Annotated in this window: 52 protein-coding genes, 1 pseudogene and 1 other annotated feature (3 of these 54 only partly in view); of the genes and pseudogenes, 14 read left to right on the forward strand and 39 right to left on the reverse strand. The window is 54.9% G+C overall.

The window, feature by feature from the left end; genetic code table 11:
- From kefC to VF709_RS10705, 3 genes are all read right to left on the reverse strand, one after another.
- Positions 1-613, reverse strand: partial view of a glutathione-regulated potassium-efflux system protein KefC gene (gene kefC, locus VF709_RS10695; RefSeq protein WP_013095537.1) — the 5' end (the start) only. The gene continues 1,253 nt to the left of window position 1, outside the view; only the first 613 of its 1,866 coding nucleotides appear in the window; the start codon lies at positions 611-613; its stop codon lies off the left edge, out of view.
- Positions 606-1,136, reverse strand: a complete 531-nt coding sequence (kefF, locus tag VF709_RS10700; RefSeq protein WP_023620041.1) for a glutathione-regulated potassium-efflux system oxidoreductase KefF — start codon at positions 1,134-1,136, stop codon at positions 606-608. The genes kefC and kefF overlap by 8 nt, the downstream gene beginning before the upstream one ends.
- A 364-nt stretch (positions 1,137-1,500) precedes the next feature.
- Entirely contained in the window at positions 1,501-1,941 is a 441-nt protein-coding gene (locus VF709_RS10705) for a hypothetical protein (protein WP_440231536.1), read from the reverse strand.
- Positions 1,942-2,008: 67 nt separating this feature from the next.
- On the opposite strand from VF709_RS10705, the gene VF709_RS10710 reads away from it, so the two are divergent.
- Positions 2,009-4,408: an autotransporter family protein gene (locus VF709_RS10710; protein WP_223232812.1), complete on the forward strand. Its 2,400-nt coding sequence runs from the start codon at positions 2,009-2,011 to the stop codon at positions 4,406-4,408.
- A gap of 47 nt (positions 4,409-4,455) precedes the next feature.
- Here the strand turns inward: VF709_RS10710 and VF709_RS10715 are convergent, their stop codons facing one another.
- The 10 genes and pseudogenes from VF709_RS10715 to VF709_RS10760 all read right to left on the reverse strand — a co-directional run bounded on the left by VF709_RS10715 (position 4,456) and on the right by VF709_RS10760 (position 16,735).
- Positions 4,456-4,689, reverse strand: a complete 234-nt coding sequence (locus VF709_RS10715; protein ID WP_013095533.1) for a YgdI/YgdR family lipoprotein — start codon at positions 4,687-4,689, stop codon at positions 4,456-4,458.
- 139 nt (positions 4,690-4,828) lie between these two features.
- On the reverse strand, positions 4,829-8,053 hold the full coding sequence (gene carB / locus VF709_RS10720) for a carbamoyl-phosphate synthase large subunit (RefSeq protein WP_013095532.1): 3,225 nt from the start codon (positions 8,051-8,053) through the stop codon (positions 4,829-4,831).
- Between the two features lie 18 nt (positions 8,054-8,071).
- Complete coding sequence (gene carA / locus VF709_RS10725) at positions 8,072-9,220, reverse strand: glutamine-hydrolyzing carbamoyl-phosphate synthase small subunit (protein ID WP_023620045.1); 1,149 nt, start codon at positions 9,218-9,220, stop codon at positions 8,072-8,074.
- Between the two features lie 454 nt (positions 9,221-9,674).
- A complete protein-coding gene (gene dapB / locus VF709_RS10730) occupies positions 9,675-10,496 on the reverse strand; it encodes a 4-hydroxy-tetrahydrodipicolinate reductase (protein WP_149896538.1) in 822 nt (273 codons plus the stop codon).
- A gap of 205 nt (positions 10,497-10,701) precedes the next feature.
- The gene (gene ispH, locus VF709_RS10735; RefSeq protein ID WP_028015471.1) at positions 10,702-11,652 is read right to left on the reverse strand and encodes a 4-hydroxy-3-methylbut-2-enyl diphosphate reductase; all 951 of its coding nucleotides are present in this window, start codon (positions 11,650-11,652) and stop codon (positions 10,702-10,704) included.
- Position 11,653: 1 nt separating this feature from the next.
- Positions 11,654-12,103 carry an FKBP-type peptidyl-prolyl cis-trans isomerase gene (gene fkpB / locus VF709_RS10740; protein ID WP_013095528.1) on the reverse strand — a complete coding sequence of 150 codons (450 nt, stop codon included), beginning with the start codon at positions 12,101-12,103 and terminating at the stop codon, positions 11,654-11,656.
- 117 nt (positions 12,104-12,220) lie between these two features.
- On the reverse strand, positions 12,221-12,721 hold the full coding sequence (gene lspA / locus VF709_RS10745; protein WP_013095527.1) for a signal peptidase II: 501 nt from the start codon (positions 12,719-12,721) through the stop codon (positions 12,221-12,223).
- Positions 12,721-15,537 carry an isoleucine--tRNA ligase gene (gene ileS, locus VF709_RS10750; RefSeq protein ID WP_029882680.1) on the reverse strand — a complete coding sequence of 939 codons (2,817 nt, stop codon included), beginning with the start codon at positions 15,535-15,537 and terminating at the stop codon, positions 12,721-12,723. The genes lspA and ileS overlap by 1 nt, the downstream gene beginning before the upstream one ends.
- A 45-nt stretch (positions 15,538-15,582) precedes the next feature.
- Complete coding sequence (ribF, locus tag VF709_RS10755; protein WP_020688470.1) at positions 15,583-16,509, reverse strand: bifunctional riboflavin kinase/FAD synthetase; 927 nt, start codon at positions 16,507-16,509, stop codon at positions 15,583-15,585.
- Between the two features lie 7 nt (positions 16,510-16,516).
- Positions 16,517-16,735 (reverse strand): annotated as a pseudogene (locus VF709_RS10760) (DUF2575 domain-containing protein).
- 101 nt (positions 16,736-16,836) lie between these two features.
- On the opposite strand from VF709_RS10760, the gene rpsT reads away from it, so the two are divergent.
- On the forward strand, positions 16,837-17,100 hold the full coding sequence (gene rpsT / locus VF709_RS10765) for a 30S ribosomal protein S20 (protein ID WP_003856458.1): 264 nt from the start codon (positions 16,837-16,839) through the stop codon (positions 17,098-17,100).
- A 57-nt stretch (positions 17,101-17,157) separates the two neighbouring features.
- Here rpsT and nhaR read toward each other — a convergent pair whose 3' ends face one another.
- From nhaR to dnaK, 4 genes are all read right to left on the reverse strand, one after another.
- Positions 17,158-18,057 carry a transcriptional activator NhaR gene (nhaR, locus tag VF709_RS10770; protein WP_020688469.1) on the reverse strand — a complete coding sequence of 300 codons (900 nt, stop codon included), beginning with the start codon at positions 18,055-18,057 and terminating at the stop codon, positions 17,158-17,160.
- A gap of 56 nt (positions 18,058-18,113) precedes the next feature.
- Positions 18,114-19,289 carry a Na+/H+ antiporter NhaA gene (gene nhaA / locus VF709_RS10775; RefSeq protein WP_029882679.1) on the reverse strand — a complete coding sequence of 392 codons (1,176 nt, stop codon included), beginning with the start codon at positions 19,287-19,289 and terminating at the stop codon, positions 18,114-18,116.
- A 173-nt stretch (positions 19,290-19,462) separates the two neighbouring features.
- Entirely contained in the window at positions 19,463-20,608 is a 1,146-nt protein-coding gene (dnaJ, locus tag VF709_RS10780; RefSeq protein WP_014830600.1) for a molecular chaperone DnaJ, read from the reverse strand.
- Between the two features lie 87 nt (positions 20,609-20,695).
- Positions 20,696-22,609 (reverse strand): molecular chaperone DnaK, encoded by a 1,914-nt coding sequence (gene dnaK / locus VF709_RS10785; RefSeq protein WP_013095521.1) that lies wholly within the window; start codon positions 22,607-22,609, stop codon positions 20,696-20,698.
- Between the two features lie 297 nt (positions 22,610-22,906).
- Between dnaK and satP the strand changes: the two genes are divergently transcribed.
- Positions 22,907-23,473, forward strand: a complete 567-nt coding sequence (gene satP, locus VF709_RS10790; protein ID WP_013095518.1) for an acetate uptake transporter — start codon at positions 22,907-22,909, stop codon at positions 23,471-23,473.
- Here satP and VF709_RS10795 read toward each other — a convergent pair.
- From VF709_RS10795 to tal, 3 genes are all read right to left on the reverse strand, one after another.
- Positions 23,450-24,772 carry an MFS transporter gene (locus VF709_RS10795; RefSeq protein ID WP_440231546.1) on the reverse strand — a complete coding sequence of 441 codons (1,323 nt, stop codon included), beginning with the start codon at positions 24,770-24,772 and terminating at the stop codon, positions 23,450-23,452. The two genes, satP and VF709_RS10795, sit on opposite strands and share 24 nt — an antisense overlap.
- Positions 24,773-24,894: 122 nt before the next feature.
- Positions 24,895-25,482: a molybdopterin adenylyltransferase gene (gene mog / locus VF709_RS10800; protein WP_013095516.1), complete on the reverse strand. Its 588-nt coding sequence runs from the start codon at positions 25,480-25,482 to the stop codon at positions 24,895-24,897.
- 110 nt (positions 25,483-25,592) lie between these two features.
- Positions 25,593-26,546: a transaldolase gene (gene tal, locus VF709_RS10805; RefSeq protein WP_013095515.1), complete on the reverse strand. Its 954-nt coding sequence runs from the start codon at positions 26,544-26,546 to the stop codon at positions 25,593-25,595.
- A gap of 262 nt (positions 26,547-26,808) precedes the next feature.
- Between tal and VF709_RS10810 the strand changes: the two genes are divergently transcribed.
- Positions 26,809-28,239 (forward strand): alanine/glycine:cation symporter family protein, encoded by a 1,431-nt coding sequence (locus VF709_RS10810; protein WP_029882677.1) that lies wholly within the window; start codon positions 26,809-26,811, stop codon positions 28,237-28,239.
- A gap of 66 nt (positions 28,240-28,305) precedes the next feature.
- On the forward strand, positions 28,306-29,079 hold the full coding sequence (gene yaaA / locus VF709_RS10815) for a peroxide stress protein YaaA (protein WP_013095513.1): 774 nt from the start codon (positions 28,306-28,308) through the stop codon (positions 29,077-29,079).
- A 32-nt stretch (positions 29,080-29,111) separates the two neighbouring features.
- On the opposite strand, the gene VF709_RS10820 is transcribed toward yaaA, so the two are convergent.
- The 7 genes from VF709_RS10820 to yjjY all read right to left on the reverse strand — a co-directional run bounded on the left by VF709_RS10820 (position 29,112) and on the right by yjjY (position 35,919).
- Positions 29,112-29,405 (reverse strand): DUF2502 domain-containing protein, encoded by a 294-nt coding sequence (locus tag VF709_RS10820; RefSeq protein ID WP_129252053.1) that lies wholly within the window; start codon positions 29,403-29,405, stop codon positions 29,112-29,114.
- Between the two features lie 243 nt (positions 29,406-29,648).
- On the reverse strand, positions 29,649-30,935 hold the full coding sequence (gene thrC / locus VF709_RS10825) for a threonine synthase (protein ID WP_038418659.1): 1,287 nt from the start codon (positions 30,933-30,935) through the stop codon (positions 29,649-29,651).
- Between the two features lie 3 nt (positions 30,936-30,938).
- Positions 30,939-31,868, reverse strand: coding sequence for a homoserine kinase (thrB, locus tag VF709_RS10830; RefSeq protein WP_038418657.1), 930 nt, complete (start codon positions 31,866-31,868; stop codon positions 30,939-30,941).
- A gap of 1 nt (position 31,869) precedes the next feature.
- On the reverse strand, positions 31,870-34,332 hold the full coding sequence (gene thrA, locus VF709_RS10835; RefSeq protein ID WP_038418656.1) for a bifunctional aspartate kinase/homoserine dehydrogenase I: 2,463 nt from the start codon (positions 34,330-34,332) through the stop codon (positions 31,870-31,872).
- A 24-nt stretch (positions 34,333-34,356) separates the two neighbouring features.
- Positions 34,357-34,474 (reverse strand) — a sequence feature (Thr leader region).
- Positions 34,413-34,481: a thr operon leader peptide gene (gene thrL / locus VF709_RS10840; protein WP_015572623.1), complete on the reverse strand. Its 69-nt coding sequence runs from the start codon at positions 34,479-34,481 to the stop codon at positions 34,413-34,415. (Overlaps the previous feature by 62 nt.)
- A gap of 211 nt (positions 34,482-34,692) precedes the next feature.
- Positions 34,693-35,379 (reverse strand): tRNA/rRNA methyltransferase, encoded by a 687-nt coding sequence (locus tag VF709_RS10845; RefSeq protein ID WP_038418655.1) that lies wholly within the window; start codon positions 35,377-35,379, stop codon positions 34,693-34,695.
- A gap of 399 nt (positions 35,380-35,778) precedes the next feature.
- Positions 35,779-35,919, reverse strand: coding sequence for a protein YjjY (gene yjjY, locus VF709_RS10850; RefSeq protein WP_001541509.1), 141 nt, complete (start codon positions 35,917-35,919; stop codon positions 35,779-35,781).
- Positions 35,920-36,014: 95 nt separating this feature from the next.
- Between yjjY and arcA the strand changes: the two genes are divergently transcribed.
- Positions 36,015-36,731, forward strand: a complete 717-nt coding sequence (gene arcA / locus VF709_RS10855) for a two-component system response regulator ArcA (protein WP_003856501.1) — start codon at positions 36,015-36,017, stop codon at positions 36,729-36,731.
- 46 nt (positions 36,732-36,777) lie between these two features.
- Here the strand turns inward: arcA and creA are convergent, their stop codons facing one another.
- Positions 36,778-37,251, reverse strand: coding sequence for a protein CreA (gene creA / locus VF709_RS10860; RefSeq protein ID WP_040020122.1), 474 nt, complete (start codon positions 37,249-37,251; stop codon positions 36,778-36,780).
- A 211-nt stretch (positions 37,252-37,462) separates the two neighbouring features.
- Between creA and robA the strand changes: the two genes are divergently transcribed.
- The gene (gene robA / locus VF709_RS10865; protein ID WP_013095505.1) at positions 37,463-38,332 is read left to right on the forward strand and encodes an MDR efflux pump AcrAB transcriptional activator RobA; all 870 of its coding nucleotides are present in this window, start codon (positions 37,463-37,465) and stop codon (positions 38,330-38,332) included.
- Here the strand turns inward: robA and gpmB are convergent.
- Complete coding sequence (gpmB, locus tag VF709_RS10870; RefSeq protein ID WP_440231571.1) at positions 38,329-38,976, reverse strand: 2,3-diphosphoglycerate-dependent phosphoglycerate mutase GpmB; 648 nt, start codon at positions 38,974-38,976, stop codon at positions 38,329-38,331. The two genes, robA and gpmB, sit on opposite strands and share 4 nt — an antisense overlap.
- A 49-nt stretch (positions 38,977-39,025) precedes the next feature.
- Between gpmB and yjjX the strand changes: the two genes are divergently transcribed.
- The gene (yjjX, locus tag VF709_RS10875; RefSeq protein WP_029882672.1) at positions 39,026-39,541 is read left to right on the forward strand and encodes an inosine/xanthosine triphosphatase; all 516 of its coding nucleotides are present in this window, start codon (positions 39,026-39,028) and stop codon (positions 39,539-39,541) included.
- A gap of 27 nt (positions 39,542-39,568) precedes the next feature.
- Here the strand turns inward: yjjX and trpR are convergent, their stop codons facing one another.
- Entirely contained in the window at positions 39,569-39,898 is a 330-nt protein-coding gene (trpR, locus tag VF709_RS10880; RefSeq protein WP_013095502.1) for a trp operon repressor, read from the reverse strand.
- 55 nt (positions 39,899-39,953) lie between these two features.
- Positions 39,954-41,891: a murein transglycosylase gene (gene sltY, locus VF709_RS10885; protein WP_013095501.1), complete on the reverse strand. Its 1,938-nt coding sequence runs from the start codon at positions 41,889-41,891 to the stop codon at positions 39,954-39,956.
- 227 nt (positions 41,892-42,118) lie between these two features.
- On the opposite strand from sltY, the gene ettA reads away from it, so the two are divergent.
- Entirely contained in the window at positions 42,119-43,786 is a 1,668-nt protein-coding gene (gene ettA, locus VF709_RS10890) for an energy-dependent translational throttle protein EttA (RefSeq protein ID WP_013095500.1), read from the forward strand.
- 92 nt (positions 43,787-43,878) lie between these two features.
- On the opposite strand, the gene VF709_RS10895 is transcribed toward ettA, so the two are convergent.
- Positions 43,879-44,778 (reverse strand): LysR family transcriptional regulator, encoded by a 900-nt coding sequence (locus tag VF709_RS10895; RefSeq protein WP_038418651.1) that lies wholly within the window; start codon positions 44,776-44,778, stop codon positions 43,879-43,881.
- 108 nt (positions 44,779-44,886) lie between these two features.
- On the opposite strand from VF709_RS10895, the gene VF709_RS10900 reads away from it, so the two are divergent.
- Positions 44,887-45,888 carry a zinc-binding alcohol dehydrogenase family protein gene (locus VF709_RS10900; protein ID WP_149896537.1) on the forward strand — a complete coding sequence of 334 codons (1,002 nt, stop codon included), beginning with the start codon at positions 44,887-44,889 and terminating at the stop codon, positions 45,886-45,888.
- 116 nt (positions 45,889-46,004) lie between these two features.
- Here VF709_RS10900 and nadR read toward each other — a convergent pair whose 3' ends face one another.
- The 3 genes from nadR to serB all read right to left on the reverse strand — a co-directional run bounded on the left by nadR (position 46,005) and on the right by serB (position 49,702).
- Positions 46,005-47,237, reverse strand: coding sequence for a multifunctional transcriptional regulator/nicotinamide-nucleotide adenylyltransferase/ribosylnicotinamide kinase NadR (nadR, locus tag VF709_RS10905; protein WP_014830583.1), 1,233 nt, complete (start codon positions 47,235-47,237; stop codon positions 46,005-46,007).
- A gap of 35 nt (positions 47,238-47,272) precedes the next feature.
- Entirely contained in the window at positions 47,273-48,658 is a 1,386-nt protein-coding gene (gene radA / locus VF709_RS10910; RefSeq protein ID WP_013095496.1) for a DNA repair protein RadA, read from the reverse strand.
- Positions 48,659-48,733: 75 nt separating this feature from the next.
- Complete coding sequence (gene serB / locus VF709_RS10915) at positions 48,734-49,702, reverse strand: phosphoserine phosphatase (RefSeq protein WP_440231574.1); 969 nt, start codon at positions 49,700-49,702, stop codon at positions 48,734-48,736.
- Positions 49,703-49,819: 117 nt separating this feature from the next.
- Here serB and VF709_RS10920 point away from each other — a divergent pair, with 117 nt between their 5' ends.
- On the forward strand, positions 49,820-50,464 hold the full coding sequence (locus VF709_RS10920; RefSeq protein ID WP_013095494.1) for a YtjB family periplasmic protein: 645 nt from the start codon (positions 49,820-49,822) through the stop codon (positions 50,462-50,464).
- A gap of 39 nt (positions 50,465-50,503) precedes the next feature.
- Positions 50,504-51,520 carry a lipoate--protein ligase LplA gene (gene lplA, locus VF709_RS10925; protein WP_038418649.1) on the forward strand — a complete coding sequence of 339 codons (1,017 nt, stop codon included), beginning with the start codon at positions 50,504-50,506 and terminating at the stop codon, positions 51,518-51,520.
- Between the two features lie 61 nt (positions 51,521-51,581).
- On the opposite strand, the gene deoD is transcribed toward lplA, so the two are convergent.
- The 4 genes from deoD to deoC form a co-directional block, all read right to left on the reverse strand.
- Positions 51,582-52,304, reverse strand: coding sequence for a purine-nucleoside phosphorylase (deoD, locus tag VF709_RS10930; protein ID WP_013095492.1), 723 nt, complete (start codon positions 52,302-52,304; stop codon positions 51,582-51,584).
- Positions 52,305-52,387: 83 nt separating this feature from the next.
- On the reverse strand, positions 52,388-53,611 hold the full coding sequence (gene deoB / locus VF709_RS10935) for a phosphopentomutase (RefSeq protein ID WP_013095491.1): 1,224 nt from the start codon (positions 53,609-53,611) through the stop codon (positions 52,388-52,390).
- A gap of 51 nt (positions 53,612-53,662) precedes the next feature.
- Positions 53,663-54,985: a thymidine phosphorylase gene (gene deoA, locus VF709_RS10940; RefSeq protein WP_095908429.1), complete on the reverse strand. Its 1,323-nt coding sequence runs from the start codon at positions 54,983-54,985 to the stop codon at positions 53,663-53,665.
- A gap of 100 nt (positions 54,986-55,085) precedes the next feature.
- On the reverse strand, positions 55,086-55,865 hold the full coding sequence (deoC, locus tag VF709_RS10945) for a deoxyribose-phosphate aldolase (RefSeq protein WP_013095489.1): 780 nt from the start codon (positions 55,863-55,865) through the stop codon (positions 55,086-55,088).
- A gap of 262 nt (positions 55,866-56,127) precedes the next feature.
- Here deoC and VF709_RS10950 point away from each other — a divergent pair, with 262 nt between their 5' ends.
- Positions 56,128-57,671 carry the 5' portion of a YjjI family glycine radical enzyme gene (locus VF709_RS10950; protein WP_013095488.1) on the forward strand. It continues 4 nt past the right edge of the window, so only the first 1,544 of its 1,548 coding nucleotides appear in the window; it begins with the start codon at positions 56,128-56,130; its stop codon lies beyond the right edge, outside the window.
- A protein-coding gene (locus tag VF709_RS10955; protein WP_440231576.1) for a YjjW family glycine radical enzyme activase crosses the window boundary here: on the forward strand, positions 57,650-57,671 show its 5' portion. It continues 839 nt past the right edge of the window; only the first 22 of its 861 coding nucleotides appear in the window; its start codon is at positions 57,650-57,652; its stop codon lies off the right edge, out of view. The genes VF709_RS10950 and VF709_RS10955 overlap by 26 nt, the downstream gene beginning before the upstream one ends.

Consider the following 57,671-nt stretch of genomic DNA (forward strand, 5'->3'; position numbering starts at 1 on the left):
GACGTGTTACATACCGGCCAAGCAGGACAACCAGTGCCAGCGCACCGACCACTTTCAACGCAGAGAGGGCAAAAGCGCCGAGCGTGGTGGAGGCCCCACTTGCGGCCAGCAGCGGGATCATCGCCACCAGAGGAATCGCCGCGATATCCTGAAACAGCAGCACCGAAAACGCACTGCGTCCCATCTGTGAAACGGTCAGGTTTCGCTCGTTCATTGCCTGCATGGCAATCGCCGTCGAAGAGAGTGCCAGCGTCATGCCAATAAGCTCTGCCACTTTCCAGTCCATTCCCAGCAGAATACAGAAGCCGCCCAACAGCAGACCACAGGCTGCCATTTGTAGCGCCCCACCGCCAAACACTGAGGCGCGCAGCTTCCACAACCGCTGCGGGTCAAGTTCCAGACCAATGACAAACAGCATCAGCACGACACCAATTTCGGCGAAATGCAGGATCGCCTCCGCGTCGGTGACCAGGCGAAATCCCCAGGGTCCGATAACACACCCGGCGATCAGGTAGCCCAGCACGGAGCCCAGCCCCAGGCGAACCGCCACGGGCACAATCAGCGCCGCCGCGCCAAGGTAAATCAGCGCCTGTATCAGCGTATGGCTATCCATTGTGCGTCTCCTGCCACTCAAGTAAGCGTTGTTTATAATGACGAGCCTGCGCCTGCAACGTCTCATCGTCACAAACAAATGTGCAGTGCATAGCAAAAGGAGGAAGCCAGGTAAGACCACAGTAGAGTGCTGTCGCCTGAAGCGGTTGTGCCAGCACCTCAAAACCCGGGAAAGAGCCAATATCGAAGTGGCTTTCTCCTCCACCGGTGGTCACAGCCCACATCAGGCTTTTTCCCTTCAGCGCATGCCCGTTGTGACCATACGCCCAGCCGTGGGAAAAGACTTTGTCGATCCACAATTTGAGGAGCGGAGGTGTGCTGTACCACTGCATCGGGTGTTGCCAGATAATCAGATCGGCGCGAGTGAGCGCCTCCTGTTCGGCGGCGATGTCGATGTTAAAATCAGGATAAAGTTGATAGAGGGAACGTATCTCTACGTTGTCAAGTGTCCTTACCTGTTCAAGCATGCGCTTATTCGCATGGGAGTGATGCGGATAGGGATGCGCATAAATTATCAGAATCATCAGTTAGCCTGTCTTTACGGTTCCGTTCTCTCTGGTAGCAGTGAGTGTAGACATTTAACTCGCTCACTGAAAGTCTCCCATTGCCTGGTGTCGGCAAATCGCAAGTAGCGTAACTGCTTCTTTAACCATCAATGTTGTTCATATATGTGCGTCTTTGAACAAACAGGAATCCATAGTCGCCAGAAATATCTAACCAATTTTACATTTACCACACTGAAATATTAAGCATTCTTAAAACGACTTTTTAATAAAACAAAGTATACATAACCTATTGAAAAAATAATAATTTTAGATGGTTTTGCGATAACCGCTCTTCAGAAATGTATACGCAATTATTAACCTGAACATTTCACGAACTTTTCATTCAAATGGATGTGTGCATGAGTAATATACGCATTGAACTTAACAGAACAACCAGAATGCTCGGAAGACTGTTCCCCGCCATATTGGCATTCACACCAGCAATAACCTCAGCAGGAATTATTGAACAGTCTACTTCCGTCCCACAAGATTTTTCCGCTGATACCGAAAATGTTATCAATAAAGATGTAACGATTTCTTCCTCAAGCAATAAAGCAGCCGTATCCGTATCAGGTATTGATGTCACATCAGTAACAAATAAAGGTAATATATCTGGAGCGGCCAACGGTCTTGATATTAACACCGGCGCCCAGCGTGTTGTTGTTGAAAATGAAGTCGGTGCAACAATTTCTTCTACCAGCGCAAACGCAGTAAATGTGGAGTCTTTACTGGGTGACTTCAATAATAGTGGAAATATAACGGGTGCTGAAAAAGGTATTTTCATTAGTGAGTCATCATCTGCTATCAATATCACTAATACCGAATCAGGATTGATTAAAGGCAAAACGGGTTTGAGCGCCGAGACAGGGTTAGGCATCAACAATGATGGCAAAATCACGGGTATTGACGGTGATGGTATTGCTTTAAGTAGTGGCAATACAAAAGTCTTAAATAGTGGTGTTATTGAAGGCACGCAGAACGGTATTTATGTCTCAGGTAACGCTAAAGTTGATATTACGAATAGCGGTTCGCTCGGGGGTGGAAATGCGGCAGTATTTTTTGCCAGCGATAAAAATAACACCCTGGTGCTTAATACTGGCTCATCATTATCAGGTGACGTTATTTCGACAGTCTCGAAAGGTAACACCCTGACCCTGGTAGGCACCGGTACAGAAGACAGCAATTTTATCGGACTGAACGAAGGCGATGGTTTCGCCTCTGTCAAAATGAACGGTGAAGACTGGACGCTGACGGGTAACGTCGACATTATTGGTGCAGGTGATTCACTGCAGGTGAATAGCGGCAACCTGACCCTGGCGGGTACCGTTTCCAATGCTGGCAATACGCTGGTGGCGAATGAAGCCACGCTCCAGCTGGGCAATGGCGAAGGTATGGCAAGTCTCAGCGGCGGCCTAACCAACAATGGTACGGTTATCTTTAACCAGGGAGGCAATTTTACGTTTTCTACCGACATGACCGGCAGCGGAAACGTAGAGAAAGTTGATGCGAATACGCTGACGCTTACCGGCAACAACAGCTATACCGGCGATACGACCCTGCGAAACGGCACAGTGCTGGTAGCGGCAGGCGCAACGTTAGGTGTTGAAAACAGCAATGCCACTCTCACCGTGCAGAACGGGGCGAAGTTTGCCACCGCAGGAACCGTCTACAACAACATCACTATTCTCAGCGGCGGTACGCTGGCAGCGTGGAATGCAATTGAGGGTAATGCAACCCTCAGAAACGCCGGCATTGATACCATTAACGGCAACGTGACCAACAGCGGCACGCTTTTGCTCAGTGCTGCCGACCACAGCGTGGGTAATGACTTTACCATCAATGGCGACTATACCGGCGCAGAAGGTAGCCAGATTGTGTTAAACAGCGAGCTAGGTACTGACACGGCACCTACCGATCATCTCACAATAACCGGCAGCAGTTTTGGCCAGTCCGGCGTGACCGTCAGCAACATGGGTGGACTTGGCGCACAGACCGTGAACGGCATGGAGATTGTCAGCGTCGCCGGCAGCTCTGAAGCACAGCTGACGCTGGCCAAACCGGTTGTGGCAGGCGCATACGAATACTCTCTTTACCAGCATAGTGACGGGAACTGGTACCTGGAATCGAAGGCCACGCCACCTGTCGATCCGACAGATGATACCGATGACGGAGATAATACCGACAACGGTGGCAATACCGACGATGGCGGTAACAATGACAATGGCAGCAATACCGACGATGGCGGCAACAGCGGCGGCAATGATAACGGCGACGGTGGTGATAATACCGATAACGGCGGCGGCAATACCCCAGCACCAGAAGTGATGGCACCTGAAGTGGGCGCGTATTTAGGCAACTATCTGGCGGCTCAGAGTATGTTCCTGCACAAACGTGACGATCGCGATCAGCTCACTTTCCGTAACGAAGACGATCTGAATACCTGGATGTATGTTAAAGGTCGTTACCATGAAAATGATGCAGGCGGCGATAAAGTCAGCTACGACACCACGACCACCGTTCTGCAAGTCGGCAGCGATTTCCTCAGCAAGCCAATGGACAGCGGTATCCTGCGTGCCGGTGGCATGTTTGGTGCAGGCCAGGCGAAGACCCACTCAGATGCGAAACACAACGTGCGTGACGCACAGGGTAAAGTCGATGGCTTCAACGTTGGGCTCTACGCCACCTGGCAGGAAGATCAGAAATTACGCCTGGGAAGCTACATTGATACCTGGGCCGCCTACAGCTGGTACAACAACAAAGTGACCAGCAACCGCAACGATGAGGATTACAACAGCGAAGGTTTTGCCGCGTCTGTTGAAGTCGGCCATGCGTGGGTTATCCCATCTGAAAACGAGCGTACCTGGAAGATCGAGCCTCAGGCGCAGGTGATCTACAGCTATCTTGATCAGGAAAATCATACAGATCGTGATGGCGTCCGGGTGACGACTCTGGATAACGACAGCGTCTTCGGTCGTCTGGGTGTGAAATCCAGCTATTTCCAGCAAAAGGACGTCACGGCCTGGCAGCCATACGTTGCGGTGAACTGGCTGAAGGGTGCAGGTCAAAACGATCTGGCCTTCAACGACGAAACCGTAAGTAATGATACGCCGGAGGATCGTGGTCAGGTAGAGCTGGGTATTACCGGCAATCTTAACGAGACCACGACGATTTCACTTCGCGCCAGCGGCGAATGGGGTGAAAAAAACTATGCCGCTTACGGCGGTCATATTTTGTTAAACCACCGCTGGTAATCCATCCGCATCAAGCAAAAAAGCAGTGGCAGATGCCACTGCTTTTTTTAATTATCCAGTTCACCCATGGATTTAACCTGGTCACGGTTAATCTGCTCGGTTTGACCAGTTTCCGCGTTTTTATACGACACCAGACCGGTATCGTCATCCACCTGCGGTTTGCCGTCCGTAATGATGGTGCGGCCATCGGTGGTTTTTACCGCCTGATTAGACGAACACCCCGCTACGGTGAACATTGCAGTGGCAGCCAGAACGGAAGCGATCAGTAGTTTATTTTGCATGGTGTTTTCCCCTGCTCTCAGTTGAATTTCATTATCGACCTAACCATTTTAGGCTAACTGACTGAATGCGGATGGAAAACCAGAAGGTTCTGAAGAGGGGAAGAATGCCCGGTAGCCGAACGGTACCGGGCAATTTGTCTTACTTGTTAATCTGGGCGTGCATTTCCTGGACCGAAATCACCTTCTCGGTGGCATCCGCGTTCAGCGCCATGGCTGTTGCGAAACCGCCGTTCAGGGTGGTGTCGTAATGCACTTTGTACTGCAGCGCGCTGCGGCGAATCAGCTTGGAGTCTTCAATCGCCTGGCGGCCCGCAGTGGTGTTGATGATATAGGTGTATTCGCCATTCTTGATGCGATCCTGAATGTGCGGACGACCTTCATGCACTTTGTTCACCAGACGCGGGTTGATTCCCGCTTCACCCAGCACAATCGCCGTACCGTGGGTTGCATCCAGCTCGAAGCCCTGTTTCAGCAGCTTGGCAGCCAGGTCAACCACGCGCTCTTTATCGCCTTCGCGAACAGAGAGCAGCGCACGGCCAGATTTCTTCATGGTGGAGTTGCTGCCCAGTTGCGCTTTAGCAAACGCTTCTGCAAAGGTGCGGCCCACGCCCATCACTTCCCCGGTAGAGCGCATCTCTGGCCCTAACAGCGGGTCAACGCCCGGGAATTTGTTGAACGGCAGCACCACCTCTTTCACCGAGTAGTACGGCGGGATAATCTCTTTTGTGACGCCCTGCTGTGCCAGCGTCTGGCCAGCCATCACGCGCGCCGCCACTTTTGCCAGCGGAATACCGGTCGCTTTAGAGACGAACGGTACGGTACGTGCCGCACGCGGGTTCACTTCAATCAGGTAGACTTCGTTGTCTTTCACGGCGAACTGGACGTTCATCAGACCACGAACCTGCAGTTCGAAGGCCAGTTTCTGCACCTGCTGACGCATCACGTCCTGAATTTCCTGGCTCAGGGTGTACGCTGGCAGAGAACAGGCGGAGTCGCCTGAGTGCACGCCCGCCTGCTCGATGTGCTCCATGATGCCGCCAATCAGCACCATTTCACCGTCGCAGATAGCATCCACATCCACTTCAACCGCATCGTCGAGGAAGCGATCCAGCAGCACCGGCGCATCGTTGGACACGCTAACTGCCGTCTGGAAGTAACGACGCAGGTCAGCTTCGTCGTAGACGATTTCCATCGCGCGGCCGCCCAGCACGTAAGAAGGACGCACCACCAGCGGGTAGCCAATCTCTTTCGCCTTCTCAACCGCTTGTTCAATCGCAGTCACGGTGGCGTTTGCCGGCTGTTTCAGCTTCAGACGGTCAACCGCCTGCTGGAAACGCTCGCGGTCTTCTGCACGGTCAATGGCATCCGGGCTGGTACCGATAACCGGCACACCTGCGGCTTCGAGCGCGCGCGCCAGTTTCAGCGGCGTCTGGCCGCCGTACTGCACGATCACGCCTTTTGGCTTCTCGATGCGCACGATTTCCAGCACGTCTTCCAGAGTTACCGGTTCGAAGTAGAGACGGTCAGAGGTGTCATAGTCGGTAGAGACCGTTTCCGGGTTACAGTTGACCATGATGGTCTCGTAACCGTCTTCGCGCAGCGCCAGAGAGGCGTGTACGCAGCAGTAGTCAAACTCGATGCCCTGGCCGATACGGTTTGGGCCACCGCCCAGTACCATGATTTTGTCGCGGTCAACGGACGGATTCGCTTCACACTCGTCTTCATACGTGGAGTACATGTAAGCCGTATCGGTCGCGAACTCTGCCGCACAGGTATCAACACGCTTGTAGACCGGGTGCAGGTCATACTGGTCGCGCAGCTTGCGGATTTCCGCTTCACGCACGCCGGCCAGTTTTGCCAGACGCGCGTCGGCAAAGCCTTTGCGTTTCAGCATGCGCAGGAAGTCAGCGTCCAGGCCATTGATGCCCAGCTCCGCCACTTTCTCTTCCAGACGCACCAGCTCTTCAATTTGCACCAGGAACCAGCGGTCGATGTTGGTCAGGTTGAACACGCCGTCCACGGACAAGCCTGCGCGGAAGGCGTCGGCGATATACCAGATACGCTCTGCGCCCGCGTCTTTCAGCTCGCGGCGGATTTTGGTCAGTGCTTCCGGGTCGTCCAGGCTCACTTTCGGATCGAAGCCGGTCGCGCCCACTTCGAGGCCGCGCAGCGCTTTCTGTAGGGATTCCTGCTGCGTGCGGCCAATCGCCATCACTTCACCCACAGATTTCATCTGGGTGGTCAGACGGTCGTTCGCGCCAGCGAATTTCTCGAAGTTGAAGCGTGGAATTTTGGTCACAACGTAGTCGATAGACGGTTCGAAGGACGCAGGCGTGCGGCCCCCGGTGATGTCGTTCATCAGCTCGTCAAGGGTGTAACCGACCGCCAGTTTCGCCGCCACCTTCGCAATCGGGAAGCCGGTCGCTTTAGAGGCCAGCGCGGAGGAGCGGGACACGCGCGGGTTCATTTCGATAACAATCAGACGGCCGGTTTTCGGGTTCACCGAGAACTGCACGTTAGAACCACCGGTTTCGACGCCGATTTCACGCAGTACCGCCATCGAGGCGTTACGCATGATTTGGTACTCTTTGTCGGTCAGCGTTTGCGCTGGCGCAACGGTAATGGAGTCGCCGGTGTGGATACCCATCGCATCGAAGTTTTCGATGGAGCAGACGATGATGCAGTTGTCGTTTTTATCACGCACCACTTCCATCTCGTACTCTTTCCAGCCAATCAGCGATTCATCAATCAGCAGCTCTTTGGTTGGGGAGAGATCCAGGCCGCGCTCGCAAATCTCTTCAAACTCTTCGCGGTTGTAGGCGATACCGCCGCCGGTGCCGCCCATGGTGAAGGAAGGACGGATAATGCACGGATAACCCACTTCAGCCGCAACGGCCAGCGCCTCTTCCATGTTGTGAGCGATACCGGAACGCGCGGTGTCGAGGCCGATTTTTTTCATCGCCACGTCGAAGCGACGACGGTCTTCTGCTTTATCAATCGCATCGGCGGTCGCACCAATCATGGTCACGCCGAACTCTTCCAGCACGCCCTGACGCTCCAGCTCCAGCGCGCAGTTCAGTGCAGTCTGGCCACCCATGGTCGGCAGAACTGCATCCGGACGCTCTTTCTCGATGATTTTACGTACCACTTCCCAGTGAATCGGCTCGATGTAGGTTGCATCCGCCATTTCCGGGTCGGTCATGATGGTCGCCGGGTTAGAGTTCACCAGGATGACGCGGTAACCCTCTTCGCGCAAGGCTTTACACGCCTGTGCACCGGAGTAGTCAAATTCACAGGCCTGACCGATAACAATCGGGCCAGCGCCAAGGATCAGGATGCTTTTTATGTCTGTACGTTTTGGCATGGTCTTCTCGGCTCCTGATTATTTAGCGGTCTTACGGTATTGCTCGATAAGTTCGATGAAGTGATCGAACAGCGGTGCGGCATCGTGCGGCCCCGGGCTGGCTTCCGGGTGTCCCTGGAAGCTGAACGCTGGCTTATCGGTACGATGGATCCCCTGCAGGGTGCCATCGAACAGGGATTTGTGCGTCACGCGCAGATTAGCCGGCATTGACGCTTCGTCTACTGCGAAGCCGTGGTTCTGTGCCGTAATCATCACCGTGTTGTTGTCGATGTCTTTCACCGGGTGGTTACCACCGTGGTGACCGAACTTCATCTTAATGGTGTTCGCCCCGCTCGCCAGCGCCAGCAGCTGATGGCCGAGGCAGATGCCGAATACCGGAATATCGGTTTCGAGGAAGGACTTGATGGCATCGATAGCGTAATCGCACGGTGCCGGGTCGCCAGGACCGTTAGAGAGGAAGATGCCATCCGGGTTCATCTTCAGTACGTCTTCGGCAGAGGTTTTCGCCGGCACCACCGTCAGACGGCAGCCGCGATCAACCAGCATGCGCAGGATATTGCGCTTGGCGCCGAAATCGTAGGCGACCACGTGGAACGGCAGCTCGCTCTCTTTTTTCGCTTCCGGCAGGTCATCTGACAGCGTCCAGCTACCTTGCGTCCAGCTGTATGCTTCAGTGGTCGTCACTTCTTTCGCCAGGTCCATGCCATTCAGGCCCGGGAAGGCTTTCGCTTTTTCCAGCGCCAGCGCCGCATCGAGGTTGTCCCCTGCGATGATGCAGCCGTTCTGTGCACCCTTCTCGCGCAGCAGACGCGTTAACTTACGGGTATCGATATCGGCAATCGCCACAATGTTATGGCGCTTCAGGTAGGAAGAGAGGTCTTCGGTATTGCGGAAGTTGCTGGCAATCAGCGGCAGGTCGCGAATGACCAGGCCTTGCGCATGTACCTGAGAAGATTCTTCGTCAGCAGCATTGGTGCCGACATTGCCGATATGAGGATAAGTAAGAGTAACGATTTGGCGAGAATAGGAAGGATCAGTGAGGATTTCTTGATAACCGGTCATTGAAGTATTGAAAACGACTTCCCCAACCGCCGAACCCGTTGCCCCTATGGCCCGACCGATAAACTGGGTTCCGTCTTCCAGAACCAATAGCGCTGACTTAATCAAAACACCCTCCAGAGAATATTCACTCACTTTATTTGCATATTAATTCACAACCATGTCATAAATCAATGCAAATGTGTTGCCAGCGGATTTTTGGCAAACGGCGGCATTCTGGAGATTTGCCAGGTAAAAGTCAACTCAAAACGGATATTTTAATTATCCTTTTGCAAGCCTGGCGGCCTGAAAAGATGTTAAGCGGCAAAAAGATCAGGTAAATCACGACAGAAAACGCTTGCGTGGCAAGTTTATTGGAATTTCTGGTACGCAGATAATAAAAAGTGGACCAAACGGTCAAAATTTACATACCAGCAACACAAAATGGCGGGATAGCATCTACTTTTAGTCAAAAAAGACAAAAATAAACATGGAATGGACAAAATAAAAGGGCAATAAATTATTGCCCTATGCAATCAAAAAGTTACGACTGCAATAACCACATCACGATGGGTAATATCTCTTACAAATTGTTGAGATCTAGCACATCACGCATATCAAAAAGACCATTTTCTTTGCCTTTCAGCCACAAAGCGGAGCGAACGGCACCATTCGCAAATGTCATGCGGCTGGATGCTTTATGCGTGATCTCTACACGTTCTCCAATATCGGCGAACATCGCAGTATGTTCCCCGACGATGTCACCCGCTCGCACGGTTGCGAAACCAATCGTTCCCGGAACGCGTTCGCCCGTATGGCCTTCGCGGGTATATACCGCGCAGTCTTTTAAATCTTTATCCAGTGCATGCGCAATCGCTTCGCCCATTGCCAGCGCCGTGCCGGAGGGAGCATCGACTTTGTAACGGTGGTGAGCTTCGACAATCTCAATGTCGGTATAATTGCCCATCACTTTTGCGGCCTTCTCCAGCAGCTTAAGCATAACGTTGACGCCCACGCTAAAGTTAGCAGCGAAGACAATAGCAATCTCATGTGACGCATCCTGAATGGCTTGTTTACCGGCTTCATCAAACCCGGTGGTGCCAATCACCATGCCTTTGCCGTGCTGACGGCAAAATGCCAGATGGGTCAGTGTGCCTTCTGGCCGGGTGAAATCGATAAACACATCAAAATCATCTTTCACCGCATCAAGGCTGCTTTGAACGGTAACGCCCGTCTTGCCCGCGCCTGCCAGTTCACCGGCATCGGCCCCAAGAAGCGATGAACCTTCACGTTCCAGTGCTGCGCCCAGCGCTACGCCATCCATCTGAAGTGCCGCCTGAATGAGCTGGCGACCCATACGTCCACCCGCGCCCGCAATAGCGACACGGATCTGTGCATCATGCATAGTTATTCTCTTACGTTAAAATGATGTAAACCGTTTTCAGATTAACCAGCCTTTGTCAGGGCTGCCAACTGAAAACACCGATAATTAGAATTTAACGTGAAACGGACTCAAATATCAGTAAAAGACATGATTTTGTCGTCACGATAAAGTAGCAGATAAAAAAAAGGCCAGCACAGGAGGTGCTGGCCTTTCATCAGAAGAAGGATTATTCCACTTCGCGTGCATCAATACGCAGCTCTTTCGGGACTTCGAAGACGATGTTCTCTTCGCGGCCTTCCAGCGGAACGGCTTCACCACCACCCAGTTCCTGCAGACGGGCGATCACGTTCTGCACCAGGATATCCGGTGCGGAAGCCCCTGCGGTGACACCGACACAGGCCGCGTTTTTCACCCACGCTTCCTGAATGTCCGTCGCGTCGTCAATCAGAAACGCCGCCTTGCCCATGCGCTGCGCCAGTTCGGCCAGACGGTTGGAGTTAGAGGAGTTTTTCGAGCCGACCACCAGCACCACGTCCGCCTGCTCAGCCAACGCACGCACTGCTTCCTGGCGGTTAGTGGTTGCGTAGCAGATATCATCTTTACGCGGCCCGACGATTTTCGGAAAACGCTGGCGCAATGCGTCAATCACATCCGACGTATCATCAACTGAAAGCGTGGTCTGCGTCATGAACGACAGACGGGCTTCGTTTTTTACGTTCAGCGTCAGAACATCTTCCGGCGACTCCACCAGATACATCCCCCCTTCCGGGTTGCTGTACTGGCCCATAGTGCCTTCGACTTCCGGATGACCGGCGTGACCAATCAGGATCGACTCTTCACCGCGACGGCTGGCGCGCGCCACTTCCATATGCACTTTGGTTACCAACGGACAGGTGGCGTCGAACACTGTCAAATCACGGCTTTTCGCTTCGTTACGTACCGCTTGGGAGACACCGTGTGCGGAGAAAATCAGGATCGCGCCGTCCGGCACTTCGCTGATCTGCTCAATGAAGATTGCACCGCGTTCACGCAGGCTGTCGACCACGTAACGGTTATGTACAACTTCGTGACGCACGTAAATCGGCGCGCCGTAAATCTCCAGCGCGTTTTCAACAATGCTGATAGCGCGGTCTACACCGGCGCAGAAGCCGCGCGGGTTAGCCAACAGGATCTGCATTTCAGGCCTCCAGTACCGGATCGATCTCCAGCACTTCAATATCAAAATGGACGGTGCGCCCGGCAAGAGGATGGTTGAAATCTACGGTGATGGAGTCGCCGTTGATTTCGCGGATCACGCCAGGCATTTCGCTGCCATCCATAGCGGTAAAGAGCATAATCGCCCCGATTTCAGGTTCGCCCGCATCCATAAACTCACGACGAGAGAAGTACTGGATAAGATCCGGGCTTGGCACGCCAAACGCCGCATCCGGCTCCAGCGAAAACGCCTTCTTCTCCCCCTCTTTCAGACCCAGAAGCTGCTGCTCCAGACCTTCAGATAACGACGTATCGCCAAGACGAAACAGGGCTGGTTTGCCGTTATTGCGGGTGGATTCGGCCGTTGAGCCGTCATCCAGTTTCAGCGTGAAGTGAACGAGAACCGCGCTATTGCTTTGTACGGATTTAGACATGCAAATTGCTCGCTTGTTTTGGGTCACCTGTTGCCCGGTGGCGCTGCGCTTACCGGGCCTACGGGAGGCCACAAATTCTGTAGGCCGGGTAAGCGCAGCGCCACCCGGCATTTACAATTAAGCCTGCTCTTTCGCGGCGGGTTTCGGCAAGAAACCTTCCAGCACGATTAACGCCGCACCGATACAAATTGCGCTATCAGCGAGGTTAAAGGTCGCAAAGTGCCAGTCGCCGACGTAGAAGTCGATCATATCGACCACAAAGCCATGCCACAGGCGATCGAACAGGTTACCTAACGCGCCGCCAATGATCAGCGCATAGGCGATGTTGTTCAGCTTTTGCGTCGCTTTCGAACGGTACATCAACACCGCCAGCACCACACAGATACCGATAGCAATACCCGCAAAGAACCAGCGCTGCCAGCCACCGCTGTCAGCAAGGAAGCTAAACGCTGCGCCATAGTTACGCGCATAGTGCAGGTTAAGCGACGGGAACAGCGGAACCGTATCCCCCAGAGCAAAGTTCTGGAGGATCAGGAACTTGCTGCCCAGATCAATAATCAGCACCACCACAACCAGCCACAGCCAGCGCAGTCCTGTTGAACAGAGAGTTTTACTCATCAGGCAAACTTACGTTTTTCGCCGTCACCGGCGACGTTGCTTACACAGCGTCCGCAGATGTCTGCGTGTTCCGCCACCTGGCCGACATCGGTGGTGTAGTGCCAGCAGCGCGGGCACTTCTCACCTTCGGCTTTGCTCAGTGCGACTTTCAGTCCTTTAAGCAGTTCGCTCTGCTGAGCATCAGCAGAAGCGTCGGCATAATCCGCAACTTTCGCACCGGAGGTCAACAGGACAAATCGTAATTCATCGCCCAGCGCCGTCAGTTTGGCCGCCAGCTCAGGTTCTGCGTACAGGGTCACTGCCGCTTCCAGAGAACCACCGACTTTCTTGTCAGCACGCGCCTGTTCGATGACCTTGTTCACTTCGCCACGCACTTTCAGCAGCTCGTCCCAGAAGGCGTCGTTCATCGCTTCGGTACTGGAGAGATCGAACAGACCTTCGTACCACTCGCCGGTGAAGACATACTTCTCACGCTCACCTGGCAGGTAGCCCCAGATTTCATCCGCGGTGAAGGACATAATTGGCGCCATCCAGCGCACCAGTGCTTCTGCGATGTGATACAGCGCAGTCTGGCAGCTACGACGCGCCACGCTGTCCGCTTTCGCGGTGTACTGGCGGTCTTTGATGATGTCGAGGTAGAACGAGCCCATCTCGATGGAGCAGAAGCGCATCAGGCGCTGCACCACTTCATGGAAATCGTAAGACTCGTATGCCTTAACGATATCTTCCTGCGCCGCTTTCGCACAGCCTACCGCCCAGCGATCCAGCACCACCATCTCTTCCGGTTTCACCATGTCTTTTGCCGGATCGAAACCATTCAGGTTCGCCAGCAGGAAGCGCGCGGTGTTACGGATACGACGATAGCTGTCGGCAGCACGTTTCAGGATCTCATCTGATACCGCCATTTCGCCGGTATAGTCAGTAGATGCCACCCACAGACGCAGAATGTCTGCGCCCAGTTTGTTCATCACGTCCTGCGGAGAAACGGTATTACCGATAGATTTGGACATCTTACGGCCCTGACCATCAACGGTGAAACCGTGGGTCAGAACCTGACGGTAAGGTGCTTTACCTTTCATGGCGGTGGAGATCATCAGGGATGACATGAACCAGCCACGGTGTTGGTCAGAACCTTCCAGATACATATCAGCCGCGTGACCGGCAAACTCAGGGCGCACGTCAACCACGGAGGCGTGAGTAGACCCGGAGTCGAACCACACGTCCAGGGTATCTGGCACTTTTTCGTAGTTGTCCGCGTCAGCGCCCAGGATATCGCGGGCATCGAGATCCCACCACGCCTGAATGCCATCAACTTCAACACGCTTCGCCACTTCTTCCATCAGTTCCAGCGTGTTCGGGTGCAGTTCGTGCGTCTCTTTATGCACGAACAGCGACATCGGCACGCCCCAGGTACGCTGACGGGAGATACACCAGTCAGGACGGTTAGCCACCATGGATTCAATACGTGCCTGGCCCCAGTCCGGGATCCACTGCACGCCTTTGATCTCTTTCAGAGACTGCTCGCGCAGGCCTTTCTGATCCATGCTGACGAACCACTGTGGGGTCGCACGGAAGATGATCGGCGTCTTGTGACGCCAGCAGCACGGGTAGCTGTGCTGCATTTTCTCAACGTGCAACAGCGCGCCGCGCTCACGCAGCATCTCCACAATGATGTCGTTCGCTTTGAAGACGTTGATACCGTCCAGCGATGGATACGTACCAGGCAGGTATGAGCCGTCCGGACCAACCGGGTTCGCGATTTCCAGACCGTATTTCAGGCTGATGTTGTAGTCGTCAGGACCGTGACCACCGGCGGTATGTACTGCACCGGTACCGGCTTCCAGCGTCACGTGGTCGCCCAGGATCGCCGGAACGTCGAAGTCCAGGAACGGGTGTTTGAAGCGCATCAGCTCCAGCGCGTCGCCCTTCACGGTGCCCAGGACGGTGTAGTCGGTGATGTTCGCGCGTTTCAGCACGCTTTCCACCAGATCTTTCGCCAGGATCAGCGCCTGACCGTCAATCTGAACCAGTGCATATTCGAACTCACCGGAGAGGGAGATTGCACGGTTAGCAGGCAGCGTCCATGGGGTGGTGGTCCAGATAACCAGCGAGATCGGGCCGCTTACGCCCGGCAGGCCGAATTTACCTTTGATCGCATCCTGATCGACCGCTTCGAAGGCCACGTCGATTGAAGGCGAGGTTTTGTCGTAATACTCAACTTCTGCTTCTGCCAGCGCAGAACGGCAGTCCACGCACCAGTGCACCGGCTTCGCGCCTTTGTGCAGGTGGCCATTGCCGATGATTTTACCCAGCGCACGGATGATGTTGGCTTCGGTTTTGAAGTCCATGGTCAGGTACGGATGCGACCAGTCGCCCAGCACGCCCAGACGAATAAAGTCTGCACGCTGGCCGTCAACCTGAGTGGCCGCGTATTCACGGCATTTCGCACGGAATTCTGCCGCAGTGAATTTCTCACCCGGCTTACCAAATTCCTGCTCAACTTTCAGTTCAATCGGCAGACCGTGGCAGTCCCAACCCGGAACGTAAGGCGAGTCATATCCCGCGAGTCCTTTGGACTTCACGATAATGTCTTTCAGAATCTTGTTTACAGAGTGACCAATATGAATGCTGCCATTCGCATATGGAGGGCCATCATGCAGAATGAAGGTTTTTTTGCCTTTCTTGGCTGCACGAATGATGCCGTACAGGTCATCATCGGTCCAACGCGCCAGCATTCCCGGTTCGCGCTTGGCGAGATCGCCGCGCATCGGGAACCCTGTTTCCGGCAAATTCAGGGTTGATTTATAGTCACTCATCAGATTCTCGGTTCCGTATTTATCACGTAGGCATTTAAGCCGGGTTCAAAGCCCAAAAAACTCGCGGGCCGTTAATTCATCTCGCGCGATTTGCGCTTTTAGTTCATCCAGCGAGGCAAATCGCTGCTCATTGCGTATTTTTTTACGCAGTATGACATCTATATGGCGACCGTAGAGGTCCATTACAACGTCCAGCAGATGCACTTCCAGCTGCTGTCGCACACCGGCGACCGTAGGACGTGTGCCAATATTGGCGACACCGTAAAAAGGTTTCTCGCCCAGTCCAGCCACTTCCACCGCATATACCCCTTTAACCGGGGAGACCTGACGACGCAGCGGTATATTCGCCGTCGGGAAACCTATCGTACGCCCCAGCGCATCGCCATGAACCACACGACCAGAAATGGTAAACGGATGCCCCAGCAAATTCTCTGCGGTCTCCAGTTCATCATTGGCCAGCGCCTGACGAACCGCCGTACTGCTGACGCGCACGCCACCTTCGCAAAAGGTCATCGCGCTGGTGACGTCAAAACCATATTCCAGGCCAGCCTTCTGTAATAGCAAGAAATCGCCCTGACGACCAGCGCCAAAGCGGAAATCATCACCCACGGCGAGAAACTGCACGCCAAGGCGCTTGACCAACAGGTCGCTGACGAAATTTTGTGCTGTCAGCGCGGCAAAACGACGATCAAAACGGACACACAATACGTAGTCCACACCGGACTGTGCCAGATAGCGCAACTTCTCGCGCAGGCGAGTAAGTCGGGCAGGCGATTTATCGCCCGCGAACAGTTCCAGCGGCTGCGGCTCGAAAATCATCACTACCACGGGCAGGCCACGTGCCTCCCCTTCTTTACGCAATCCCTGCAACAGCGCCTGATGCCCACGATGCACGCCGTCGAAATTACCAATGGTCAGCACGCACCCGTGGGGGGCTTTGCTGAGATTATGTATGCCGCGTATCAGCTTCATGTCTGGCTCAAAACAGTGAAAATCGCCAAAGTATACCTTGTACAGCGATTAAGGTTAACCGACGATTGTCTGCACAAAACAGAAAGCCGTAATGATTTCATCATGCTGACCTTTCACAGCAAAAAAATCTGCCCGGGAACTGCGATTTTTATGCCGAAAAGCTGTATTCACGAAAGACAAGCTGGTAGAATCCTGCGCCATCACTACGTAACGTAGCGTCGCTAATTAACGGCGCTTATTTGCACAAATCCATTGACAAAAGAAGGCAAAGAGGGCATATTCCTCGGCCTTTGAATTGTCCACATAGATCATATTTGGGAGTTGGACTTGGCTAATATCAAATCAGCTAAGAAACGTGCCGTTCAGTCTGAAAAGGCTCGTAAGCACAACGCAAGCCGTCGCTCTATGATGCGTACTTTCATCAAGAAAGTATACGCAGCAATCGAAGCTGGCGACAAAGCTGCAGCGCAGAACGCATTTAACGAAATGCAACCAATCGTGGATCGTCAGGCTGCTAAAGGTCTGATCCACAAAAACAAAGCAGCGCGTCATAAAGCAAACCTGACCGCGCAGATCAACAAACTGGCTTAATCGCCGCTTGTTGTTGCTTGTTTAAAGAACCCGCTTAACGCGGGTTTTTTTATACCTTCAGTTTGCTGGCGGGGTAAACAGCGCCGAGTAGTCGCGGTTACAGATACGCTGCACCGCCGGGTGTTGAATCATCCTTTCGGCGAAGATGGCGTGGTACTCCTCCATGACGTTATCGACTCTGCCAATCTCGGTAATCTTGTTATCTGAATAGAGATCGTGCATGTACAGCGTCGGCGCAACAAAGATTGCGTTGTGCGCCTCACCAAACGCTTTCATCAGTGCTGCATCATCGAACTCACCCAGGATCTCCACGTTCAGCCCCTGAGAGTTAAACCAGTTCTGCAGCTTACGCCCCAGCATGGAGCGCCTTCCCGGCACCAGCAAGCGGCGTTCTTCCAGACAGGCAGGGAACGGTTTTTCCGGAGGCGGGTTGATGCACCAGAAGCTTACCCCGCATTCACCAATCTTGACCGAAAACAGCCCCTCCTGCTGCGTGGAGTCGATGGGGCAATCCGAGATAATCATATCCAGCTTATGCTGGCTCAACTGCTCCAGCAGCATTTCGTGTGTGGATTCAAAACAGCGCAAATGGATCTGCTCGTCTTCAACCACCGCCGCATCCAGCACGCCGCTCACCAGCCGTTTCGAGAGGGCATCCGCCACGCCCACGTCAAACAGCAAATTAGACTCTTTGCGGTAGTTGACGATATCCAGCATCTCCTGGCTCAGGGTAAACATCTTGTCCGCATAGCGAAAAACCAGTTCACCCAACTCGCTTGGCTCTATGCCACGTCCTTTACGCTTGAACAGCTTGCCTTGCAGGCGTTCTTCCAGAGCCTTGATTTGCCCGGTGATAGTTTGTGGCGTCAGAAAAAGAGCTTCTGCCGCCCCGACCACCGAGCCTTGTTTGTAAACATGCCAGAAGTAATACAGATGGTTGTAATTCAAATGAGACATCGCGTCTTCTCTCCCTGAGTGTATCGGGAGAAGAATGACCTCCTCCCGGTTTTCCGTTATGCCTGGACGACCTGCCCGGACAACTTCACCTTCAATAAGGTATAACCAATAACTGCGGCCAGTAATGAACCGATAAGAATGGCGAGTTTTGCCCAGATAATCAGCTCAGGCGCGTTTGCACCAAACGCCAGCGTCGAGATAAAGATCGACATGGTAAATCCGATACCGCACAGCACGCCGACCGCCATAATCTGACCAAATGTTGTGCCGTTCGGCAACGATGCCAGCTTAAGCTTCAGCGCCAGCCAGCAGAACAGGCTGATCCCCAGCGGTTTACCAATAAACAGCCCGGCAATAATACCCAGCGGCAGCACGGAAGTGAGCCCCTCCAGCGTAACCCCTCCCAAGGAAACGCCCGCGTTGGCAAACGCAAACAGCGGCAGGATCATAAAGGCGACCCACGGGTGCAGCACATGCTCCAGTTGTTTGGCGGGTGATTTACCCTCCTGCGGCTTAAGCGGCACAAAGAAGCCGACGATCACCCCGGCCAGCGTGGCATGGACACCCGATTTCAGCACCGCCGTCCACAACACCATCCCCACAAGGATGTAAATTCCAATGCGACGGACATTGAAAATGTTCAACAGCGCCAGGACAGCAATCGCCCCTGCTGCCACGCTCAGCGACAGAATCGACAGATCGCTGGTGTAGAACAGCGCGATAATGACGATAGCCCCCAGGTCATCAATGATCGCCAGCGCCATCAGGAAGATTTTCAGTGCAACCGGAACCCGGCTCCCGAGCAACGCTAAAACGCCAAGCGCAAACGCGATATCCGTTGCCGCCGGGATCGCCCACCCGTCACGCGCAACAGGATCCTGCCAGGCAAACGCGAGGAAGAGCAGCGCCGGAACGACCATCCCGCCAATGGCGGCGATCACCGGAAATGCTGCGCGCTGGCGGCTGGCTAACGAGCCCATCACCAGCTCACGTTTCACCTCAAGCCCCACCAGCAGGAAGAACACCGCCATCAGCGCATCGTTGATCCACAGCAGCATGTTCTTGTTAATTTCCAGCGCGCCGACCTTAAGCTCGACGGGCGTTTCCAGAAATGCGTGATAGAGATCGCGCGTCATGCCCATGTTGGCGAGCAGCATCGCGGCCGCAGCAGCAATAATCAGGATCACGCCGCCGGATGCTTCACTGCTAAAGAAACGGTGTAGTAATTTCACGTTAATTCTCTCTTTTACAACAATACCTCGATAAAACCATAATATCAGCGCAAACAAATCGGTAAAAACAGATCAATATTGAATATATACTCAGTTTAACCGAGCTTTCGAACAAGAAACAAAAAACCCGGAATCGCTTCCGGGTTTTTAAAGGATAGTTACCAGCTAACGATTTAGCGGGTCAAATCATCGAAGAATTTTTTGACGCCATCGAAGAAGCTTTTGGAGCGTGGGCTGTTTTTCTCACCCGTCGGGCCGCCAAAGCTTTCCTGCAGCTCTTTTAACAGCTGCTTCTGCTTGTCGTTCAGGCCAACCGGGGTTTCAACCACCACGCGGCACAGCAGGTCGCCCTGCGCACCACCGCGAACGGATTTCACGCCTTTACCGCGCATGCGGAACAGCTTACCGGTCTGCGTTTCGCCTGGGATTTTCAGGTTCACGCGCCCATCCAGTGTAGGCACTTCAATTTCGCCACCGAGCGCTGCCATAGCAAAGTTGATCGGGACTTCACAGTAGAGGTTGTTGCCTTCACGCTCAAAGATAGCGTGCTGTTTCACCTGCACCTGAACGTACAGATCGCCTGCTGGTGCGCCGTGCTCACCTGCTTCGCCTTCACCTGCCAGACGGATGCGGTCACCCGTATCTACGCCAGCCGGGATTTTAACGGACAGGGTTTTGGTTTTCTCAACGCGACCGTGGCCGTGGCATTTGGTGCATGGATCTTTAATCAGCGTCCCACGACCATGACAGTGCGGACACGCCTGCTGGACGGCGAAGAAGCCCTGACGCATCTGCACCTGACCGGAACCGTGACAGGTTGGACAGGTTTGTGGCTGCGTACCCGCTTTCGCACCGCTGCCATGGCAAACGTCACACTCTTCCAGCGTCGGGATACGGATCTCTTTGGTGACACCGCGAACGGCCTCTTCCAGCGTCAGCTCCATGTTGTAGCGCAGATCCGCACCACGCGCTGCGCGTTGACGACCGCGGCCACCACCGAAGATATCGCCGAAAACATCGCCAAAGATATCGCTGAAATCAGCGCCGCCGCCAAAGCCGCCGCCACCGAATCCACCGCCACCCATGCCGCCCTGTTCAAAGGCTGCGTGACCGTACTGGTCATAGGCCGCACGTTTTTGTGCATCGGTCAGGACTTCGTAGGCTTCTTTGATCTCTTTAAATTTAGCTTCAGCCTCTTTGTCACCCTGGTTGCGATCCGGGTGGAATTTCATGGCCAGGCGCTTATACGCCTTTTTGATTTCACGCTCTTCCGCAGTTTTCGGAACGCCTAAAATCTCGTAATAGTCTTGCTTTGCCATTGGTTTTTTTAAGCCCCTTAACATGCGAGCACGGGCGTGGAGAGTTCTCCTACGCCCGTGCCGATTAATTACCCTGCATCAGGGCGATTATTTTTTGTCTTTAACTTCTTCGAACTCAGCGTCGACAACGTCGTCGTCTTTCGCGTTGTTCGCTGAAGCGTCAGCGCCTGCCTGCTGCTGGGCATGCTGCTGCTGAGCGATTTCCATCAGCTTCTGAGAAGCCTGTGCCAGCTCCTGCATCTTCGCTTCGATATCCGCTTTGTCTTCGCCTTTCAGAGACGTTTCCAGCGCGCTCAGTGCAGCTTCGATAGCAGTTTTGTCTTCCGCTGGCAGTTTATCGCCTGCTTCTTCAACCTGCTTACGAGTGCTGTGCAGCAGATGGTCACCCTGGTTACGGGTCTGAACCAGTTCTTCGAACTTACGGTCAGATTCCGCGTTGGCTTCCGCTTCACGAACCATTTTCTGGATCTCTTCCTCGTTCAGACCGGAAGAGGCCTTAATGGTGATCTTCTGCTCTTTACCGCTGTTTTTGTCTTTCGCGGAAACGTGCAGAATACCGTCAGCATCGATATCGAAGGTCACTTCGATCTGCGGCATGCCGCGTGGTGCCGGGTTAATACCATCCAGGTTGAACTGACCCAGAGATTTGTTATCAGACGCACGCTTACGCTCACCCTGCAGCACATGGATGGTTACCGCAGACTGGTTATCTTCAGCGGTAGAGAACACCTGGCTGTGCTTGGTTGGGATGGTGGTGTTTTTGCTGATCAGCGCCGTCATTACGCCACCCATGGTCTCGATACCCAGAGACAGTGGGGTAACGTCCAGCAGCAGAACGTCTTTAACATCACCGGTCAGCACGCCGCCCTGAACCGCAGCACCAATTGCCACTGCTTCATCCGGGTTAACGTCTTTACGTGGTTCTTTACCAAAGAATTCAGCCACTTTCTTCTGAACCATCGGCATACGGGTCTGGCCACCAACGAGGATAACGTCGTTGATATCAGACACGGACAGGCCAGCATCCTGCAGTGCAACTTTCAGTGGCTCGATAGAACGGTTCACCAGGTCTTCTACCAGGCTTTCCAGTTTCGCACGGGTCACTTTGATGTTCATGTGCTTAGGACCGGTCGCGTCTGCAGTAATGTACGGCAGGTTCACGTCGGTCTGCTGAGCGGAAGAGAGTTCGATCTTCGCTTTCTCAGCGGCTTCTTTCAGGCGCTGCATAGCCAGCGGGTCGTTACGCAGGTCAATGCCCTGATCTTTCTTAAATTCGTCAACGAGATAGTTGATCAGACGGGTATCGAAGTCTTCACCACCCAGGTGCGTATCACCGTTGGTTGCCAGAACTTCGAAGGTTTTTTCGCCGTCTACTTCGTCGATTTCGATAATAGAGATATCGAAGGTACCACCACCCAGGTCGTAAACCGCGATAGTACGGTTGCCAACTTCTTTATCCAGACCGTAAGCCAGAGCAGCAGCGGTTGGTTCGTTGATGATACGTTTTACTTCCAGACCTGCGATACGGCCAGCATCTTTAGTTGCCTGACGCTGAGCATCGTTGAAGTACGCAGGAACGGTGATAACTGCTTCAGTTACCGGCTCACCCAGGTAATCTTCTGCGGTTTTCTTCATTTTTTTCAGCACTTCAGCAGAGATCTGAGGTGGTGCTGTTTTGGTGCCTTTCACATCAAGCCATGCATCGCCGTTATCTGCTGCGATGATTTTGTAAGGCATGATAGAAACGTCACGCTGAACTTCTTCGTCCTGGAAGCGGCGGCCAATCAGGCGTTTAATCGCAAACAGGGTGTTTTGCGGGTTCGTCACTGCCTGACGTTTAGCCGGCTGACCAACCAGAGTTTCACCATCCTGGGTATAGGCAATGATAGAAGGCGTGGTGCGATCGCCCTCGGCGTTCTCCAGCACACGTGCAGTAGTGCCATCCATAATCGCTACACAAGAGTTGGTAGTACCCAGGTCGATACCAATAATTTTACCCATCTAAACGTCTCCACTAAAAATTCAGTCAACATGTGGTTGTGTACCTGTAATAAGGGCAGAACGTGCTTTTTCAACTGCCCAGATTTGATTTTTTTCAGGTCCACACACTGCGGTTGCTTACAAGATGGGGTCGCAACGTCATCCATCAAGGGGGGAAGGATAAAAAAAATTTTAATTTCACCCTGACGAGATCATAGACGGCATCGTTTGCGCCCATTATGATGCCGCGCCCCTTCAGGGAGTACTGTCGCGGGTTTAACCATTTCACCATATTAATGATGATTTTTTTGAGGACTTATGGGCAACACTAAGTTGGCTAATCCGGCTCCGCTGGGCCTGATGGGTTTTGGCATGACCACCATTCTGCTGAACCTGCACAACATCGGGATGTTCCCGATGGATGGCATTATCCTGGCGATGGGCATTTTTTACGGCGGTATCGCGCAAATCTTCGCGGGCCTGCTGGAATATAAGAAAGGCAATACCTTCGGCTTAACCGCCTTTACCTCTTACGGTTCCTTCTGGCTGACCCTGGTCGCCATTCTGCTGATGCCTAAAATGGGCCTGGCAGAGGCGGCAAACGCCCATTTCCTGGGCGTTTACCTGGGCCTGTGGGGTGTCTTCACCCTGTTCATGTTCTTCGGCACCCTCAAGGGTAACCGCGCACTGCAGTTTGTCTTCCTGAGCCTGACCGTGCTGTTCGCCCTGCTGGCGATTGGTCATCTGGTGGACAACGAAGGCATCGTTCACGTTGCAGGCTGGATTGGTCTGGTTTGCGGCGCAAGCGCTATCTACCTGGCAATGGGTGAAGTGCTGAACGAGCAGTTTGACCGCACCATTTTACCGATTGGTGAAAAACACTGATCCCTCTGTCGTGTCCGCCTCGCGGGCACGACATTCTCCCATCTGGCGAAGCCAAATCCCCAACACCAGCCCCATCAGCGACAACGCCAGCACATACCAGGCAGGTGCCAGCGGTGACACGCCCATCAATACCGTAACCGCAATCGGCGTCAGTCCACCGAAGATGGCATATGAAACATTGTATGAGAATGAGATGCCGGTGAAGCGGACTTCTGGCGGGAAGGCCCGAACCATCACATAAGGCACCGCCCCCACCACGCCAACGCACAGCCCTACCACGCCGTATAAAAGGAACAGCTGTTCAGGATGACTCCCGGCCAGATGGTAAAACGCCCAGCTTGAGCCCGCCAGTAACAGGCTGCCAACGATAAAGGTTACGCTGGCACCGAAACGATCCGCAGCCAGCCCGGCGGCCAGGCAGCCGAAGCAGAGCATAACCGTGGCGATACTGTTCGCCTGTAAGGTCACCGCCGGGGCAAAGCCGTACTGCTTTTGCAGCCAGACCGGCGACATCAAAATCACCACCACAATGCCTGCCGAGAGCAACCAGGTAAGCAGCATCGACACCACCACCGCTTTTTTATGACGCACCACGACGGTTTTAACGGGCAACTCTTGTGCCAGCGCTTTGCGCTGCTGCATTTCGAGGAAAATCGGGGTCTCCTGGAGCCAACGGCGCAGGTACATCGCCACCAGGCCAAACGCCCCGCCCAGCAGGAACGGCAGACGCCAGCCCCAGTCGTGTACGGCCTGTTGCGTCATGCTGGTATTCACAATTGTCGCGACGACGGAACCGAGCAAAATCCCCACCGTTAGCCCCGCGGTTAAGGTTCCGCAGGCGATACCAATGCGGCGCGCCGGAACATGCTCCGCGACAAACACCCACGCTCCCGGCACTTCACCGCCGATGGCCGCCCCCTGAAGAATACGCATCAGCAGCAACAATAACGGGGCGAGAATGCCCATCGAGGCGTAGGTTGGCAGCAGACCAATGGCCAACGTCGGCACGGCCATCAGCAGGATACTGAGGGTAAACATCTTTTTGCGCCCGACAAGATCGCCAAAGTGCGCCATCACAATCCCACCAAGAGGACGCGCCAGATACCCGGCAGCAAAAATACCGAAGGTTTGCACCTGACGCAGCCATTCCGGGATATCCGCCGGGAAGAACAACTCCCCCACCACAGCGGCAAAGAAAACAAAGATGATGAAATCGTAAAACTCCAGCGCGCCGCCCAGTGCCGCGAGCGTGAGCGTTTTGTAGTCCTGTCGATTCAGAGGTCGGGTGTTATGTGACATAGCGAACCATTTAGCGTGTGTTGTGGAATTATTATTACAGCTATCGTAAAGAAAAAATTACTATACCGTAAAACTTTTAGCACACCACAGCAGCTTCAGCTAATGTCACATAATGATTATTTTCAGGAGATTGTTTCGCGGCGTGCGCTTTTAGGACGAAATGCTGCTACTACTTTGTCGTCGGTTTCGACATACGGCCCGTCCAGTAGCTGTATACAATACGGTACACTTGCAAAGATCCCATGGACGATCACGCTGCCGTCATCCGCTTTTAACCCTTCCAGCGTCTCTTTGATCGACTTAGGCTGGCCCGGCAGATTCAGGATCAGCGCCTGCTTGCGAATCACCCCCACCTGACGGGAGAGGATCGCCGTTGGAACAAAGTGCAGGCTAATCTGGCGCATCTGTTCACCGAAGCCCGGCATTTCACGGTCAGCTATAGCAAGCGTAGCATCTGGTGTCACATCACGACGTGCAGGACCGGTTCCGCCGGTGGTCAGCACCAGGTGGCAGCTCATCTCATCCACCAGCTCACACAACGTCTGCTCGATGATCGGCTGTTCGTCCGGGATCAGGCGGGTCTGGATTTCAAACGGGGTGGTCAGCGCGCTACCCAGCCACTCTTCAAGAGCAGGGATGCCTTTATCCTGATAAACACCGCTTGAGGCGCGGTCAGAAATCGACACTAAGCCGATGCGTAAGGTATTCATATCCATTCCATTCAAAAAGTACTGATTAAAGGGAATGATACACGCAGAGGGGAATTTCAGACAGAGTACGAAAGAAGTCGCGTGACCGGGAGCCCGGTCACGCAGAATGATTACAGCAGATCGCCGATCATTTTTTCCAGTTTTTCCTGGTCAATAGCAAACTTACGGATACCGTCAGCCAGTTTGTCTACCGCCATTGGATCCTGGTTGTGCTGCCACAGGAACTCGGATTCAGTGATACGCTCTGGACGCGCTTTCACTTCACCGGTGTAAGACAGTTTACGCTCGATGGTACCTTCGCTCTCAGCCAGCTCTTTCAGCAGCGCTGGTGCGATGGTCAGGCGGTCACAGCCAGCCAGTTCGATGATTTCGCCGACGTTACGGAAGCTTGCGCCCATAACAACGGTCTCATAACCGTGCTGTTTGTAGTATTCGTAGATTTCAGTCACGGAAATCACGCCTGGATCTTCAGACGCGGCGTACTCTTTCTTGTCGGTATTGGCTTTGTACCAGTCCAGAATACGACCCACGAACGGAGAAATCAGGTATACGCCCGCTTCCGCACATGCACGCGCCTGCGCGAAGGAGAACAGCAGCGTCAGGTTACAGTTGATACCGTCTTTTTCCAGCTGTTCAGCAGCGCGGATACCCTGCCAGGTAGAAGCCAGTTTGATCAGGATACGGTCATTGCTGATACCCGCATCGTTATACATTTTGATCAGACGTTTGGCTTTCGCGATAGACGCTTCTGTGTCGTAGGAGAGACGCGCATCCACTTCGGTAGAGATGCGGCCAGGAACCAGTTTAAGGATCTCCAGACCGATGTTCACTGCCAGTTTATCAGTGGCATCCACAACCTGCTGCGCGCGGTCGTTGCTCTGTGCTTTCGCCCAGGTCACGGCGTCGTCAATCAGTTTGCGATACTCAGGGATCTGCGCGGCGTTAAGGATCAGAGAAGGGTTAGTTGTGGCATCCTGCGGCTGGTACAGCTTCATTGCCGCGATATCTCCGGTGTCAGCTACGACAGTGGTGAACTGACGAAGGGAGGTCAATTTATCCGTCATGATAGTGTTTCTCTTTTAACGTGCCCTGGATAATTCACGCTACCGACAGCATGCCTGCAGCGGAAAAATGACAGGTTTACTTGTTAGGGGGATGTAACCGGTCTGCCCTGATGATAACACGACAGAGGGGTAGCGCAACCGCAGACAGTGCGCTTAGCCAATGTATGATAAACTCGGAATATTAAGAGGCAGCTACGTAACAGTACGCCCAATATGTGGTAGCGCTTACATCCTTACCCTGGCATCAACATGAGGGACGTTAATGCCTGATTTCTTTTTCTTTATTAACGAAGTGCTCTGGGGTTCGATAATGATATACCTGCTTCTGGCAGCAGGTATATGGTTTACGTTACGCAGCGGTTTTATCCAGTTTCGTTATATCCGCAAATTTGGCAGAAGTCTGAAAAACAGCGTCACGCCACAACCCGGTGGATTAACCTCGTTCCAGGCGCTGTGCACCAGCCTTGCGGCACGGCTTGGCAGCGGTAACCTGGCGGGGGTCGCGCTGGCTATCAGCGCCGGTGGGCCGGGGGCGGTTTTCTGGATGTGGGTGACGGCAATTATCGGCATGGCAACGTCCTTTGCCGAATGCTCTCTCGCCCAGCTCTATAAAGAAAAAGATCATCATGGCCAGTTTCGCGGTGGCCCTGCCTGGTACATGGCGCGCGGCTTAGGAATGCGCTGGATGGGCGTGCTGTTCTCACTTTTCTTACTCGTCGCCTATGGCCTGATTTTCAACACCGTCCAGGCAAATTCTGTCGCCCATGCCCTGCGCTATGCCTTCGCCTGTCCGGAATGGCTCACCGGCGCGGGGTTAGCCCTCTGCATACTGCTGACCATCTCTACCGGTCTTAAGGGTACAGCCCGCCTGATGCAGTGGCTGGTTCCCATTATGGCCTTGCTCTGGGTTGCGGCCAGCCTGCTGGTCGCTGCGTTGCATATCGACCAGGTGCCGGATGTGATTGCGACCATTTTCAGCAGCGCCTTTGGCTGGCGTGAAGCGGCTTCGGGTGCGCTGGGCTATACCTTTAGCCAGGCGCTGATGGCGGGTTTTCAGCGCGGTATGTTCTCTAACGAAGCCGGAATGGGGTCTACCCCCAATGCCGCGGCGGCGGCCGCTTCCTGGCCCCCTCACCCGGCCGCGCAAGGCATTGTGCAGATGATTGGAGTCTTCACGGACACGATTATTATCTGCTCCTCCAGCGCCATGATCTTGCTGCTGGCAGGCCCAATCTCCCACTCAACGGAAGCCGGCGGGATACAGCTTCTTCAGCAGGCGCTGGTGAACCTTACCGGTGGCTGGGGAGCGGGATTTGTTTCGCTCATTCTGCTGTTGTTCGCCTTCAGCTCAATGGTCGTCAATTACCTTTACGCCGAGAACAACCTCATTTTCCTGAAGCTCAACTCTCGCCCCATGCTCAACCTGTTGCGCCTGGGCATGTTGCTGATGGTCATCGTGGGTTCTCTGCTTAGCATGCCGGTGGTCTGGCAACTGGCGGACGTGATTATGGCGCTGATGGCGATCACCAACCTGACGGCGATTTTGCTGCTCTCGCCCGTAGTCACCCTCATCGCCCGGGACTACCTTCGCCAGCGCAAGCTGGGGGTTCCGCCGGTGTTTGACGCCTCGCGCTATCCCGAAATCAAATCGCAGATTGCGCCCGGCACGTGGGATGATTTGCCGCGGCAATAACAGCTATCGATCAATTCAGGGCGATTTTTTGCTAAAGTCGCCTTAAATTTCCTGCAAGGACTGGATATGCTGATTCTGATTTCACCTGCAAAAACGCTCGACTACCAGAGCCCGCTCGCGACCGAGCGTTATACCCAGCCTGAACTGCTGGACTACTCGCAACAGCTGATTCACGAGGCGCGTAAGCTCTCCGCGCCGCAAATCGCCTCGCTGATGAGCATCAGTGATAAGCTCGCCGATCTCAACGCGACCCGCTTCCATGAGTGGCATCCTGACTTTACTCCTGCGAATGCGCGCCAGGCGCTTCTGGCCTTCAAGGGCGATGTCTATACCGGCCTGCAGGCAGAAGAGTTCAGCGAAGCCGATTTCGATTTTGCCCAGCAGCATCTGCGTATGCTTTCAGGCCTGTACGGCGTGCTGCGCCCGCTGGATCTGATGCAGCCCTATCGTCTGGAGATGGGCATCCGCCTGGAAAACGCCAAAGGCAAAGATCTGTACCATTTCTGGGGCGACATTATCACCGATAAGCTGAACGCAGCCCTGCACGCGCAGGGGGATAACGTGGTGATTAACCTCGCCTCCGATGAATACTTCAAATCGGTGAAGCCGAAAAAGCTCGATGCGGAAATTATTAAACCGGTCTTCCTTGACGAGAAAAACGGCAAGTTTAAGGTCATCAGTTTCTATGCCAAAAAAGCGCGTGGCCTGATGAGCCGCTACATCATTCAAAACCGCCTGACGAAGCCAGAGCAGCTCACCGGATTCAACAGCGAGGGGTATTTCTTTGACGAGGAAGCGTCAGGGAAAGGGGAACTGGTGTTTAAGCGCCACGAACAGTAAAAAAACAACCCCGCCTGCTGGCGGGGTTTGTATTAGTGATGCTTCCAGTCCGGGCCTGGTCGGTGATCGTCGTGGCGGTGGTCATGACGATCGTAACGATCGCGATGCTCATCATGTGGACGCCAGTGGTTATCGCGCCACTCATAATGCGCCTTCCACCAGTCATGGTCGCGCCAGCGGCCGCCGTCCCAGTAATGGCCGTTATTATCCCGATCGCCAATCTGCAGTTTGACCGCCGGAACCAGGGTGATTTCGGATGCCTGTACCGCCATGGGAGCGACCAGCATCAGTGAAAGCGCAATCAGCGCAGGTTTCAGTTTAGACATCGGTGACTCCTTATGATTCTTACCCAACGTGGGCCGATGTAAGGAGATTACGTGAGGGGAACCGGGGATGTTATTCTCTGCAATCCTAAACGCTAAGTGACCGCATTTATTGGGAATTTCTGCTTTTTCCCTGCTATTTTTCTCCTTATTTTCTTCACAAAAAAGCCGGGTGATGCTTCGCTTACCCGGCCTACGATTGAGATTGTTGCAGGCCCGGTAAGCGCAGCGCCACCGGGCAAAAAATCACGCTCGGGTCATCATCAGCTTACGCAGCGCGGCAAAATCCGCTGGCAGCTCATGAGAGAGCAGCGGCAGGTCAGCGCGATCCGCCAGCTCTTTCGGCAGCGGCAGCGTTTCACCCAGAATCTCTTCCACGCTCTCTTTGAATTTTGCCGGATGCGCCGTCCCCAGGAACAGGCCATACTCGCCAGGATTAAGCTGGTCGCGCAGCGCACGGTAAGCAATCGCCGCATGCGGTTCAGAGGTATACCCCACCGCTTTCAGCTCACGCATAGTGCTTTTGGTGGTTTCATCGGTGACCGCCGCATAGCCCAGATCGCCCAGACGCCACACTTTACGGCGGAACAGCTCTTCCACGCGCGGCCAGTTGTTTGGCTGTGACACGTCCATCGCGTTAGAGAGCGTCGCCTGGGTCGCGTTCGGCGCCCATTTACCGTCTTTCAGGAAGCGTGGCACGGTGTCGTTGGCGTTGGTCGCCGCAATAAAGCGTTTCACCGGCAGCCCGAGGGATTTCGCCAGCAGGCCCGCGGTCAGGTCGCCAAAGTTTCCGCTCGGTACCGAAACCACCAGCTGATTACGCGCCTCTTGCGGCAGTTGGGCAACCGCTTCGAAGTAGTAGCAAATCTGCGCCAGCAGGCGGCTGATGTTAATGGAGTTAGCAGAGTTGAGCCCCAGCGCGACTTTCAGCTCTTCATCATCGAAGGCCTGTTTCACCAGTGCCTGACAGGCATCGAAGTCGCCATCTACCGCCACGGTTTCAATGTTACCGCCGAGGGTGCAGAACAGTTTTTCCTGGAGCGGGCTGATCTTGCCTTTCGGATAGAGGATCACCACGCGGACATTCTTCAGACCGTAAAAAGCATGCGCCACGGCGGCACCGGTATCCCCGGAGGTGGCGGTCAGAATGGTGACCGGCTTGTCGCCGCTGATGTGGGTAAGCATCTGCGCCATAAAGCGGCCGCCGAAGTCTTTAAACGCCAGCGTTGGGCCGTGGAACAGCTCCAGACAGCCCACATCCGGCTCAACCTGCTGAACCGGTGCCGGGAAGGCGAACGCCGCACGTACGCGCTCTTCCAGCAACTCCTGCGGGATTTCGTCGCCGATAAACGCAGACAAAATTTTTGTGCTGCGAGTGACAAAGTCCTGCTTCAGCAGCTCATCAATGTCGGTCAGCGGGAATTCAGGGAGATCGTGAGGGAAGAACAGCCCCTGATTTTTGCCCAGTCCCTGAGTCACCGCCTGCGCGAAGCTGACCTGCTCGTTATGATCTTTCAGATTGTAGAGTTTCATTCGTTATCCCAGTACTCGTGCGCCAGCCGTGTCCAGACGGCAAATATGAACAAAGCCTTCCTGATTTTGCAGGTAGTGTTTAGAGAGCCAGTCCGCCACGCGCTGCGCGGTGTCTGGCTTATCGCACAGGGCGAACAGCGTCGGGCCGGAGCCGGAGATGCCGCACGCCTGCGCGCCAATATCAAGCGATGCCAGTCGCGCCTCATTAAAGCCAGGCAGCAACTTCGTACGATACGGTTCGGCAATCACATCTTTCATCAATTTCGCCGCCAGCTGTGGCTGACGGGTATAACAGGCGTGAATAAAGCCTGCCAGGTGACGTCCGTGGGCGATGCAGTCCTGACGACGATACTGCGCAGGCAGGATCGCACGTGCTTCCGCGGTAGAAACTTTGATACCCGGGTAGGCCAGCACCCACAGCCACTCATCAAACCCTGGCACCTGCTGGCTGATGATGCCATTTTCTTCGATCATCAACTGCATACCGCCGAGGAAACACGGCGCGACGTTATCGTAGTGGATACTGCCAGAGATGCGGCCTTCCAGCTCACCCATTAACCCCAGCAGACGGCTATTGTTCAGGGGTTTGCCACAGTGCTCATTCATCGCCACCAGCGCGGCCACAACAGAGCAGGCACTTGATCCCAGGCCAGAGCCAATCGGCATACTTTTTTCCAGTGTCATGGCGACCGGCACGTTTTTCCCGATCTCCTGACAGAAACGCTCCCAGCACTGATAGACAATATTCTCGCGCGGTTCGGACGGCAGCTTGCTGGCAAAACGTCCCACGTTATTCAGGCTGAAGCTTTCTGCTGCTTCCACCGTGACCGTATCGCCCAATAGTGAACCGTCCACCGGCGTCACCGCCGCACCCAGCACATCAAACCCGACGCTCATATTGGCGCTGGAAGCCGGGGCATAAACTTTGACCATGTTAAACTCCTAACTTCCATGACAGGGTACGCAGCAGATCGGCAAACACACCCGCCGCCGTAACATCGTTCCCTGCGCCATAGCCGCGAAGCACCAGCGGCAATGGCTGATAATAGTGGCTGTAAAACGCCAGGGCGTTTTCGCCGTTTTTGACTTTGTACAGCGGATCGTTGCCATCGACTTCGGCAACCTTCACCCGGCACACGCCATCTTCTTCAATGTTGCCAACATAGCGCAATACCTTACCTTCATCACGGGCTTTCGCCACGCGTGCGGCAAAAGCGTCATCCAGCTGCGGTAACTTGTCCATAAAGGCGCTGACGTCACCGCTGCTGTCAAATTCAGCCGGCAGCACGGGTTCTATCACGATATCGGAAAGCTCCAGCTCACGGCCCGTTTCGCGCGCCAGAATAAGCAGTTTGCGCGCCACATCCATACCGGAGAGATCGTCACGCGGATCCGGCTCGGTGTAGCCCAGTTCACGCGCGGCGCGGGTTGCTTCTGAGAGGCTCATCCCTTCATCCAGCTTACCGAAAATAAAGGACAGCGAGCCGGAGAGAATGCCGGAGAAACGTTGCAGTTCGTCGCCCGCGTTCAGCAGGTTCTGCAGGTTTTCGATAACCGGCAGGCCCGCCCCCACGTTAGTGTCGTACAGGAACTTGCGGCGCGATTTGCTCGCCGCCAGACGCAGCTGGTGATAGTAATCCATCGACGAGGTGTTGGCCTTTTTGTTCGGCGTGACCACATGGAAGCCTTCGCGCAGGAAGTCCGCGTACTGATCGGCAACCGCCTGGTTCGACGTACAATCGACAATCACCGGGTTCAGCAGGTGATACTCTTTCACCAGACGGATCAGACGCCCCAGGTTGAACGGCTCTTTTGCCTCGTTCAACTCGGCCTGCCAGTTTTCCAGGTTCAGCCCGTGAACGTTGGTCAGCAGCGCTTTTGAGTTGGCGATCCCGCAGACGCGCAGATCGATATGCTTCTTCTTCAACCACTCCTGCTGACGCTTCACCTGCTCCAGCAGCGCACCGCCAACGCCGCCCACGCCAATCAGGAACAGCTCAATCACCTGATCGGTGTTGAACAGCATCTGATGAACCACGCGTACGCCGGTAGTCGCGTCATCGTTATCAACCACCACCGAAATAGAACGCTCGGATGAGCCCTGGGCAATGGCCACGATATTAATATTGGCGCGCGCCAGCGCGGCAAAGAACTTGGCGGAGATACCGCGCAGCGTGCGCATACCGTCGCCAACCACGGAGATAACCGCAAGACGTTCCTGAATGGATAATGGCTCCAGCAGCTCTTCTTTCAGCTCCAGATAGAACTCTTCTTCCAGCGCACGACGGGCGCGCAGACAGTCACCCTGCGGCACGCAGAAGCTGATGCTGTATTCCGATGAGGACTGGGTGATCAGCACCACAGAGATCCCATTGCGTGACATTGCGGCAAACACGCGCGCCGCCATGCCAACCATCCCTTTCATACCAGGCCCGGAGACGCTGAACATTGCCATGTTGTTGAGGTTAGAGATACCTTTCACCGGCAGGCCATCTTCGTCGGTGCTGGCGCCAATCAGCGTGCCAGGCGCTTGCGGGTTACCGGTATTTTTAATCAGGCAAGGGATCTGGAACTGGGCAATGGGGGAGATGGTACGAGGGTGAAGCACTTTCGCGCCGAAGTAGGAAAGCTCCATCGCCTCCTGGTAAGACATCGACTTCAGCAGCCTGGCGTCCGGTACCTGGCGCGGGTCGCAGGTGTATACGCCGTCAACGTCAGTCCAGATCTCGCAACAGTCCGCGCGTAAACAGGCGGCCAGCACGGCAGCAGAGTAATCAGAGCCGTTACGGCCCAGTACCACCAGTTCACCCTTTTCATTGCCGGCGGTGAAGCCCGCCATCAGGATCATATGGTCAGAAGGAATTTTGCTCGCAGCGATGCGGCGGGTTGATTCAGCAATATCAACGGTGGATTCGAGGTAGTGGCCCACCGCCAGCAGTTTTTCAACCGGATCAATCACCGTGACGTGATGCCCGCGCGCTTCCAGCAGGCCCGCCATGATGGCGATAGAGAGTTTCTCACCGCGGCAAATTAACGCCGCGTTGATGCTGTCCGGGCACTGACCCAGCAGGCTGATACCGTGCAGCACATGTTTAATCTGGGCAAATTCTTGTTCTACGAAGGCTTTCAGCTGTACGAGCGGGAAACCTGGCTGTGCCTCCGCCAGCCCCTGAAGCAGCTCGGCGAAGATACGCTCGGCATCGCTAATGTTCGGAAGTGCATCCTGACCGCCAATGGTCTTTTCAATCATCGCCACCAGGTGGTTAGTGATTTTTGCCGGCGCAGAGAGAACGGTCGCGACCTGTCCCTGCCTGGCGTTGCTCTCCAGGATATCGGCAACACGCAGAAAGCGTTCTGCATTTGCCACTGATGTACCGCCGAACTTCAACACTCGCATGGTTCTACCTCGTTTCCTTTAGCCGAAAAAAAAGCCCGCACTGTTCAGGTGCGGGCTTTTTTCTGTTTTTCCTGTACGCGTCAGCCCGCATCGTTACCTGTGGTAATGATGATGGTTGTGGTAATGGTGGTGATGCTGATGCGTTTCATGGATGTTGTGTACTCTGTCATTATTATCTGTCTGTGCTGTATTCTTTTAGGGTTAAAGGATCGGGCACCTTAAGTCAATGAATTTTTAATTTGATCACAATTCAGCGTATTCTTACGTCCCGCTGCGTGCAGATTTATTTTCATCCGATTCCGCCAGAGGCAACCCTTAACTTCAGACGCTTACGCCATAGTAAAAACTTATGGCAGCATTTTACTCGGCTAATTTTTTTTCGATATCGTGCAGCAAACGGTGCAGCATTGCCGTATCGCGCTGCTCCAGACGCCCAAGACGCTGCTGCAGCCAGTCAGCCATTTTTTGGTCATCCGCCACGCCAAGTTGCATCAGCAGGTTGTCAACGCGCGTACGCAGCGCGGCCAGCTGGTTTTCGTCGGTACCCACCGCTGGCGGTTGAGGAATTTGTATTAAGGACGCTAATTGATAACAATAGACCATCACCGCCTGGCCTAAATTCAGGGACGGGTAATCCGCGACCATTGGAGCCCCCGTCAGCACATCCGCGAGCGCCAGTTCGTCGTTTGTTAATCCTGAATCTTCCCGCCCAAACACCAGCGCCGCTTTTTCCAGCCACTGGCTTTTCTCGCTCAGCATCGGTACCAGTTCCGCTGGCGTGGCGTAATAGTGGAACTTCGCCCGACTGCGCGCCGTGGTCGCAACGGTAAACGAAATATCGTGCAGCGCGTCGGCGAGCGTGTCGTAAGTGGTTATATTATCAAGAATATCGCCCGACCCGTGCGCCACCCAACGCGCCGCGGGCTCCAGGTGAGCAGCGCTGTCCACAATACGCAAATCGGTGAACCCCATGGTCTTCATGGCACGCGCCGCAGCGCCTATATTTTCAGCTCTGGCTGGCGCGACCAGTACAATCGACAGATGCATTTATGCTCTCTTTTTAATCAGTTAGCGGGGATTAATGTGATGCGCGTCAACATATTACGCGGCGTGAATTTACAATTTTGCAACACAAATCACCGAAATAGCGTTTCATAACAAATTAAAAGCGCTAAACTATTTTGTAGCTGAACAATCATTTAGAATGTTAACAGAACCTGATTATCCTTATGTTTTATAATGATAATGACAGGGTGAATACGCGATTTAAGTTGGATTCGTAACGTTTATCAATCAAGATCCGCAACTAGTTGGTTTATTGAAAAATTGTGACAAAGGCTAGCATTTAGCTATGATGATTTCATCAAACTGTTAACGTGCTACAATTGAACTTGATATATGTCAACGAAGCGTAGTTTTATTGGGTGTCAGGTGTCACTTAGCCTGTTATGTTGCTGTTAAAATGGTTAGGATGACAGCCGTTTTTGACACTGTCGGGTCCAAAGGGAAAGTACCCACGACCAAGCTAATGATGTTGTTGACGTTGATGGAAAGTGCATCAAGAACGCAATTACGTACTTTAGTCACGTTAGCCCGGTCATGTTAATTTGCGACATGCATCAGGCAGGTCAGGGACTTTTGTACTTCCTGTTTCGATTTAGTTGGCAATTTAGGTAGCAAACATGCAGACCCCGCACATTCTTATCGTTGAAGACGAGTTGGTAACACGCAACACGTTGAAGAGCATTTTCGAAGCAGAAGGCTACGATGTCTTTGAAGCGACCGATGGCGCAGAGATGCATCAGATCCTTTCTGAAAATGATATTAACCTGGTCATTATGGATATCAATCTGCCAGGTAAAAACGGCCTTCTGCTGGCGCGCGAACTGCGTGAACAGGCGAACGTCGCATTAATGTTCCTGACAGGCCGTGATAACGAAGTTGATAAGATCCTTGGCCTGGAAATCGGTGCGGATGACTACATCACCAAACCGTTTAACCCACGCGAGTTAACCATTCGTGCACGCAACCTGCTGTCCCGCACCATGAACCTGGGCACCGTCAGCGAAGAGCGTCGTAGCGTAGACAGCTACAAATTCAACGGCTGGGAACTCGATATCAATAGCCGTTCACTGATCAGCCCGAACGGTGAGCAGTATAAACTGCCGCGCAGTGAATTCCGCGCGATGCTGCACTTCTGTGAAAACCCGGGCAAAATTCAGTCCCGTGCAGAACTGCTGAAGAAAATGACCGGCCGTGAACTGAAGCCACACGACCGTACTGTAGACGTGACCATCCGTCGTATTCGTAAACATTTCGAATCTACGCCAGATACGCCGGAAATCATCGCCACGATCCACGGCGAAGGCTATCGTTTCTGCGGTGACCTGCAGGAGTGATCCCGCAGTCAACACCATAAAAAACGGCGCGAAAGCGCCGTTTTTTTTATTCCCGCCACGGCATAATCGGCACCGCGCTAATCGCGTTTTTCGGTGAGCCTTCCACTACTTTGTCGGAGTAAGCAAGGTAGGCCAGGGTGTTACGTTTAGCATCGTAAAAACGCACCACCTGCAGCTTTTTGAAGACCAGCGACGTCCGTTTCTGGAACACCACATCCCCCTGCGCTTTGCCGTTTTTGATTTTGTCGCTCAGTTCAACCGGCCCGACCTGCTGGCAGGAGATGGCCGCATCGGATGTATCCTCGGCCAGTCCCAGACCGCCTTTAATCCCCCCGGTTTTTGCCCGGCTAACGTAGCAGGTGACGTTTTTCACATCCGGATCGTCAAACGCCTCCACCACAATTTTGTGGTCCGGCCCAAACATTTTAAACACGGTGTCGACAGAACCAATCTGTTCCGCCTGCGCCGCGCGGCCCGCTATCAGCAGTAAGGCTGTTAAGAGCAATGTCTTATATTTCATATTGTTACCATTTCTTAATATTACGTTGAGCGATTATTCAACACGTTAGACAAAAATGTAGCAAGATCACAGGATTAGAATATATTCACCCAAAACGCAGGACAAAAAGCATTAATGAGCAAAAAAAACACTGAATGCTAAAACATCAAAAAATGCTATTATCCGCTAACCTGTTATCAGGCACCTGCTGTTTTAAGGATGAGGATAGTATATGGATCAGGCTGGAATTATTCGCGACCTGCTAACCTGGCTGGAAGGTCATCTTGACCAGCCTTTGTCACTGGATAATGTGGCGGCTAAAGCAGGCTATTCCAAGTGGCATCTGCAAAGGATGTTCAAGGATGTCACCGGTCATGCTATCGGTGCCTATATTCGCGCACGTCGTTTATCTAAATCTGCGGTGGCCTTACGCCTGACCGCGCGGCCCATTCTTGATATTGCCCTGCAGTATCGTTTCGACTCGCAACAAACGTTCACCCGAGCCTTTAAAAAACAGTTCTCGTTGACGCCAGCACTCTATCGCCGTTCACCTGACTGGAGCTCATACGGTATGCGCCCGCCGCTGCGTCTGGGCGAGTTCGCCATGCCGAAGTACGAAATCATTACCCTGCCGGAAACCCATTTGATCGGTACGACACAGAGCTACACCTGTTCTCTGGAGCAGATTTCTGAGTTCCGCCATCAAATGCGCGTTCAGTTCTGGCGCGACTTCCTGAGCCATGCCCCGGCGATCCCGCCTATCCTGTATGGTCTCAACGAAACGCATCCAAGCCAGGAAAAAGACGACGAGCAGGAGGTGTTCTACACCACCGCGTTAACGCCGGAGATGGCCAATGGCTATATTCAGGGCTCTAAACCGGTCGTGCTGGAAGGCGGAGAGTATGTGATGTTCTCCTACGAAGGGCTGGGAACGGGCGTACAGGAATTCATCCTGACCGTTTACGGAACATGCATGCCTATGCTGAACCTGAATCGCCGTAAAGGTCAGGATATTGAGCGCTACTACCCGGCAAGCGATGCAAAACCGGAAGAAGGCCCCATTAATCTGCGGATGGAATTCTTAATCCCGATCCGTCGTTAGCGCTGCAGTTCATCCAGTGCAGGGGCATCAAGATGCGAAATGTCCCCTGCCATCTCAACGACCCATCCCGACGCCAACCACGCGCTTTCCTGATAATCAATACGGGAAATAGAGCAGTTGCGCAGACGCAAACGGCGCTCCGCATAGGCCGGTAACCCCAGAATGGTGCTGACCAGACATCCCAGCGCAATCCCGTGACTCACCAGCAGTGGACGGCTTCCGGCGGGCATCTTCAGGCATTCCGCCAGCGCAGCATGCATACGCACGCTCAGCTCCTGCATGGATTCGCCCTCAGGGATACGGCCATCTTCGGTACCGTTAACCAGCGTGCGGCGCCAGCCCTCTTCCGTTTCCGTCAGCGTATCGATATGGCGTTTTTCGAGCACCCCCATATCCAGCTCGCGCAGGCGCGGTTCAAGCAGCACATCACAACCACAGGCATCAGCAATTATGCGCGCCGTCTGCTGCGTGCGACCTAGATCGCTGGTGATGACATGGGTAATGCCCAGCGTTCTGGCACGTTCTGCCACCTGCCACGCTTGCTGCACACCCTTTTCAGTGAGAGGACTGTCGGACTGGCCTTGAATACGTCGCTCGGCGTTCCACTGCGTTTCACCGTGGCGAACAAGGTATACCTGTAACATGCTTTTTTTCCGTTATACTGCGATGAGTTTTTTTGAATCGAGCTTAATTATGCACCATGTTGTCTCTGCTACCACCAATCCTGCCAAAATTCAGGCAATTCTAAGGGCATTTGAAGAGATTTTCGGCGAAGGATCCTGCCATATTGATGCCGTCGGCGTCGAGAGTGGCGTTCCTGAACAGCCGTTTGGCAGCGAAGAAACGCGCGCTGGCGCACGAAATCGCGTGTTAAATGCGAAAGCGGCCGCACCCGATGCCGACTTCTGGGTCGCCATTGAAGCGGGAATTGACGAGGGCGCGACATTTAGCTGGGTGGTTATCGAAAGCCGTGAACAGCGCGGTGAAGCACGCTCGGCCACCCTGCCGCTGCCGGACATCATTCTGGAAAAAGTGCGCGCAGGCGAAGCGCTCGGGCCAGTGATGTCGCAATACACCGGCATTGATGAAATAGGCCGTAAAGAAGGAGCGATTGGCGTCTTTACTGCTGGCGCGCTTACGCGCTCAAGCGTTTACCATCAGGCAGTGATCCTGGCGTTAAGCCCGTTCCATAACGCCATTTATCGTTGAACGTGTAGGCCGGATAAGGCGCAGCCGTCATCCGGCGTTTTTCAGCAATACCGCTTCCAGCCACTGACGCAGCTCAACCGGCGCAGACTTCAGGCTGTTTGAACCGCGGGTGATCGTCGCGATCCCCGCGCCCAGCTCGTTTTTGAGCTCACGCTGGCTCATCTCACCGCGCAGTAACTCTTCGATGATCCGCACGCGCGTGCCCAACGCCTCACGCTCGTCCGGCGTCAGCATCAGTTGCAGCAGGGGTAAATGCAGATCCTGGTCGTAAGACTGGCGGAGCAACTCCACAAAACGAAGCCACTCCTGATGACGTTGTTCGGCCAGTGCCGAGGAATACGGGGAATGCTGGGTCATGTTATGCCGCCTGTTGTACTCATTAACGAGTACAGCATAACACAACCCATCCCAATCAGTAACGTCTCTGCCACTCCGCATCGCTCATCAGGGTATCTTTTTGCCCCATGAAGTAACGGTAATAGGCATCATACGCCAACACGTTCTTCACGTAGCCGCGCGTTTCTGAGAACGGAATGCTCTCGACAAACGCCACGGCGTCGATGCGTCCGGCGCTGTTACCCAGCCAGGTACGCACACGCCCTGGGCCCGCGTTATACGCCGCAGAGGCGAAAATGCGGTTGTTACCAAACTGCTGATAGACGTACTGCAGATAGCTGGTACCAATGTTGATGTTGGTATCCGGATCCAGCAGCTGTGATGGACTGCTGTATCCCGGGATATTAAACATCTTCACCGTATGCGTCGCCGTGCCCGGCATAATCTGCATCAGGCCGCTGGCCCCTACCGGGGAACGGACTTTCGGGTTCCAGGCGCTCTCCTGACGGGCAATCGCCATGGCATAGCTTTGCGGAATATCTTTACCGCTGGTGTAGCGATCGAACAGATCTTTGTAGGCCAGCGGGAAACGTTCTTCGAGATGATCCCACAGCTTGCCAGCGATCGTCGCCTGAACGCTCAGATCCCACCAGTGGTTATCAAAGGCGTAACGGGCAAGTTGGGCTTTCTCATCCGTTGTGCGGCTGGTGACCAGATTCGCCCACTCGCTACGGGCGGTGTTGTCCATATTCCAGTACATCAGCTCGCGCACGCGCGCCATTTCCGGCCCCTGGGTCAACGCCGGGCTGGCGTTACCCGGCGCTTTATCAATGCGGAAGGTGTACTCCTCACCCAGACGCTGCGCGGCCACCATCGGGTAGAAGCCTCGCTGCTGCATCAGCGCGTGGAGGATCTCTTTGGCTTCGTCATCGCGTCCCCGCTCCATCAGCAGATCCGCCTGCCAGTAGCGCCATTCGTCTTTCTCTTTGGCTTCCATCGGCAGACGCGCAAGCCAGGTATTAAGGCCTTTACGATCGCCCGTCCCCAGCGCCATACGCACGCGACGTTCCACCAGCGACGTGGAGTTGGAGCGCATAATGGCATCGTCCCGCCAGCGGGCCTGTTCGTCGGTTACGTCCGAGCCCATCAGTCTCCACGCCACGATGTCGCGCAGTTCCTGGGTTTGCTCTTCATTGAGCTGCTGTGCCTGCACCAGCTGCGGGATCATCAGCCGCGCGTTTTCGACATCGTCACGCGCCACGCTGGCAAAGGCCACCGCCGCCATCTGTCGGGTAAAATCGGTCGCTCCCGTGCTGCGGGCAAAGGTCAGAACGCTGTTGGGGTCATTTGCCAGCGACATCACGGCCGTGGAAATAGTCTGGTAATCCGACGGCATTTGACCCGCCAGAGCCATCACCAGACGCGTGTTTCCGGCTTTCATCGCCAGACGGATACGTTCAAGGTAAGCCAGCGGATCCTGTTTACCGGAAGCACGCCAGGCACCAAAGAGCGAATCACAGGCGTTCGGCTGGCTTTTCCCGGTCAGCCACAGCTCTTTTGCCCCGGCCCAGGCTTCCTCCTGCTGACCGGTGGCCCATTTTGCATAGTAATAGTTACACTGGGCTTCCGTGGTGTTCGGTTTTTCCGGGCTGAACGCCAGCAGTCCGCGCCAGTCTTCACGACGCGCCAGCTCGTTTACAAAACGAGACTGCAGGTTCCGGGCGGGCGGCAGGGTCGGGTTCGCCTGAATGAAGTTATTCACGGTGACCGTGGGTTGATTCATGAGATCGTCAGTAATCTGGCGATACTCCAGATAGGGATAGAGAGGATAGTCTTTCAGCGTCGGCATCAACGCCTGCACAGTATCCATCTGTTTGTTGTCCCACGCCTGTTTAATCTGGGCGTAGCGGTTACGTTGTTCATCCAGTGAATCGGCATGCACCGCCTGGCTTACCGCCATTACGCATACGCTGGCCGCCAGCAGACGCCAGACCACCCGTTTGGCTTTTTCCACAAGCTCTTCCTCATTGTTTTTTCGTCAATTGCAGCGTCTTGCCACGTCAAAGTCTAATTAACTTATGCTAACCAGGCATCCCGGAACGCGCCACGTTACGGACACTTTTTTACCTTTCCTGCGCGTTTTAACACTCCCGACGTTCCTGGCTGGGATTAGGACGGGAAAAAGGCTACACTTCGAGGCTGAAATTCCTTTTCATCACGATAAAAGAGGCGAAGTCCAACGTGGCTCAATTCGTTTATACCATGCATCGTGTCGGCAAAGTGGTACCGCCGAAACGTCATATTCTTAAAAATATCTCGCTGAGCTTCTTCCCGGGCGCAAAAATCGGTGTTCTGGGCCTCAACGGTGCCGGTAAGTCCACCCTGCTGCGCATCATGGCCGGCATCGATACAGACATCGAAGGTGAAGCCCGTCCGCAACCAGGCATCAAAATTGGCTACCTGCCGCAGGAACCTCAGCTGAACCCTGAACACACCGTTCGTGAATCGGTTGAAGAAGCGGTATCCGAAGTGGTTAACGCGCTGAAAGGTCTGGATGAAGTGTATGCCAAATACGCCGAGCCAGATGCGGACTTCGATAAACTGGCCGCTCAGCAAGGCAAATTTGAAGAGATTATCCAGGCGCACGACGGTCACAACCTGAACGTGCAGCTGGAGCGCGCCGCTGACGCCCTGCGTCTGCCGGACTGGGATGCGAAAATCGCCAACCTCTCCGGTGGTGAGCGTCGCCGCGTGGCGCTGTGCCGTCTGCTGCTGGAAAAACCAGACATGCTGCTGCTCGACGAACCCACTAACCACCTGGATGCGGAATCCGTGGCGTGGCTGGAACGCTTCCTGCACGACTTCGAAGGTACCGTGGTGGCGATCACCCACGACCGTTACTTCCTCGACAACGTGGCGGGCTGGATCCTGGAGCTGGACCGCGGCGAGGGTATCCCATGGGAAGGCAACTACTCTTCCTGGCTGGAGCAGAAAGATCAGCGTCTGGCGCAGGAAGCGTCTGCTGAAGCAGCACGCCGTAAGTCTATTGAGAAAGAGCTGGAATGGGTACGTCAGGGCACGAAGGGCCGTCAGTCTAAGGGCAAAGCCCGTCTGGCACGCTTCGAAGAGCTGAACAACACCGAATACCAGAAACGTAACGAAACCAACGAACTGTTTATTCCACCTGGCGCGCGTCTGGGGGATAAAGTGGTCGAAGTCAGCAACCTGCGTAAATCTTACGGTGACCGCGTGCTGATCGACGATCTCTCCTTCTCCGTACCGAAGGGTGCCATCGTCGGTATCATCGGTCCGAACGGCGCGGGTAAATCCACCCTGTTCCGTATGATGTCCGGTCAGGAGCAGCCAGACAGCGGTTCTATCACCCTGGGTGAAACGGTGAAACTGGCGTCCGTTGACCAGTTCCGTGACGCAATGGATAACAGCAAAACCGTGTGGGAAGAAGTGTCCGGCGGGCTGGATATCATGCGTATCGGCAACACCGAGATGCCAAGCCGTGCCTACGTGGGCCGCTTTAACTTCAAAGGTACCGATCAGGGTAAACGCGTCGGCGAGTTGTCTGGTGGTGAGCGTGGTCGTCTGCATCTGGCGAAGCTGCTGCAGGTTGGCGGTAACGTACTGCTGCTCGATGAACCAACCAACGACCTCGACATCGAAACCCTGCGCGCGCTGGAAAACGCCCTGCTGGAGTTCCCGGGCTGTGCCATGGTTATCTCGCACGACCGTTGGTTCCTTGACCGTATCGCCACCCACATTCTGGATTACCAGGACGAAGGTAAGGTAGAGTTCTTCGAAGGTAACTTCACCGAATACGAAGAGTACAAGAAACGCACGCTGGGCGCAGACGCACTGGAGCCGAAGCGTATTAAGTACAAGCGTATTGCGAAATAAAAGTAAAACGGCAACTTCGGTTGCCGTTTTTTTATCTTTGTGCCCTCTCCCCGTGGGAGAGGGTCAGGGTGAGGGCAACAGGCCGCACATAATCACCCACCCACGTAAAACCGCTTCACCTCATCAAACTGCATCGCAAAGTCGATATAGCTCATCAGCGCAGGCGAATTGAGCTTACGGCTCGGATAGGCGAGCCAGAGATCGTTTCCTTCAACGTTCCACTCCGGTAGCACCTGCACCAGCGCCCCTTTTTCAATTTTATCTTCCAGCAAAAAAGCGGGTAAGAGTGTGATTCCCGCACCAGCTACCGCGCACTCACGAGCATACACAAGATTATCCGTCATATGCGCATTGTCCGGCAGATAGCGGTAATCCTCACTCTCGCTTTGCAGGAGCCATTCAGACCAGGCCTTGTGGGTAATACAGCGGTGATCCACCAGCTGGCGGGGATGATACAGCGGCTCCCGGCGTGCCAGGTATTCCGGTGAGGCCAGCATATAGCGCGGGCAGTGGCCAATCATGCGGCCAATCAGCGAGGAGTCCTGCGGTTTACCGGTACGCAGCGCCACGTCAAAGCCAGACTCCACCAGATCGAGCACATCGTCAGAAATAGAGACATCCAGTGAAACGTCAGGATAGCGGAGCTGAAACTCGGCATTCAGGTGTGCCAGTAATGTCGCGCCAATGCCCGCCGGGCAGGTGATGCGAAGCCGTCCGCTGGGGTTTTCACGCAGCCGCTGAATGGCATACTCCGCCCTTTCACTGGCCGCCAGCATCTCGCGACAATGCACCAGATAGTGCTCCCCCGCAAAGGTCAGATTCAGCCTGCGCGTGGTGCGGTTCAGCAGGCGGATCCCCACCTGCTGCTCAAGCTGGCTAATCCGCTGGCTAACGCTGGATTTCGGCAGGTCTGCTTTCTGCGCTGCGGCGGTAAAACTCCCCATCTCCGCCACCAGCGCAAACAGCGCCATATCCTGCAGCTGTTTAAACATGATTGTTCACCCCATACGAACACTCCGTTCTTGATTGTCCATCTTATCATGCGCATGACCACTTAATAGACTAGCCTCAACAAAACGCATTCCATTGAGGAGTTAATCATGTCTGTTAAAGCCATTGCCGTTAATCCTGAAAATCCCGCAGCTTTTATTGAGATCACCCAACCGATGCCACAGCCCGGTGAACACGATCTGCTGGTGGAAGTAAAAGCCGTTTCCATCAACCCGGTCGATACTAAAGTGCATGCGAGTCTTGTTAAAAACGGCCTGCAGGCGCCACGCATTCTCGGCTGGGATGCCAGCGGTGTCGTCAAAGCGGTGGGGACAAGCGTCACCGGTTTCAAACCGGGCGACGAAGTGTGGTACGCCGGCGACATTACCCGTCCGGGCAGTAATGCCACGCACCAGCTGATTGATGCGCGTATTGTCGGACACAAACCGACAAGCCTTGGCTGGGATGCCGCTGCCGCATTGCCGCTGACCGCGCTCACCGCCTGGGAAGGGCTGTTTGAGCGCCTGAATATTCAGGATGCCGGGTCGGACAAAACGCTGCTGATCATCGGCGGTGCCGGCGGCGTAGGCTCCCTTGCGATCCCGTTTGCGAAGCACAACAGCAAGGTCAGGGTCATCGCCACCGCGTCGCGGGAAGACTCAGCCCAGTGGTGTCGCGATCGCGGCGCGGATCTGGTGGTGAATTATCACGATCTGCAAGGTGAACTGGCCAAACAGGGCATCACCTTTGTGGATTATATTTTCATCCTCAATGATACCGATGGCCACTGGGACGCGGTCAGCGAACTGATTGCGCCGCAGGGACACATCTGCTCCATCGTCGAAAATGCGCACCCGCTGAACCAGGACAAGCTGAAATCCAAATCCGCCGCCCTGCACTGGGAATTCATGTATACCCGTAGCATGTACCAGACTGCCGATATGGGGCGTCAGGGCGAGATCTTAAACGAGGTGGCGAAGCTGGTAGATAACGGCGTGGTGGAGAGTTCGCTCAGCGAAACGCTGCACGGGCTGAGCGTGGAAAGCATTACCGAGGCCCACCGCAAAGTGCTGGACGGGCATATGCGCGGGAAGGTGGTGGTTGCGTTCTGAGTGGATAATTCCCCCTCACCCTGCCCTCTCCCCACGGGGGAGAGGGTAAAGACAGCTCCGTACGATCCCCTCTCCCCCATGGGGAGAGGGTTAGGGAGAGGGGCAAGCCTGTGACTTTACCCCTGCTCCCCCATCATCTCCTTCACCAGCTCGACGCAGCGCAGGAAACGGGTGTCGTAATCCGACGCTTCAACGTGGACAAACTCCACGTTGTTCTCATGAAGCATCTCTACCAGCATCGTCTGGAACTCTTTTCTGTCCACTGAGCTACCGAGGCTGCGCATCCCGTCGGCGACCCACGGCGTGTTGTTTTCCAGCAGTATCACCAGGTCGAAGCGATATTCATCGATCAGCGCCTGTACGAACGGGTGCTCGCGTCCTTCATACTTCTTACAGAAGGCTTGTGTGGTGACAAAATCGGTGTCGATGAAGGCCACTTTGTTGGCGTATTTCACCGCGAAATCAATGTACTGAGCATGGCCTAGCGCGATTTTGTCGTAATCAGAATACTGCAGCGCCATCTCGTCTCCCCCCAGATGGGAAAAGACATAATCACGTCCGTATTCCCACGCGCTGGTAGTATTGAAGATATTTGCCAGCTTGTTGACCAGCGTCGATTTCCCGCTGGATTCACCGCCCAGAATCGCAACTGTGCGCACAAAGAACGGCTTCACTTCGGTCGGGATGTAATCCCAGTAGCGGAACGGGTTTTCGCGGATCTGCGCCCCGCTGATGTTCATGAATGTACGCTTCGGATCGATCAGCACCGTTTCAATGCCCAGATGCTCGCGGAACTGCGGTGCGTCGGACTCTTCAGAGGTATAGATCCAGTTGGGCGCAATGCCCTTCTCTTCCATAAACGCTTTAATGCCGTTGCTCCACACGTCCCAGCCGTGTGGATACGGCTCCATGCCCTCTTCGTTAAAGGCATGAATGCGAATGTTTTTCTGATATTTGAAGGTCTGAAGCAGCCAGCGCAGGCGATCCGGCACCGTCGGCTGCTGCGACATGGCGCTGTCTTCAAACAACTGACGGTCACGGGTTTCATCGTAACCCATGATGATGTGCAGCTCGTCGACCTGGCTACAGGCGCGCTGGATCAGGTAGATATGGCCGGTATGCAACGGGTAAAACTTACCAAACACCACGCCGATGTTCTTTTGCATACGCGGGAATTCAAGCCCCAGAAAGCGATGTAACGCTTCCAGCTTTTGCGCGCTGGGGCTTTTGATTTTGGCGTTCAGCAACTGGCTAAGATAGCCTTTCGTCATGCCGCTGGCGTCAGCCACCTGCTGTAGCGTGCAGCCTTTCTGACGGATTGCGGTCTTGATGTAGTCAAATGATGACATAAATTACGGTGCCTCCTGCAAAATCGAATACGTAATTATAAGTCGTCAAAGACATTTAACGCATCTGCGAGTTTTTTAACGCCAAAGACCTGCATCCCTTCGGGGATCTTCTTCGGCACGTTGGCCGCCGGCACAATCGCCCGGCGGAAGCCATGTTTCGCCGCCTCGGAGATGCGCTCCTGGCCGCTGGGCACCGGGCGGATCTCCCCGGCCAGCCCCACTTCGCCGAAAACCACCAGATCCTGCGGCAGCGGTCTGTCGCGCAGACTGGAGACCATCGCCAGCAGCAGCGCCAGATCGGCACTGGTCTCTGAAACTTTCACGCCCCCGACCACGTTGACGAAGACGTCCTGATCGGCCATTTGCAGGCCACCATGACGGTGTAGCACCGCCAGCAGGATCGCCAGACGGTTCTGTTCCAGACCGACCGCCACGCGCCGCGGATTACCCATCATCGAGTGATCCACCAGCGCCTGAATTTCAACGAGCAGCGGGCGCGTCCCCTCCCATAGCACCATCACCGAACTGCCGGAGGTGACTTCATCTCCCCGGCTCAGGAAGATGGCCGACGGGTTGCTGACTTCGCGCAGCCCCTGCTCGGTCATGGCAAATACGCCTAGCTCGTTCACCGCACCAAAGCGGTTTTTGTGGCTGCGCAGGGTACGGAAGCGGGAGTCTGCGTCGCCGTCCAGCATCACGGAGCAGTCGATACAGTGCTCAAGCACTTTTGGCCCCGCCAGCGAGCCGTCTTTGGTGACATGGCCGACCATGACGATCGCCACGCCGCGCGTTTTGGCAAAGCGCGTCAGATACGCGGCGGTCTCACGCACCTGCGCCACGCTGCCCGGCGAGGACTGAATATCCGCCATGTGCATCACCTGGATGGAGTCAATCACCATCAGCTTCGGCTGCTCTTCTTCGGCAATCATGCAGATCTGCTCAATGCTGGTTTCCGACAGCATATTCAGATTGCCGGTAGGTAACCCCAGACGGTGTGCTCGCATCGCCACCTGCTGCAGGGACTCTTCGCCGGTGACGTACAGGGTTTTCATCTGCTCGGCAAGCTTGCAGAGCGTTTGCAGCAGCAGGGTCGATTTACCCGCTCCCGGGTTACCGCCGATCAGGATCGCACTGCCCGGCACCACGCCGCCGCCAAGCACGCGGTCAAATTCTTTGAAGCCGGTGGAGAAGCGCGGCAACGCTTCCAGACTGATCTCTGACAGTTTTTGGACTTTTGCCACACCGGCATTACCCGCATAGCCGCTCAGGCGTTCATTGCGGGCCACACTCGGCGAAGCCGCCACACCACGCACTTCGGTGATGGTGTTCCAGGCATGACAGGCGCTGCATTGCCCCTGCCAGCGCGGATAATCCGCACCACATTCATTACAGACAAATGCGCGTTTTGGGGCTTTAGCCACGGTTTACCTCGTTATTTCAGTGCGGCCTGCGCGCCGGGTGGCGCTAACGCTTACCCGGCCTACAATCGCATACCGTTATTTCTGATTCAGGCTGCCGGAGAGGATGCAGAACACCCCCATCAGGTCAGCGTGACGGATTGTCACTTCCGTCTTTTCATTCACTTTTGGCTTGGCATGGTAGGCAATGCCAAGACCGGCAACTTTGATCATCGGCAGATCGTTTGCGCCATCGCCAATGGCAACGGTCTGGGCAACCGGAATTTCATATTTCTCGGCCAGTCGGCTCAGCGTATTGGCTTTATACTGCGCATCCACGATATCGCCGAGCACCTGCCCGGTCAGCTTACCGTCCATGATCTCCAGCTCGTTGGCGACCACGGTGGTCAGATGCAGTTTTTCCCGCAGGTAATCCGCGAAGAAGGTAAAGCCACCGGAAGCGATCGCCACTTTCCAGCCCAGCGACTGGAACTTCAGCACCAGTTGCGTCAGCCCGGGCATCAGCGGCAGTTCATCGCGCACCTGACGCAGGATATTGGCATCGGCCCCTTTGAGGGTCGCCACGCGCTGTCTCAGGCTGGCAGTAAAATCCAGCTCGCCGCGCATCGCGCGCTCGGTCACTTCCGCCACCAGCTCGCCGCTGCCCGCCAGTTTGGCAATCTCATCGATACACTCAATCTGGATGGCGGTAGAGTCCATATCCATCACCAGCAGACCCGGCGTTTTCAGATGGGGGATTTTACCCAGCGGGGCAACGTCCAGCCCGGCGTCGTGCGCCAGACGCGTCGCGCGCTGCGTCAGGGAACCGGCCAGGCGAATGACCTGATAATCTTCCACACACCAGGCGGCGACAATCACCATCGCCGCACCCAGTTTAGTTTGATATTGGGTAAGGCGTTGCTTATCCAGGCCGCGTCCGTACAGCAGCCAGCCGCTACGGCCAGCGTGGTAATCCAGAGGCATCACCTCATCGCCACTTAAAGAGAGCGGCAATCCTGGCCATAAAGAGACATCCGTTGGCAGGTCGCACCAGGTAATGTTCGGCATTGAAGCTCCTGTAATTTCGTTCGCGCCGGAAGGTTCCAGAGGGAAAATAACGCATGAGGCTACCCTGTAACCATCACTTCTGGCAACATTAAGCCGTAAATTTTCAGCAGGTGGAATATGGCTCGCGCAAAACTGAAATTCCGGCTTCATCGTGCCGTGATCGTCCTTTTCTGTCTCGCCCTGTTAGTGGTGCTGATGCAAGGGGCGTCGTGGTTTAGCCAGAATCATCAACGGCAACGGAATCCGCAGTTTGAGGAGCTGGCCCGCACGCTGGCGCGTCAGGTTACGCTTAACGTCGCGCCCGCTATGCGTACCGAAACGCCGGATGACAAACGCATCAGCCAGGTTTTGCGTCAGTTAACCGAGAACAGCCGTATCCTGGATGCCGGTGTCTACGATGAAAAAGGCGATCTGATTGCCCGCGCGGGCGAGCATGTCGACGTACGCGACAGGCTGGCGCTGGACGGTAAAAAAGCCGGGGGCTACTTTAACCAGCAGATCGTCGAACCTATTCAGGGCAAAAATGGTCCGCTGGGGTATCTGCGCCTGACGCTCGACACCCATACCCTGCCCACGGAAGCCAAACAGGTGGATAACACCACCAATATACTCCGTCTGATGCTCCTGCTCTCCCTCGCCATTGGCGTGGTACTGGCCCGCACCTTGCTGCAGGGTAAGCGCACTCGCTGGCAGCAGTCGCCCTTCCTGCTGACCGCCAGTAAATCCGTTCCTGAAGACGAAGAGAGCGAAAAGAAAGATTAGTGATAAAGTAGGCTGATGATTCGGAAAAGGAACTCTGCCATGACGACGTTACGCCTGCTGCTCTCTGACTCTTACGATCCGTGGTTTAATCTTGCGGTAGAAGAGTGCATCTTCCGCCAGATGCCCGCCACCCAACGCGTGCTGTTTCTCTGGCGCAACGCCGACACGGTGGTCATTGGCCGCGCGCAGAATCCGTGGAAAGAGTGTAACACCCGGCGTATGGAAGAGGACAACGTCCGTCTGGCGCGCCGCAGCAGCGGCGGTGGTGCGGTATTCCACGATCTGGGCAATACCTGCTTTACCTTTATGGCGGGTAAGCCGGAATACGACAAGACCATCTCAACGTCCATTGTTCTCAACGCGCTCAATTCGCTCGGCGTGACGGCAGAAGCCTCCGGACGTAACGATCTGGTGGTCAAAACGCCAGACGGAGATCGCAAAGTGTCAGGCTCAGCCTATCGCGAAACACTGGATCGCGGCTTCCACCACGGCACCCTTCTTCTTAACGCCGATCTCAGCCGTCTGGCGAACTACCTGAATCCCGACAAGAAAAAACTGCAGGCCAAAGGGATCACTTCCGTGCGGGGGCGCGTGGCCAACCTGGTTGAGCTACTGCCAGACATCACTCACGCGCAAATCTGCAAGGCGATCCAGGAAGCCTTCTTTGCCCATTACGGTGAGCGCGTAGAGGCAGAGGTGATCTCCCCGGATAAAACCCCGGATCTGCCCAATTTCGCCGAAACCTTTGCCCGTCAGAGCAGCTGGGAGTGGAACTTTGGCCAGGCGCCTGCCTTTTCGCATCTGCTGGACGAACGCTTTACCTGGGGCGGCGTGGAGCTGCACTTTGACGTAGAGAAAGGTCATATCACCCGCACGCAGGTATTTACGGACAGCCTTAACCCGGCGCCGTTAGAGGCGCTGGCGGCTCGTTTGCAGGGCTGTTTGTATCGGGCGGATATGCTGCAGCAGGAATGCGATGCGTTGATCGGGGATTTCCCGGGGCAGGAAAATGAGCTGAGGGAGTTGTCAGCGTGGATTGCACGGGCCGTGCGCTAGGTGCGGCCTGGTGCTCTCACCCCAACCCTCTCCCACAGGGAGAGGGCCGGAAGAGACAGAATTACTCTTTATCGCCCAGCAGAACGGATTCCAGCGCGATTTTGATCATGTCGTTGAAGGTGGTCTGACGCTCAGCAGCCGTGGTCTGCTCGTGGGTACGGATGTGGTCAGACACGGTGCAGATGGTCAGCGCTTTCGCACCGAACTCAGCCGCGACGCCGTAGATGCCCGCCGCTTCCATTTCCACGCCCAGGATGCCGTATTTTTCCATCACGTCGAACATCTCGCCGCCGTCCGGCGCATAGAACAGATCCGCGGAGAACAGGTTACCCACGCGAGCATCAACGCCCAGCGCTTTAGCCGCGTCAACCGCGTTACGCACCATGCCGAAGTCAGCAATCGCCGCGAAGTCGTGATCTTTGAAACGCATACGGTTGACTTTGGAATCGGTGCAGGCACCCATACCAATCACCACGTCACGCAGTTTAACGTCCATGCGCACCGCGCCGCAGGAGCCAACACGGATGATTTTCTTCACGCCGAAGTCGGTGATCAGCTCTTTGGTGTAGATGGAGCAGGATGGGATACCCATACCGTGGCCCATCACGGAGATTTTGCGGCCTTTGTACGTTCCGGTGAAGCCCAGCATGCCGCGAACGTTGTTCACTTCACGCACGTCTTCCAGGAAAGTTTCTGCAATGTGTTTCGCGCGCAGCGGGTCGCCCGGCATCAATACGACGTCAGCGAAATCACCCATTTCTGCGTTAATGTGAGGAGTTGCCATCTTCAGTTCCTTTTCATTGTAAATTCGCCCTCTCCCCGTGGGAGAGGGTTGGGGTGAGGGCATCAGGCCGCACCCAACATAACTCAGAACATCGCCTTGCCATATTCCATGTCAGACGTGCCAAAATATTTCGCAATCGTCTGGCCGATGTCCGCGAAGGTTTCACGGTGACCCAGCGAGCCCGGTTTCACTTTCGGGCCATACACCAGCACCGGAATGTGCTCACGGGTGTGGTCAGTACCGGTCCAGGTTGGGTCACAGCCGTGGTCAGCGGTCAGGATCAGAATGTCATCTTCACCCACCAGCTCCATCAGCTCTGGCAGACGACGGTCGAACAGCTCCAGGCCGGCCGCATAACCCGCCACGTCGCGACGGTGGCCCCAGGAGGAGTCGAAGTCGACGAAGTTGGTGAAGACGATGGTGTTATCACCCGCTTCTTTCATCTCTTTGACGGTCGCGTCAAACAGCGCATCCAGGCCGGTGGCTTTCACCTTTTTGGTGATACCGCAGTTGGCGTAGATATCGGCGATTTTACCCACGGAAACCACGTGACCGCCTTTCTCATCAACCAGTTTCTGCAGCACGGTAGGTGCCGGTGGCTCAACGGCCAGGTCGTGACGGTTACCGGTACGCTGGAAGTTACCCGCTTTGTCGCCGATAAACGGACGCGCGATAACACGACCAATGTTGTAGCCGCCTTCGGTCAGCTCTTCACGGGCGATTTCGCACAGCTCGTACAGTTTATCCAGGCCAAACGTCTCTTCGTGGCAGGCAATCTGGAATACGGAGTCAGCAGAGGTGTAGAAAATCGGCTTACCGGTTTTCATGTGCTCTTCGCCGAGCTGATCCAGAATCACGGTACCGGAAGAGTGGCAGTTACCGAGGTAGCCCGGCAGGTTGGCGCGTTTCACCAGCTTATCAAGCAGTTCCTGCGGGAAGCTGTTCTCGTGATCGGAGAAATAGCCCCAGTCAAACAGAACCGGCACACCGGCGATTTCCCAGTGTCCAGACGGGGTGTCTTTACCGGAAGAGAGCTCATGCGCCCAGGCGTAAGCGCCCACCACTTCCGCGTTGCCGTCCATACCGGCAGCGATTTTACCGGTAGAACCTTCATGCGCTTTCACCAGACCGAGGCGGGTCAGATTGGGCAGAGTCAGAGGGCCTTTACGACCGTTGTCCGCTTCGCCTTTCGCACAGGCTTCCGCGATGTGACCCATGGTATCGGAACCCACGTCACCAAAACGTTCTGCATCTTCGGTTGCGCCGATGCCGAATGAGTCCAGCACCATAATAAATGCACGTTTCATAATTGTTCTCCGTACGTAGTGCTAAAAATGATTGATCAGATCAGTATACCGCTATTCGGTGATACGACGATAGACCGAAGGCGAGCTTTCTGGTGCTTTATCAGCAAGCGTAATAGCCGCTTTCACCGCCTTCGCCGCCTCCTGCCAGCTGGCTTCGTCTTTGGCGTGGATCACCGCCAGCGGACGTTCTCCGTCAACGCTGTCGCCCAGACGGGCCATATCGGTAAAGCCAACGCTGTAATCAATGGTGTCCGATGCCTGACGACGGCCGCCGCCCATCGAGACCACCGCCATACCCAGTGCACGGGTGTCCATAGCAGAGACGAAACCTTCGCCATCGGCATAAACGGCTTTGCTGAGCGTCGCGGTCGGCAGGTATTTCGCGTAATTTTCCACGAAGTCGGTCGGGCCTTTTTGCGCCGCCACCATGCGGCCAAAGATCTCTGCCGCTTTGCCGTTATCCAGCACCGCCTGCAGCTTCGCGCGCGCTTCAGCGTCGTCTTTCGCCAGTTTGCCTGAAATCAGCATCTCGACGCACAGCGCCATGGTCACGTCGAACAGTCGTGGGTTGCGGTATTCGCCTGTCAGGAACTGAACGGCTTCGCGCACTTCGACAGCGTTACCGGCGCTGGAGGCCAGCACCTGATTCATGTCCGTCAGCAGTGCGGTGGTGCGCACGCCTGCGCCGTTGGCGACGCCAACGATCGCTTCAGCAAGCTGAGCAGAGAGTTCATAGGTTGGCATAAACGCGCCGCTGCCCACTTTTACGTCCATTACCAGCGCGTCCAGCCCTTCTGCCAGTTTCTTCGCCAGAATAGAGGCGGTGATCAGCGGGATGGAGTCAACGGTTGCGGTGATATCGCGGGTTGCGTAGAAGCGCTTGTCTGCCGGGGCAAGCGAGCTGGTCTGGCCGATGATCGCCACGCCAACGTCTTTAATAATTTCGCGGAAGCGGTTGTCATCCGGGAAGATATCGAAGCCCGGAATGGCTTCCAGTTTGTCGAGCGTACCGCCGGTGTGTCCCAGGCCGCGCCCGGAGATCATCGGGATATAACCGCCGCAGGCCGCCACCATGGGGCCGAGCATCAGAGACGTTACATCGCCTACGCCGCCGGTGGAGTGTTTGTCGACAATCGGACCGTTGAGGTTGAGGCTCTTCCAGTCCAGTACGGTTCCTGAATCTCGCATCGCCATGGTCAACGAGACACGCTCAGGCATCGACATATCGTGGAAGAAGATGGTCATCGCCAGGGCTGCAATCTGCCCTTCTGAGATGGTGTTATCTCGAATGCCGTTGATAAAGAAGCGGATCTCTTCGTCGCTTAATGCATGACCATCACGTTTTTTACGAATAATTTCTTGTGCGAGAAACACGGTAACCCCCATGAGGAATCGGGTGAATGATGGCGGGTACGATATACCCGACCACGATCCTGTAGGCCGGGTAAGCGTAGCGCCACCCGGCAATTCAAACTTAGTAGCTGCTGGCGCTCTTACCGTCGCCATGACCCAGCGCTTTCAGCAGGCTTGCCAGCAGGCTGGACGCGCCGAAGCGGTAGTGACGTGAGTCCGCCCACTCTTCGCCGAACAGCTCGTCGGCAATCGCCAGGAACTGCTGCGCGTCTTCCGCAGTACGCACGCCGCCCGCCGGTTTAAAGCCCACGGTTTTGGACACGCCCATATCGCGGATCACTTCCATCATGATGCGCGCGCTTTCCGGGGTCGCATTCACCGGCACTTTACCGGTAGAGGTTTTAATGAAATCCGCACCGGCTTTGATGGAGATTTCGGACGCTTTACGAATCAGCGCTTCTTCTTTCAGTTCGCCGGTTTCGATGATCACTTTCAGCAGCACGTTTGCCGCCGCGCAGGCGTCTTTACAGGCTTTCACCAGGTCAAAGCCCACCTGCTCGTTGCCCGCGATCAGCGCACGGTACGGGAATACCACGTCAACTTCGTCTGCGCCGTAGGCAATCGCCGCGCGGGTTTCCGCCAGCGCGATCTCGATATCGTCGTTGCCGTGCGGGAAGTTAGTTACGGTTGCAATGCGCACGTCCGGGGTACCCTGCTCTTTCAGCGTTTTGCGGGCAATCGGGATAAAGCGCGGATAGATGCAGACAGCGGCAGTGTTGCCCACTGGCGTTTTCGCCTGATGACACAGGGCGATGACTTTTTCATTGGTGTCGTCATCGTTCAGGGTGGTCAGGTCCATCAGTTTCAACGCGCGCAGGCTGCTTGCAGTTAAATCGGTCATAACATTCTCCAACGGCGGTGCCGTATCAATTTTACCTTGCGGGTCTGTGAGTATTCTAACATCCACCCGCATTCACACTTCGACATTCATCACAGTTAATGAAAACTACGTACAAATTTGCATTACTGTAATGAGATCTGCTTCAAATTTTAATGCGTGAACTGCTGACGAATGCAGCGATTCCCCTCGTCAGATCAAAAGCCCTGACGGGATGGCTTCCTACAATCCGTTCAACATCCGCAGAACAATCAAGGAAGCGAACATGCCCCACGCCAGCCCCGACGCCCTGCAACAACGTTGCCAGCACATTGTGACAAGCCCGGTGTTAACCCCGGAACAGAAGCGTCATTTTCTGGCGCTGGAAGCGGAAAACAATCTGCCTTATCCGGCACTTCCTGAGGCGGCTCGTGCCGCGCTGGACAAGGGATTTATCTGCGACATGTTTGAAGGCCACGCGCCCTATAAACCCCGTTATGTTCTGCCGGATTACGCAACGTTTCTGGCTAAAGGTTCAGAATGGCTGGAGCTGGAGGGGGCGAAAGATCTGGATGACGCGCTCTCGCTGTTAACCATTCTCTACCATCATGTGCCGTCAGTAACATCAATGCCGGTCTATCTCGGTCACCTTGATGCCTTACTGCAACCCTATGTTAGAATTCTAACACAAGAAGCGATCGATAGCCGAATAAAACGTTTCTGGCGCTATCTCGACAGAACGTTGCCGGACGCCTTTACGCACGTCAACATCGGTCCGGCAGATACCCCCATCACCCGCGCCATTTTGCGTGCCGATGCAGAATTGAAGCAGGCTGCACCGAATCTGACGTTTATTTATGACCCGGACGTGACGCCGGACGATCTCCTGCTTGAGGTGGCAAAAAATATCTGTGAATGCAGCAAACCGCATATTTCCCATGGCCCGGTGAATGATAAAATTTTCACAAAAGGCCGCTATGGCATCGTGAGCTGTTACAACTCGCTGCCGCTGGCGGGCGGCGGCAGTACGCTGGTCCGCCTCAATCTGCGGGCGATTGCTGAACACAGCGCGTCACCCGACGATTTCTTCACGCGTATGTTGCCGCACTACTGCCAGCAACAAATGGCCATCATTGATGCCCGCTGCGCGTTTCTCTATCAACAATCCGGCTTCTTTGAGAATAGCTTCCTGGTGAAAGAGGGGCTGATTGATGCCGATCGCTTTGTACCGATGTTTGGCATGTACGGCATGGCAGAGGCGGTGAATACGCTTTGCGAAAAAGCGGGTATTGACGGCCGTTACGGTAAGAGCGAGCAGGCCAACGCGCTGGGCTATCGCATCAGCGAGCAGCTGGCGGCGTTTGTGGAAAACACGCCGGTTAAATACGGCTGGAAACAGCGTGCGATGCTCCATGCACAGTCGGGAATAAGTTCAGATGTCGGTACCACTCCGGGTGCGCGTCTGCCGTACGGCGACGAGCCGGATCCCATCACTCATCTGCTGGCCGTGGCACCGCATCACCCGCACTACTCCGCCGGGATCAGCGACATTCTGACGCTGGATGAGACGGTAAAACGCAATCCGCAGGCGGTCGTGCAGCTGTGCCTGGGGGCGTTTAAGGCCGGTATGCGGGAATTTACCGCCAACGTAGCCGGTAACGATCTGGTGCGCGTGACCGGCTATATGGTGCGGCTGTCGGATCTGGCACAGTATCGCGAAGCCGGATCGCGCACCAATACCACCTGGCTTGGCGAAGAAGCCGCACGCAATACCCGCATTCTGGAACGTCAGCCGCGCGTGGTCAGCCATGAACAGCAGATGCGCTTTAG

The organism is Enterobacter sp. Lyrl_3 (genome assembly GCF_051948675.1).
Classification (GTDB): domain Bacteria; phylum Pseudomonadota; class Gammaproteobacteria; order Enterobacterales; family Enterobacteriaceae; genus Enterobacter; species Enterobacter cloacae.

Bases quoted from the DNA above. Each gene is read 5' to 3' on its own strand.
- VF709_RS10900 (WP_149896537.1), top strand. From the start codon at position 44,887: ATGTCTGTTAAAGCCATTGCCGTTAATCCTGAAAATCCCGCAGCTTTT.
- VF709_RS10810 (WP_029882677.1), top strand. From the start codon at position 26,809: ATGCCTGATTTCTTTTTCTTTATTAACGAAGTGCTCTGGGGTTCGATA.
- creA (WP_040020122.1), bottom strand. From the start codon at position 37,251: ATGAAATATAAGACATTGCTCTTAACAGCCTTACTGCTGATAGCGGGC.
- dnaK (WP_013095521.1), bottom strand. From the start codon at position 22,609: ATGGGTAAAATTATTGGTATCGACCTGGGTACTACCAACTCTTGTGTA.
- ileS (WP_029882680.1), bottom strand. From the start codon at position 15,537: ATGAGTGACTATAAATCAACCCTGAATTTGCCGGAAACAGGGTTCCCG.
- deoC (WP_013095489.1), bottom strand. From the start codon at position 55,865: ATGACCGATTTAACTGCAAGCAGCCTGCGCGCGTTGAAACTGATGGAC.
- arcA (WP_003856501.1), top strand. From the start codon at position 36,015: ATGCAGACCCCGCACATTCTTATCGTTGAAGACGAGTTGGTAACACGC.
- yaaA (WP_013095513.1), top strand. From the start codon at position 28,306: ATGCTGATTCTGATTTCACCTGCAAAAACGCTCGACTACCAGAGCCCG.
- nadR (WP_014830583.1), bottom strand. From the start codon at position 47,237: ATGTCATCATTTGACTACATCAAGACCGCAATCCGTCAGAAAGGCTGC.
- deoB (WP_013095491.1), bottom strand. From the start codon at position 53,611: ATGAAACGTGCATTTATTATGGTGCTGGACTCATTCGGCATCGGCGCA.
- VF709_RS10920 (WP_013095494.1), top strand. From the start codon at position 49,820: ATGGCTCGCGCAAAACTGAAATTCCGGCTTCATCGTGCCGTGATCGTC.
- trpR (WP_013095502.1), bottom strand. From the start codon at position 39,898: ATGACCCAGCATTCCCCGTATTCCTCGGCACTGGCCGAACAACGTCAT.
- lplA (WP_038418649.1), top strand. From the start codon at position 50,504: ATGACGACGTTACGCCTGCTGCTCTCTGACTCTTACGATCCGTGGTTT.
- VF709_RS10705 (WP_440231536.1), bottom strand. From the start codon at position 1,941: ATGAAAATACCTTTTTCAGCACCCGTTATATTTCCACTATTATTGAAG.
- satP (WP_013095518.1), top strand. From the start codon at position 22,907: ATGGGCAACACTAAGTTGGCTAATCCGGCTCCGCTGGGCCTGATGGGT.
- ispH (WP_028015471.1), bottom strand. From the start codon at position 11,652: ATGCAGATCCTGTTGGCTAACCCGCGCGGCTTCTGCGCCGGTGTAGAC.
- nhaR (WP_020688469.1), bottom strand. From the start codon at position 18,057: ATGTCTCATTTGAATTACAACCATCTGTATTACTTCTGGCATGTTTAC.
- deoD (WP_013095492.1), bottom strand. From the start codon at position 52,304: ATGGCAACTCCTCACATTAACGCAGAAATGGGTGATTTCGCTGACGTC.
- thrC (WP_038418659.1), bottom strand. From the start codon at position 30,935: ATGAAACTCTACAATCTGAAAGATCATAACGAGCAGGTCAGCTTCGCG.
- mog (WP_013095516.1), bottom strand. From the start codon at position 25,482: ATGAATACCTTACGCATCGGCTTAGTGTCGATTTCTGACCGCGCCTCA.
- dapB (WP_149896538.1), bottom strand. From the start codon at position 10,496: ATGCATGATGCACAGATCCGTGTCGCTATTGCGGGCGCGGGTGGACGT.
- dnaJ (WP_014830600.1), bottom strand. From the start codon at position 20,608: ATGGCAAAGCAAGACTATTACGAGATTTTAGGCGTTCCGAAAACTGCG.
- VF709_RS10895 (WP_038418651.1), bottom strand. From the start codon at position 44,778: ATGTTTAAACAGCTGCAGGATATGGCGCTGTTTGCGCTGGTGGCGGAG.
- gpmB (WP_440231571.1), bottom strand. From the start codon at position 38,976: ATGTTACAGGTATACCTTGTTCGCCACGGTGAAACGCAGTGGAACGCC.
- yjjX (WP_029882672.1), top strand. From the start codon at position 39,026: ATGCACCATGTTGTCTCTGCTACCACCAATCCTGCCAAAATTCAGGCA.
- ribF (WP_020688470.1), bottom strand. From the start codon at position 16,509: ATGAAGCTGATACGCGGCATACATAATCTCAGCAAAGCCCCCCACGGG.
- kefF (WP_023620041.1), bottom strand. From the start codon at position 1,136: ATGATTCTGATAATTTATGCGCATCCCTATCCGCATCACTCCCATGCG.
- VF709_RS10820 (WP_129252053.1), bottom strand. From the start codon at position 29,405: ATGTCTAAACTGAAACCTGCGCTGATTGCGCTTTCACTGATGCTGGTC.
- VF709_RS10715 (WP_013095533.1), bottom strand. From the start codon at position 4,689: ATGCAAAATAAACTACTGATCGCTTCCGTTCTGGCTGCCACTGCAATG.
- serB (WP_440231574.1), bottom strand. From the start codon at position 49,702: ATGCCGAACATTACCTGGTGCGACCTGCCAACGGATGTCTCTTTATGG.
- lspA (WP_013095527.1), bottom strand. From the start codon at position 12,721: ATGAGTAAAACTCTCTGTTCAACAGGACTGCGCTGGCTGTGGCTGGTT.
- fkpB (WP_013095528.1), bottom strand. From the start codon at position 12,103: ATGTCTAAATCCGTACAAAGCAATAGCGCGGTTCTCGTTCACTTCACG.
- VF709_RS10845 (WP_038418655.1), bottom strand. From the start codon at position 35,379: ATGCATCTGTCGATTGTACTGGTCGCGCCAGCCAGAGCTGAAAATATA.
- carB (WP_013095532.1), bottom strand. From the start codon at position 8,053: ATGCCAAAACGTACAGACATAAAAAGCATCCTGATCCTTGGCGCTGGC.
- VF709_RS10795 (WP_440231546.1), bottom strand. From the start codon at position 24,772: ATGTCACATAACACCCGACCTCTGAATCGACAGGACTACAAAACGCTC.
- thrB (WP_038418657.1), bottom strand. From the start codon at position 31,868: ATGGTCAAAGTTTATGCCCCGGCTTCCAGCGCCAATATGAGCGTCGGG.
- thrA (WP_038418656.1), bottom strand. From the start codon at position 34,332: ATGCGAGTGTTGAAGTTCGGCGGTACATCAGTGGCAAATGCAGAACGC.
- robA (WP_013095505.1), top strand. From the start codon at position 37,463: ATGGATCAGGCTGGAATTATTCGCGACCTGCTAACCTGGCTGGAAGGT.
- tal (WP_013095515.1), bottom strand. From the start codon at position 26,546: ATGACGGATAAATTGACCTCCCTTCGTCAGTTCACCACTGTCGTAGCT.